The organism is Bovifimicola ammoniilytica (assembly GCF_025567085.1).
GTDB lineage: Bacteria > Bacillota > Clostridia > Lachnospirales > Lachnospiraceae > Bovifimicola > Bovifimicola ammoniilytica.
In genome coordinates this window covers 57,672-115,342 of sequence record NZ_JAOQJN010000007.1, presented here as the reverse complement: position 1 = coordinate 115,342, position 57,671 = coordinate 57,672, and the positions used below count along the sequence as shown (strand labels likewise).

Annotated in this window: 42 protein-coding genes and 1 riboswitch (1 of these 43 only partly in view); of the genes, 5 read left to right on the top strand and 37 right to left on the bottom strand. The window is 33.2% G+C overall.

Annotation, left to right across the window (positions count from 1 at the left end; genetic code table 11):
• Positions 1 to 91: 91 nt before the first annotated feature.
• The 16 genes from OCV48_RS10360 to OCV48_RS10285 form a co-directional block, all read right to left on the bottom strand.
• Positions 92 to 2,878, bottom strand: coding sequence for an FtsK/SpoIIIE family DNA translocase (locus tag OCV48_RS10360; RefSeq protein ID WP_021982985.1), 2,787 nt, complete (start codon positions 2,876 to 2,878; stop codon positions 92 to 94).
• Between the two features lie 76 nt (positions 2,879 to 2,954).
• Positions 2,955 to 3,833, bottom strand: coding sequence for an undecaprenyl-diphosphate phosphatase (locus OCV48_RS10355; protein ID WP_021982984.1), 879 nt, complete (start codon positions 3,831 to 3,833; stop codon positions 2,955 to 2,957).
• Between the two features lie 323 nt (positions 3,834 to 4,156).
• On the bottom strand, positions 4,157 to 4,861 hold the full coding sequence (locus OCV48_RS10350; protein ID WP_021982983.1) for a ClpP family protease: 705 nt from the start codon (positions 4,859 to 4,861) through the stop codon (positions 4,157 to 4,159).
• A gap of 392 nt (positions 4,862 to 5,253) precedes the next feature.
• Positions 5,254 to 7,368, bottom strand: a complete 2,115-nt coding sequence (locus OCV48_RS10345; RefSeq protein ID WP_147591875.1) for a dynamin family protein — start codon at positions 7,366 to 7,368, stop codon at positions 5,254 to 5,256.
• 3 nt (positions 7,369 to 7,371) lie between these two features.
• Positions 7,372 to 9,009 (bottom strand): dynamin family protein, encoded by a 1,638-nt coding sequence (locus tag OCV48_RS10340; protein ID WP_147591874.1) that lies wholly within the window; start codon positions 9,007 to 9,009, stop codon positions 7,372 to 7,374.
• Positions 9,010 to 9,059: 50 nt separating this feature from the next.
• A complete protein-coding gene (locus OCV48_RS10335) occupies positions 9,060 to 10,085 on the bottom strand; it encodes a LacI family DNA-binding transcriptional regulator (protein ID WP_021982980.1) in 1,026 nt (341 codons plus the stop codon).
• Positions 10,086 to 10,182: 97 nt separating this feature from the next.
• On the bottom strand, positions 10,183 to 11,658 hold the full coding sequence (gene malQ, locus OCV48_RS10330; protein WP_147591908.1) for a 4-alpha-glucanotransferase: 1,476 nt from the start codon (positions 11,656 to 11,658) through the stop codon (positions 10,183 to 10,185).
• Positions 11,659 to 11,673: 15 nt separating this feature from the next.
• Positions 11,674 to 12,525: a carbohydrate ABC transporter permease gene (locus OCV48_RS10325; protein WP_021982978.1), complete on the bottom strand. Its 852-nt coding sequence runs from the start codon at positions 12,523 to 12,525 to the stop codon at positions 11,674 to 11,676.
• Positions 12,525 to 13,376: a carbohydrate ABC transporter permease gene (locus tag OCV48_RS10320; protein ID WP_147591873.1), complete on the bottom strand. Its 852-nt coding sequence runs from the start codon at positions 13,374 to 13,376 to the stop codon at positions 12,525 to 12,527. Before OCV48_RS10320 ends, OCV48_RS10325 begins: the two co-directional genes overlap by 1 nt.
• A gap of 153 nt (positions 13,377 to 13,529) precedes the next feature.
• On the bottom strand, positions 13,530 to 14,915 hold the full coding sequence (locus tag OCV48_RS10315; RefSeq protein ID WP_021982976.1) for an ABC transporter substrate-binding protein: 1,386 nt from the start codon (positions 14,913 to 14,915) through the stop codon (positions 13,530 to 13,532).
• Positions 14,916 to 15,181: 266 nt separating this feature from the next.
• On the bottom strand, positions 15,182 to 15,952 hold the full coding sequence (gene hisA, locus OCV48_RS10310) for a phosphoribosylformimino-5-aminoimidazole carboxamide ribotide isomerase (RefSeq protein ID WP_021982975.1): 771 nt from the start codon (positions 15,950 to 15,952) through the stop codon (positions 15,182 to 15,184).
• A gap of 250 nt (positions 15,953 to 16,202) precedes the next feature.
• Positions 16,203 to 17,480 carry an O-acetylhomoserine aminocarboxypropyltransferase/cysteine synthase family protein gene (locus tag OCV48_RS10305; protein WP_021982974.1) on the bottom strand — a complete coding sequence of 426 codons (1,278 nt, stop codon included), beginning with the start codon at positions 17,478 to 17,480 and terminating at the stop codon, positions 16,203 to 16,205.
• A gap of 201 nt (positions 17,481 to 17,681) precedes the next feature.
• Positions 17,682 to 19,763, bottom strand: a complete 2,082-nt coding sequence (locus OCV48_RS10300; RefSeq protein ID WP_021982973.1) for a polyribonucleotide nucleotidyltransferase — start codon at positions 19,761 to 19,763, stop codon at positions 17,682 to 17,684.
• A gap of 280 nt (positions 19,764 to 20,043) precedes the next feature.
• Positions 20,044 to 20,310 carry a 30S ribosomal protein S15 gene (gene rpsO / locus OCV48_RS10295; protein WP_021982972.1) on the bottom strand — a complete coding sequence of 89 codons (267 nt, stop codon included), beginning with the start codon at positions 20,308 to 20,310 and terminating at the stop codon, positions 20,044 to 20,046.
• Positions 20,311 to 20,479: 169 nt separating this feature from the next.
• Complete coding sequence (locus OCV48_RS10290) at positions 20,480 to 21,763, bottom strand: C40 family peptidase (protein WP_147591872.1); 1,284 nt, start codon at positions 21,761 to 21,763, stop codon at positions 20,480 to 20,482.
• Positions 21,764 to 21,971: 208 nt separating this feature from the next.
• Positions 21,972 to 22,694, bottom strand: a complete 723-nt coding sequence (locus OCV48_RS10285) for a hypothetical protein (RefSeq protein WP_021982970.1) — start codon at positions 22,692 to 22,694, stop codon at positions 21,972 to 21,974.
• A gap of 205 nt (positions 22,695 to 22,899) precedes the next feature.
• On the opposite strand from OCV48_RS10285, the gene OCV48_RS10280 reads away from it, so the two are divergent.
• Complete coding sequence (locus OCV48_RS10280) at positions 22,900 to 23,742, top strand: formate/nitrite transporter family protein (protein WP_021982969.1); 843 nt, start codon at positions 22,900 to 22,902, stop codon at positions 23,740 to 23,742.
• 112 nt (positions 23,743 to 23,854) lie between these two features.
• On the opposite strand, the gene OCV48_RS10275 is transcribed toward OCV48_RS10280, so the two are convergent.
• The 8 genes from OCV48_RS10275 to OCV48_RS10240 all read right to left on the bottom strand — a co-directional run bounded on the left by OCV48_RS10275 (position 23,855) and on the right by OCV48_RS10240 (position 30,433).
• Positions 23,855 to 24,478: a hypothetical protein gene (locus OCV48_RS10275; protein WP_021982968.1), complete on the bottom strand. Its 624-nt coding sequence runs from the start codon at positions 24,476 to 24,478 to the stop codon at positions 23,855 to 23,857.
• 3 nt (positions 24,479 to 24,481) lie between these two features.
• Positions 24,482 to 25,357, bottom strand: a complete 876-nt coding sequence (locus OCV48_RS10270) for an ABC transporter ATP-binding protein (protein ID WP_021982967.1) — start codon at positions 25,355 to 25,357, stop codon at positions 24,482 to 24,484.
• A gap of 55 nt (positions 25,358 to 25,412) precedes the next feature.
• Positions 25,413 to 25,775, bottom strand: coding sequence for a GntR family transcriptional regulator (locus tag OCV48_RS10265; protein WP_021982966.1), 363 nt, complete (start codon positions 25,773 to 25,775; stop codon positions 25,413 to 25,415).
• A gap of 269 nt (positions 25,776 to 26,044) precedes the next feature.
• Entirely contained in the window at positions 26,045 to 27,160 is a 1,116-nt protein-coding gene (locus tag OCV48_RS10260) for a 5-methyltetrahydropteroyltriglutamate--homocysteine S-methyltransferase (RefSeq protein ID WP_021982965.1), read from the bottom strand.
• A 270-nt stretch (positions 27,161 to 27,430) separates the two neighbouring features.
• Positions 27,431 to 27,874, bottom strand: coding sequence for a hypothetical protein (locus OCV48_RS10255; protein WP_021982964.1), 444 nt, complete (start codon positions 27,872 to 27,874; stop codon positions 27,431 to 27,433).
• 29 nt (positions 27,875 to 27,903) lie between these two features.
• Complete coding sequence (locus tag OCV48_RS10250) at positions 27,904 to 28,506, bottom strand: DUF3877 family protein (protein ID WP_147591870.1); 603 nt, start codon at positions 28,504 to 28,506, stop codon at positions 27,904 to 27,906.
• Between the two features lie 168 nt (positions 28,507 to 28,674).
• Positions 28,675 to 29,808 carry an ATP-binding protein gene (locus OCV48_RS10245; RefSeq protein WP_021982962.1) on the bottom strand — a complete coding sequence of 378 codons (1,134 nt, stop codon included), beginning with the start codon at positions 29,806 to 29,808 and terminating at the stop codon, positions 28,675 to 28,677.
• Between the two features lie 139 nt (positions 29,809 to 29,947).
• Positions 29,948 to 30,433, bottom strand: a complete 486-nt coding sequence (locus OCV48_RS10240; RefSeq protein WP_262559638.1) for an aminotransferase-like domain-containing protein — start codon at positions 30,431 to 30,433, stop codon at positions 29,948 to 29,950.
• Between the two features lie 37 nt (positions 30,434 to 30,470).
• On the opposite strand from OCV48_RS10240, the gene OCV48_RS10235 reads away from it, so the two are divergent.
• Together OCV48_RS10235 and pdxT are read left to right on the top strand one after the other, a co-directional pair.
• The gene (locus tag OCV48_RS10235) at positions 30,471 to 30,788 is read left to right on the top strand and encodes a beta/alpha barrel domain-containing protein (RefSeq protein WP_021982960.1); all 318 of its coding nucleotides are present in this window, start codon (positions 30,471 to 30,473) and stop codon (positions 30,786 to 30,788) included.
• Positions 30,789 to 31,352 (top strand): pyridoxal 5'-phosphate synthase glutaminase subunit PdxT, encoded by a 564-nt coding sequence (pdxT, locus tag OCV48_RS10230; protein ID WP_147591868.1) that lies wholly within the window; start codon positions 30,789 to 30,791, stop codon positions 31,350 to 31,352. It abuts the gene before it with no gap.
• A 159-nt stretch (positions 31,353 to 31,511) separates the two neighbouring features.
• Here pdxT and OCV48_RS10225 read toward each other — a convergent pair whose 3' ends face one another.
• The 4 genes from OCV48_RS10225 to OCV48_RS10210 all read right to left on the bottom strand — a co-directional run bounded on the left by OCV48_RS10225 (position 31,512) and on the right by OCV48_RS10210 (position 39,491).
• Positions 31,512 to 36,164: a DUF4011 domain-containing protein gene (locus tag OCV48_RS10225; protein ID WP_147591867.1), complete on the bottom strand. Its 4,653-nt coding sequence runs from the start codon at positions 36,162 to 36,164 to the stop codon at positions 31,512 to 31,514.
• Between the two features lie 340 nt (positions 36,165 to 36,504).
• Positions 36,505 to 36,684 carry a hypothetical protein gene (locus OCV48_RS10220; RefSeq protein ID WP_147591866.1) on the bottom strand — a complete coding sequence of 60 codons (180 nt, stop codon included), beginning with the start codon at positions 36,682 to 36,684 and terminating at the stop codon, positions 36,505 to 36,507.
• Between the two features lie 148 nt (positions 36,685 to 36,832).
• Positions 36,833 to 38,566: a S8 family peptidase gene (locus OCV48_RS10215; protein ID WP_021982958.1), complete on the bottom strand. Its 1,734-nt coding sequence runs from the start codon at positions 38,564 to 38,566 to the stop codon at positions 36,833 to 36,835.
• A gap of 34 nt (positions 38,567 to 38,600) precedes the next feature.
• Entirely contained in the window at positions 38,601 to 39,491 is an 891-nt protein-coding gene (locus OCV48_RS10210) for an AraC family transcriptional regulator (protein ID WP_021982957.1), read from the bottom strand.
• A 191-nt stretch (positions 39,492 to 39,682) separates the two neighbouring features.
• On the opposite strand from OCV48_RS10210, the gene OCV48_RS10205 reads away from it, so the two are divergent.
• Both OCV48_RS10205 and OCV48_RS10200 read left to right on the top strand, forming a co-directional pair.
• Positions 39,683 to 41,035, top strand: coding sequence for an MATE family efflux transporter (locus OCV48_RS10205; RefSeq protein WP_262559636.1), 1,353 nt, complete (start codon positions 39,683 to 39,685; stop codon positions 41,033 to 41,035).
• Positions 41,036 to 41,048: 13 nt separating this feature from the next.
• Complete coding sequence (locus OCV48_RS10200) at positions 41,049 to 41,807, top strand: YlmH/Sll1252 family protein (RefSeq protein WP_262559633.1); 759 nt, start codon at positions 41,049 to 41,051, stop codon at positions 41,805 to 41,807.
• A gap of 62 nt (positions 41,808 to 41,869) precedes the next feature.
• On the opposite strand, the gene OCV48_RS10195 is transcribed toward OCV48_RS10200, so the two are convergent.
• The 9 genes from OCV48_RS10195 to OCV48_RS10155 form a co-directional block, all read right to left on the bottom strand.
• Entirely contained in the window at positions 41,870 to 42,667 is a 798-nt protein-coding gene (locus OCV48_RS10195; protein WP_021982954.1) for a polysaccharide deacetylase family protein, read from the bottom strand.
• Between the two features lie 377 nt (positions 42,668 to 43,044).
• Positions 43,045 to 43,896 (bottom strand): S66 family peptidase, encoded by an 852-nt coding sequence (locus OCV48_RS10190; RefSeq protein ID WP_147591864.1) that lies wholly within the window; start codon positions 43,894 to 43,896, stop codon positions 43,045 to 43,047.
• Between the two features lie 75 nt (positions 43,897 to 43,971).
• The gene (locus OCV48_RS10185; protein WP_262559631.1) at positions 43,972 to 46,485 is read right to left on the bottom strand and encodes an energy-coupling factor transporter ATPase; all 2,514 of its coding nucleotides are present in this window, start codon (positions 46,483 to 46,485) and stop codon (positions 43,972 to 43,974) included.
• A gap of 22 nt (positions 46,486 to 46,507) precedes the next feature.
• Positions 46,508 to 47,407, bottom strand: a complete 900-nt coding sequence (locus OCV48_RS10180; protein ID WP_147591863.1) for an energy-coupling factor transporter transmembrane component T — start codon at positions 47,405 to 47,407, stop codon at positions 46,508 to 46,510.
• Positions 47,407 to 48,372: a DUF4430 domain-containing protein gene (locus OCV48_RS10175; RefSeq protein ID WP_021982950.1), complete on the bottom strand. Its 966-nt coding sequence runs from the start codon at positions 48,370 to 48,372 to the stop codon at positions 47,407 to 47,409. Before OCV48_RS10175 ends, OCV48_RS10180 begins: the two co-directional genes overlap by 1 nt.
• A 184-nt stretch (positions 48,373 to 48,556) precedes the next feature.
• Positions 48,557 to 52,723: a DUF4430 domain-containing protein gene (locus tag OCV48_RS10170; protein ID WP_147591862.1), complete on the bottom strand. Its 4,167-nt coding sequence runs from the start codon at positions 52,721 to 52,723 to the stop codon at positions 48,557 to 48,559.
• The gene (locus tag OCV48_RS10165; RefSeq protein ID WP_147591861.1) at positions 52,710 to 52,967 is read right to left on the bottom strand and encodes a homing endonuclease associated repeat-containing protein; all 258 of its coding nucleotides are present in this window, start codon (positions 52,965 to 52,967) and stop codon (positions 52,710 to 52,712) included. The genes OCV48_RS10170 and OCV48_RS10165 overlap by 14 nt, the downstream gene beginning before the upstream one ends.
• Before the next feature lie 364 nt (positions 52,968 to 53,331).
• Positions 53,332 to 53,467, bottom strand: a riboswitch (cobalamin riboswitch).
• 64 nt (positions 53,468 to 53,531) lie between these two features.
• Entirely contained in the window at positions 53,532 to 54,572 is a 1,041-nt protein-coding gene (locus OCV48_RS10160; RefSeq protein ID WP_147591860.1) for a threonine aldolase family protein, read from the bottom strand.
• A 164-nt stretch (positions 54,573 to 54,736) separates the two neighbouring features.
• On the bottom strand, positions 54,737 to 57,671 hold the 3' portion of the coding sequence (locus OCV48_RS10155; RefSeq protein WP_147591859.1) for a DEAD/DEAH box helicase. The gene runs 302 nt beyond the window's last position; the window shows 2,935 of its 3,237 coding nt (coding positions 303-3,237); its start codon lies off the right edge, out of view; the stop codon is at positions 54,737 to 54,739.

The following is a 57,671-nucleotide window of genomic DNA, read 5'->3' as shown; positions in this document are numbered from 1 at the left end:
ATCATAACTAGTTGTTATTTCACAACCACTTATATTCTAACGAATATTTTCTCATATGCTGTGTAAATATATTTTAATATACAATTTCTAATTAATCTGTGTCTTTATGAAGACCTGCCTCGAACTGTTCAAGGGACATAAGAACTTTTCTTGGTTTGGTTCCCTCGTCAGGGCCAACGACTCCGGCTTTCTCTAACTGTTCTATAATTCTTGAAGCCCGGTTAAAACCTACTTTAAACATTCGCTGAATCATACTTGTAGAACCCTTGTCTTTCTCGATAACGAATCTTGCTGCCTCCTCAAATAAAACATCATTTCCATCATCATCTGCAGTCTGATTATCGTTGTCAGGCGTAGATATCTCCGCTTTAGCAACCTCTTCGTTATATTCGACATCTTTGTTATTATTAATAAGATAATTAACAACGGCTTGTACTTCTCCGTCCGATACAAATGCCCCCTGCAATCTTACAGGTTTAACATATCCTGATGGATAAAATAACATATCTCCATTACCAAGTAACTTCTCACCACCGTTGCAATCTATAATTGTTCTTGAATCTGTGCCAGATGAAACTAACAATGCAACTCTTGATGGAATATTAGCTTTAATAAGACCTGTAACAACATCTACAGATGGTCTCTGTGTAGCTATAATAAGATGTATTCCTGCTGCTCTTGCAAGCTGTGCAAGACGGCATATAGAACTCTCAACTTCTTTGGAGGCTACCATCATAAGATCTGCTAACTCGTCAATGATAATTACTATCTGATACATCGGTTCTAACTGTTCATTATCATCTTTATAACCCATTTGTTTAATCTTTTCATTATATCCTTTTATGTCTCTTACGTTATATTTTGAGAATTGTTTATATCGTTTACCCATTTCACCGACTGCCCAGTTAAGTGCACCTGCTGCTTTCTTAGGATCAGTAACTACCGGTGATAATAAGTGTGGTATACCATTATATACACCAAATTCAACCACTTTTGGATCGACAATTATCATCTTGACTTCTGATGGTTTGGCTCTGAATAAAATACTCATAATAATTGAGTTAGTAAATACTGATTTACCTGAACCTGTTGTACCTGCGATAAGCATATGTGGCATCTTTGCAATATCCGCTACCACAACTTTACCGGCTATATCCATTCCTGCAGCAAATGCTAACTTCGATGGATGCTTTGATAATTCTTCTGACTCAATTAAGTCTCTTAAGAATACAGAATCCCTTTCAGCATTAGGAACTTCTATTCCGACTGCTGCCTTGCCTGGAATAGGCGCTTCTATTCTTATATCCGCTGCTGCTAAATTAAGCTTAATATCATCCGATAAAGATGTAATCTTACTTACTTTTGTTCCAGTTTCAGGTTGTAATTCATATCTCGTAACTGAAGGTCCTCTGCTTTCATTAATTACAGTTGCTTTTACACCAAATGCATTAAGAGTTTCCTGAAGCTTAGCTGCTGTCTCGCTTATTTCACCAGGCCGCATACCATTTCTTCTCTTTTGCATCATACCTTTTCTAAGCAGACTAAGTGGTGGCATTGAATATGGACCTGATTTATTACCTTTACTCACTTCTTCAACAGCCTTAGGTTGCTCAATAACTTTCTCGACATCAGGAACAGGTCTGTCTATCGGAATATCCTTAACTGGTGATGCACTCTTAATTGGTACACCCGAAAATGCTTTCCTTTTCATAACTTCTTTAGCTGCTTTACTTACTTCTATCTTCTCTTTAGGCTTAAATTCGCCATTTCTCACAACTTCACTAAGTTCTTCATCAAAATTTTCTTCATAAGAATTATCTGAATGTTCTGAGTATTCTGAATCTTCTCTATTATCTCTACTATCCGTAATAAATTCAGGCTTATAATCAGTTCTGTACTGTTTCTTTTGTCCACCTTCGTTATATCCATTATTACTGACATTGTTATTATTCTTAGCACCAGTCTTCTCTAATTCCTCGGAATCAATATATCCACGATATAACGAACCATTCTGCAACAATTCATGCACATTTGCATCTACAGCATTCTCATCAGTTACTTTAGAATGAAGATTAACGCCCCTGACTGTATTCTTAACCCTCTCCATCTTATTCTGTTCTTTTTTAGCAATCCTCTCTGCACTGCTATCTTTCATTCGTTTAAAATCTTTCCTTGCTGAGTCATACATCTGTCTGCTTCCATGCTTAACAGAATTTATCAATGACTTCTCAGAAATTATAACCATAGATATCAATATTAAGGCGACCACTACTATAAACGCACCATAGATACCTATTGTAGAATATAATATGGCAGCAAATAATCCGCCTAACATTCCACCACCATTTTTATCCATACTGCAGGCATTAAACACACCTGTAAGTCTGAACCCATAATCTTTACCTGCATATACAAGTTGTAGGAATGTACACAATGTAATAAATAAAACTATTGCTGCCCCTAATTTCATCATCGCATTTCTACTGCTTACATTTGCAATAAAGAAACCAATGGCAATGAATACCAGAATCGGTACTATGTATGCAAATAAGCCAAATATTCCAAACATAAAACCACTTATAGCATTACCAAATCTGCCAATAAGCGAGAAATTACTAAGTTCTAACAGGATTACTATTGCAAAACCGGTAATTATCTTCACATCACTTGAAATAATACTTGTGCCGTCATCATACTTCTTAGTTGCCGAACTATTTCTTGCTGATGAACTGCTTCTCACTGATGAACTGCTTTTTCCTGTACGACTCCGGTTATTATTTGCTGTATTCGGCTTTCTGCTTGCAGTACTCTTTCCGGCTGTACTCTTTCTGCCTGTACTCTTTCCGGTTGTACTCTTCTTTTTGCCTTGCGCAGCCATTCTATTCCTCTTTTCTAATCAATCTTAAAACTTCTATATAATAAATAATAATACTCTCTTTTTTTCTCATATAACTTTATATAATAAAACTTGCTGCAATAGCCACTATTCCCATTAAGAAACAATAATATGAGAAATACTTCATTTTCTTATTATTAAATAATACTAATAATGTCTTAATACATACATATCCAACCACACCTGCTACAACTGCACCTATTCCATAATATGTAAGCTGTGTTTTGCCAATTGCATTACCTGGTGCAAATAAATCTTTAAGGTCTAATACACACGCACCTAATATAGCAGGAATTGACATTATAAATGAATATTTAATTGCAAATTTTCTGTCTAAACCACATAATACTCCTACTGTAAGTGTAGTTCCAGAACGCGATATACCTGGTAATGTTGCTATACCTTGTGCAATACCAAGTGTCAGGCTGTTCTTATATGTAGTCTCTTTAGGTGTCTTATGTCCTGCTGGTAATTCATCAACAACTGATAGCATAAGACCTGTTATAAGTAAACTGATTCCGGGTATAATAAGTGATGGATTATCCATATTAAATATTTTACTAAATATCACACCAATTATTCCTGTTGGGATTGTCGATACAATAATCAACATTACAAATTTTCTATATGCCGAGCTTACTATTTTAACATATGGCGAATTCTTCTTTGCAAATTTGTTTCCAAAAAATCTGCCAATATTTCTGCAGACATCTATAACGATTCCAATTCCCTCTTTTATTAACTTCCAGATATCCTTCCAATAGACTATAAATACTGCCACTAATGTTCCAAGATGAAGCAAAATATCATATGTAAGTCCCACATCTTCCAATCCAAATAATGCCTTAAAAATTGCCAGATGTCCTGAACTGCTTATAGGTAAAAACTCAGCTATTCCCTGAATAATACCAAGTATTATTGTCTCTAATAAACTCATATCTAATATCCTTTCTTTTTATAATGCCATTTCAACAGTTTCTGAACACTTGTTGCTAGAAAGCAGTCAGAAATTCGCATATGCAATTTCTGACTTGTCATATATAAAGGCTAATTTCTTCATACAGAATTAATTAGCTTTGTAAAAAGTAATAATATCAACATTATTTTTATACTATACTTATTAAAATGGCATATTTATACATATCCCTTATTCTACTATTTTTTTTGTTTTAATTCAATGTTTATTTTTGTTTACCTTTTTCCTTTTAACATTTCTTTAGTTACTACTCTATATTTTGTATAGAATTCATTTTAAATATATTACTTTTTATGTTCTGACTCTTGTATTTCTATTAACTCGTGTAATTTTCTCATAGCCTTATTAATTCCACCAATCTCATCTATTATACCTTCTTTAACTGCCTCTTCTCCAACTAGAATAGTCCCTAAATCCTTTGTCATAATTCCTTTATTTAACATCATTCTCTCAAAATCATCTTCTTTGACCTTACAATGAGATTTCACAAAACCTACAATTCTATCCTGTATTAATTTGAAATATTCATATGTCTGTGGTGCCCCAATAAATTGTCCATTCATTCTGACAGGATGAATAACCATTGTTCCTGATGGCACAATAAAAGAATAATCTGCTGAAACAGCAAGTGGTATCCCAATTGAATGACTACCTCCCAATACCAATGAAACTGTTGGTTTACTAAGTGAGGCAATCATTTCAGCAATTGCAAGTCCGGATTCAACATCTCCTCCTACGGTATTTATTATAAGCAGAACACCCTTATATTCTTTATCATCTTCTATCTGTGCTAATTTAGGCAATACGTGTTCATACTTAGTAGTCTTACTATTTGATGGCAAAACATCGTGTCCTTCAACTTCTCCGATAATCGATAAAAGATGTATTTTAACATTATCCTCATTATTCTTTAATGCTAATTGTCCCGATTCAATTATCACATCATTTTCCTTTTGTTGAATTTCAAGATTTTTTTCTTTATCACTCATTATATTATAGATTACCTCTCTTTATGATTTTTAAACATAAATTAAACCTCCTGCTATTATTTTTCTTAAAAAATATAATTTTATTCATTTATGATATTATTTAATTTTATCGTACCATCAACTCTATTCACAATTTTAATCTTTTTCTCAACTTTCGCTAAGAATAAAGAATGTCGCTTGCGACATTCTCCGCCTGTGGCGGATTGCTATAGCAACATTTTCTACTCCGCCGCAGTGCGATCCTCGCGGAGCGTTTTTTACTTACCAGGAAATTTCGTTGAAATTTCCTGGTAAGTAAAAAATAATATAGAACCCCAGATTGAGGTTCTATATACAGACATTAACTATATCAGATTTCTACATCTATATCATTATTATATTTATATAAACTATTACATCTCCATATTAAGTTTCTCCACAGTTTCTATTATCTGGCCATATCTCTTAATCTTATTATCTTTATCAGATGACTGTTCAATAATAGTATTTAATTCTTTCTGGATATCTCCTAATAAATCAACTGAGAAATTCTTCTTAAGCTCTTCTATTACATCTTCGAATCTCATAACTTCATGCTCAAGCTTTTTGCAAATACCCTCCCTTACATCATAAATTGTATCTGATAATACTTTTTTGAAATTTGATTTCATTGAATTACTCTTGATTTCACCTGAGAATTCTGATGTAATAATATCTTCAAACTGGGTAGTTGGAAATTCGATTGTAGGTATCTTTATTCCCTGTAATGTCTTTTCGACAAGTATTCTATAATATGATGCATCAAAATTTTCACCAAGAGAGTCTAAGTTCTCTATAATGATTGATAATAACTTATGCTTGAGTTCTGCAACATCTAACGATTTATTAAACGCATGCTCGATACATTCCTTACCGTCCTCAACAAAATTTCTAATATTCTCTATTGCATCGTAAGCATCAATATACTGGTATTTCTCATCATAACTGTAAATTACTCTTGCACTTGTACCCCATGTCCATGGTTTAAACCATACTGCTGCTGATTCTTTTCTGATTTCGTAATGAGTAGTAACACCCTCTTTTTCGGACACTTGAAGATACTCTCTGTTATAAGCCCGAATCTCACTTATTGCATTTAACTTCTGTCGCTCCACTTTCTCAATAAGATCATTAAATACTATCTCTAAGTTTGCATTCATCTTATTAATCTGGGTTGTAATCTGTTTCTTCTGTTCAGTAAGTTTCTCTTTATCGAATTCTAACAACTGTTCTCTACGTTTAGTTGCAAGATTAGAAATTCTTACAAGTTTGTCACTAAGTTCCTCTTTAGCTACAGGAATAAATGTCTTAGCTTTCTCTTCTAACATTTTCTCTTTATCTTCAACTACTTTCTTAAATACAGCCTTAACTTCGTCCATATTTCCTATGGTTCTTAAATCTTTGGCTGTAGGTTTGTTCTTATAGCACAAGTCATCATAAACACGTTTTTCCTTTTTATCATACTCATCAACCGGTTTCTTTGACATATTTTCAACCATTGATGAAACAAATATAGGATGTTTAAATTGCTCGATAATGTCATTATTTACATATATATTAGAATTTCTGTAATTAATAAATGCCTGCTGTGCATAATTAGTAAGCTTCTGCTTTGTGCTGTCAATTGCCCCTTTTATATTTTCACAATTCCACAAAGTGTCTCTTAATCCGTCATCAAATCTGCTACATACTAATACTACTTTTTTAACACCTTTCTTAGGAAGCTGCGATGCCATTAAGTCAATATCATTCTTATCAAGAAATGATGTCGATTTACTTAGAAAAAATACCACATCACATAATTCCATAAACTGTTTTGTCTTGTCTACACGTGATAAAATTGGATCATATAATCCAGGAGTATCCACAATCGATATACCATCTAACTCCTCTTTATCCACATAGACACTTACACTTTTAACAATAGGTGTATACTTTCCATTTTCACCAACATATTCATTAAGCGAATCCATAAGTTCATCATAAGAATCAAAATGAATAGTTTCATGACCTTTAAGTATGTATTTCTCAGGGACAATATCTCTTTCTTCTAACATCCCCATAATCTCTTTAGCAACTACATATTCACCTGTATCAGCTTCTTCTTTAGATTTAATATTAATTAATCTCCACTCATCCTTAGTAAAATATTCTACTTCTATTCTGTTTTCATCATCATATTCTATTCTTGTAAGAGCAGCTGTCTTAGGTGTTACTGCTGTTGGCAGAATCTTCTTGCCGTCAAATAGTAAAGTATTTAAAAATGTTGATTTACCAACCTTAACTCTTCCAATAATACCAATATTTAATTTTCTATCTTCTCGAAAAAAATCATTGGTTTTAGCTATGAAATTCTTCTTAATGGACGAAATATCAAATAAATCTATTTCATCCTCAAATTCACGCAAATTATTGTATACATTATCAACTTTCTCAGTGAATCTGCTAAATTCTATTTCATCTTCCTTTGTTCTTTCATAAAATTCCATTCCTTAATCCTCCTGCACCAGATTATCATTTCTAAATTCTCTGATAACTTTCAAATCTTGTTCAAGACTTTCAATATCTCTTGAACGGTTATTTTCTTCGATACTAATATCAATCTTAATATCAGATAATGATTTTTCAAGAATAGCTTTCTGTTTAAGAACATCTCGCTCTATTTTCTGGTTAATTCCATCTATATACTTGTTAATCTCACTTTCAATGCTTATGATTGTCTGTTCTGTAACTTCATCAATTATAGCCCTTGCTGCCTTGTCAACTTCTTTTTGTTTTTTCTTATTATTAGAAATATTATGAATGACATCAGCAACTACACCGACCATACCACCAATTACAGCCGCAAATGGAGCAAGTACAAGTCCGACACCCGCTAAGATAACAGGTAATGCAGTCTTAGTTATCTCGTCAACAACATTATTCTTTAAAGTCGCATTAACATTGTTAATAATTATATCATTTTCAGGAAACTCAATTGTAATCATCTCTGAAATATGTTCAACATACTTCTTTAACTTAGGCTCAAATTCAGTATTTATTCCGATTCTTACTGAACGTCTTACAACTGAATTTATCTTATCTGTTATATCAGTTCCATTCTCAAGCATTGCACTTATAGTAGGAAGTGTAGCCTCTAAATCTCCTTTAATTCTTTCTCTTATGGTATTAATACATACCTTGGCCTGTCTGCTGAAATTATTCTTCTCTTTATCTATATCTACTGAGATTTCATTCATTTTCTTTTCGACTTTTTCCTGCTCCTGCTCAAGTCTGGAAGTTGAAAGGCAGGCTTTATCTATTCTCTCAACTAAGTATACTTCTGTATACATTGAGGCTGCCCTTAATGCTTTAGAATATTTATTTATGAATATTTTGCCTGTCTGTCCCTGTATTTCCCTTAATATGTCCTTGAGTTCATCCACATTAACTTTTCCATAAGAATCAACACATGCAACCTTGACATCATCTCTTTCAACAATTTTACCAACTAATTTCTTTAGGAGTTTCTTACATTCTTCTAATTCATCATCATCAAGTCTGCTGCTCTTAGTAATAACCACATATACCGGCATATTGTAGACTTTCAGTTCCTTAAGGAAATCAGATATACTTTCTTTAAGAACCGGTTCGTCTGAAGATACAACCAATAAATATGCAAGGCTATTAGGAAGATATTGATCAATAGCTCTGTTATGTAATTCAAAACTTGTATCAAATCCTGGTAAATCAACAATGTTTACCGTCTTAATTTCTTTTAAGAATTCATTATCATATTCTATCTTAACTAAATCTGTTGTCTGAACAGTCAACCCTTTTAGTGGCAGCTCTTCTATTTTACGCTCTATTACAGCATTCTTATCATATTGATAGACCTTGTTATTGCCATAATAAATCTCAGTAGGGACCGCCGTCTCCGGTGTTATATCCACACTTAATAACGCTTTCCCGATAATTGCATTAATCATCGAACTCTTACCAGTACTAAAATTACCAACAACAGGAGTATTTACTCTATATGTATCAATACCAGCTATTATTTTATCTGTCTCTGCTGTATCAATACCATATTTTTCCTGAATTTCTTTCAATTTTCTGAACTTTTTTTTGTATACACTTACACATTCCATTTTGAATAACCTCCTCAATCTCTATAGCTATCAGATTGACACTTTGAAAATCATATTTTCCTTGTTGATTCCCCAACGATTAATTCTCCCGCAAAAACTTTATGTACAGACCCTTCATTATTGTCTATGGCATCAAATAATATTCTAATTGTTTCCTTCGCAATATTCTCTACAGGCTGCCTTATTGTAGTTAGAGATGGTGTAATAAATCTACTAAGTTCCAGGCCATCATATCCTGCTACAGAATAGTCATCTGGTATATTATATCCATTTTCCAAAATAGCCCTGCAGGCTCCGATTGCAATTAGATCTGTGCTTGCAAAAATTGCTGTACAATCCGCCTTCTCTTCTAACAATCTCTTCATTGCATTATATCCACTTTGTATTGAATATCTGTCATTTCCACTCTGTAAATAATAGACTAGTTTCTCGTTAAACTCAATATTATTGTCAGATAATGCCTTTTTATATCCCTCAAATCTTAATTTTCCTATACTCTCATCACATATTGCAGATAACACTGCTATTTTATTATGACCTAATTTACACAAATAATCAACTACTTTATAGCTTTCTTTTACATCATCTACTGCAACAGAAGAGTATTCCATATTCTTCATATTATCAGTCATTCCTACCGTACTTAGCACAAATGGAACTGTCAATTTCTCTAACTTATCCTTAGGATGAGAGAAATATCCACCAAGAAATACTATGCCTTTTAATCGTTTTTCCTTTTCTAACTCTATGGCCACTTCAATTTCATCCTGATTTTCATCAACATGTTGTAGAATAAATGTATATTTTTTTTTCTCGATTTCTCTTTCTAATTCAGTAATTACCGGACTGAAAAATAGATTATTAATTCCTTTAACCAGTACAGCAATATTATTAGTTTCAGAACGTTTTAAATTTCTTGCACTATTATTAGGTATATAGTTGTTTTCTTTAATTACACCTAAGATTTTATTCTTGGTTTCTTCATTAATCCCAGGCTTGTTGTTAATTGCCCTTGATACTGTGCTGACACCTACTCCACATATCTTAGCAACATCCTTAATCGTTATCGTGTCCATTTTAACCTCCATATTGCCAATAACTATGTATTTTAAAGCTATCCTAATCCTATAAAGCAATATAGGTTGGATAAATAAAATCTACCCAACCTCATGATTATCTTTCGTAAACTAATGTTAACTTCTTTATTTTTTCTAATAATTCATCATCAATATCACCCTTGACTAACCTCCATTTCCAGTTAGTTCCAAGTGTAGATGGTACATTTATTCTCGCTTCACTTCCTAATCCCAAATAATCCTGAATAGGTATAATTGCAAGATCAGCAACCGTTGCAAGAGTTGCTTTTATGAAATCCCAATGAATATTTTCTTCATCCGGATTAGGTGTATTAAGATATATTTTAGAGTATTCTTTATCTTTTTCTGATATAGTCTTATACCAGCCCTGAATAGTATCATTATCATGTGTTCCGGTATATACGACACAATTCTTATCATAGGTATGAGGAAGATAATTGCTTTCTTCTCTTGAATCAAATGCAAATTGCATAATCTTCATACCTGGATATCCTGTATCCTTAACTAATTTTACAACTGTATCTGTAAGATATCCTAAATCCTCAGCTATAATATTCAATTTTCCAAGTGATTCTGTAAGTGCATTAAACAAATCAATGCCTGGACCTTTTTCCCAATGCCCATTCTCCGCAGTTTTATCACCATATGGAATTGAATAATATTCATCAAATCCTCTGAAATGATCTATTCTTACCACATCATACAATTTAAAACTATGTGCTACTCTCTTTTTCCACCATTCATATTTTGTCTTCTTATGATATTCCCAGTCATATAATGGATTACCCCATAACTGACCTGTAGCTGCAAATGCATCTGGCGGACAACCTGCAACAGCCTTAGGAATATTATCCTCATTAAACTGAAATAATTTAGTATCAGACCAGCAATCAGCACCATCAAATGCTACATATATAGGAATATCTCCTATAATCTTTATGCCTGAATCATTAGCATATTTCTTGAGTTTATTCCACTGTTTAAAGAATTTATATTGAATAAAATTATAAAATTCTATATCATCGCTCAATTCTTCTTTATATCGTTCTATAGCTTCAGGTTCTCTTAACTTGATGTCCTCGTCCCAATCTGTCCACATTTCACCTTCGTAAGAATCCTTAACCGCCATATATAAAGAATAATCTTCTAACCACTCAGAATTGTCTTTGACAAATTCTTTGTAATCCTCAGTATCTACATTAAAATTTTCAAATGCCGACCATAATAATCCGAATCTTGATTCATAAACTTTACCATAATCAACATTTCTATCATCATCACCAAAATCGCACTCATCACATTCTTCCTTTGATAATAATCCCTCTTCTATTAGTTCTTCTAAATCAATAAAATATGGATTACCTGCAAATGTTGAAAATGACTGATATGGTGAGTCTCCAAAACTGGTAGGTCCTAAAGGTAATATCTGCCAATATGACTGATGGGCTTTCACAAGCCCATCGATAAAATCATATGCTTCTTTTGAGAAACAACCTATACCGTATTTTGATGGGAGACTCGTTATTGGCATTAAAATACCACTTGCTCTCATACTCATAACACGCTCCTAACCCTTTACAGCACCAGCAGCAACACCTTTTATAATGTGCTTCTGACATACTAAGTAAAATAATACAATAGGTATAATTGCAACAACTAACATAGCCATTAACCAACCTAATTGATATGTACCATGTGAACCTGTACATGCATCAATTGCAATTGGAATTGTCTTAACATCTGTAGGCAATACAAGTTTTGGTAAGAGATAATCGTTCCATACCCACATTGTCTCAAGAATTGCTATTGTAACCATTGTTGGTTTTAACATAGGCATTACAACTTTGAAGAATGTCTGTAGTGGATTACAACCATCTATCATGGCTGCTTCTTCAACATCATATGGAATTGCTTTGACAAATCCACTAAACATAAACACACACATTCCGGATCCAAATCCGACATACAGAATAATAAGACCATATTGTGTATTTAAACCTAACATAGATGCAAAACTTGCCATTGTATACATAACCATCTGGAATGGTACTATCATCGAAAATACAAAACCATAATATATTACAGATGTTACTTTTGATTTAACTCTTGTAAGATACCATGCTGTCATTGATGTAAGTAATACAATTACAGCAACTGCTACTACAGTAATAATTACAGATACTTTTATGGCATCAATCATTTTAATTGCTTTAGCACCTTCTACATAGTTCTTAAATCCGTTCCATGACTTCTTAGAAAGTAATTCGAACGCATTTCCTTTACCTTGCATTAAGAATGCTTTCTTCTTAAAAGAGTTCATAATAACAGTTGCAATAGGCATCATAAATACTAAAGCTAATACTGTTAAGAAAATAAATGTAACTGTATCTACGATAATTTTTCTTAATTTAATTCCCATTATGACTCAACCTCCTTAGATCTTGTTAATCTAAGCTGAGCAAATGTTATACATGCTACAATAAGGAAGAATATAACAGCTTTTGCCTGCCCTCGACCTTCAGCATATGAACTTGCTCCGTAGAATGTTTTATAAATGTCCATTGCAAGAAGACTAGTCTTGATTGAATTACCATTTAATGCATAGTTCTGATCATACAACTTAAACGAATTTGACAATGTTAAGAATAAACATATTGTTACCGATGGCATTACCAAAGGTATTGTTATCTTATATAGTATCTGAAATGGCGTTGCGCCATCAATTTTCGCAGCCTCTATTACATCCTCAGGTATATTCTGGATACCCGCGATATAAATTATCATCATATATCCCATTAACTGCCAGCACATAACTATTAACAGCCCCCAGAATCCATAATCCTTTACAGAATATGTAAATGGGTGATGGAAAACTTTTCTTGTTATTGTATCAAGTGTTTCTTTCCAGATATAACCTAAAACAATACCACCAATAAGATTTGGCATAAAGAATATTGTTCTAAAGAAGTTAGTTCCCGGAATCTTTTTTGTAAGTAATAATGCTAATGCAAAAGCACCTACGTTAATTAAAATTACTGAAAGTATTGTGAATTTTGTAGTTCTAAGTAATGCTTCTATAAATGACTTATCTTCCGTAAATATAGTCATGTAGTTCTTAATACCTACCCATTCAGCATCTCTAATTGTATTAAACTTGCAGAAGGACAGATATATACCCATTACAAATGGAATTACAAATGCTATTACAAAAGCAATTAACGTCGGAAGGACAAATATTGGAAAATACTTTTTCAATGATTTATTATTCATGATATCTCTCCTAGCTCTTTTTTTCTGAAAAAATAGTGAGAAAAGGCTAATAGAACCTCTCTCACCTCTTGAATTGTTCTTATTAATTATCCCCACACCACATACATGACGTGGGGATATATATTAGTTAATTTCTAATTTAATTTAACTGGATTAGTCGTTAGCTGCTGCCTTCTCTGAAGCCCATTTATCTTTAGCCTGTGAAACAACATCTTTCCAATCCATTCCGCCTTCAGCGTATGATAATAAGTTCTCGCCTAAAGCATCTTTCCAATCCTGTGAAGGAGTTGTAACTGTTACCCATGTAACTGTTGTTGTGTCTGAGTTGTTAACATCATCTAATGCAAGTTTAACAAGTGGGTTAGCATCTGCTGCTTTAGAGTTATCAAATCCTTTGAAAGGAGCAACACCATAGCTCTCTGATACAAACTTCATACCTGTTTCTGAAGAGTATAACCACTTTAAGAAGAATTCTGAAGCTGCTTTATCATCTGCTGATGCTTGACTGTTTACACATACAAAGTTCTCTGTACCTGTGCAAAGGCCCTGTTTTTCTTCACCTTCAGCACCTGTGTAGATTGGCATATAGTAAAGATCATCTCCTTTAACTACTGCGCCATCAACATTAATCTGGTTCCAAGCCCATACACCATTCTGTGCAATAGCTGCTTTACCTGTTGCAAACTCTAACATAGAGTCATCAACTGTACCTGTTGAAGCTTCTTTCTGTGATACAGTAGAATCTGTCATGTATAAATCAAGAATTGCTTTGTACTGATCTGCAAATGAAAAATCAATTTCTTTCTTATCACTTGCATTATCTTTCTGATATTCATAGTAAAGTGGCAAGTCGAATAAGTGGTTTGTGATTCTCCAGTTATTGCTTGAGTTTAATGCAATTTCTGAGAATACACCATCAATTCCAAGTTCAGCTTTGTGAGCCTGCATATCATCTGCAACTTTCTTTAACTTATCAAATGAGTTGATATCTTCAATCTTTGTGCATCCTGTATCAGCTATTCCACTTAATGCAAAATATTTTTCAAAGATTGTTTTGTTACAGATAAGTCCATAAGTTTCCATTACAAGTGGAATACCATATACACCATCTGATGTTGAAATTGTGCTGTCTTTATCAGTTAACATATTATAGAATTCTGTTCCTGATAAATCTTCACAATAATCTTTCCATGTATTGTATCCTGATGGACCATTGATTGTGAATAATGTTGGAGCATCTTCTTTCTCCATTTCAACTTTAAGAGTTGATTCATACTGGTTCTCAGCTGCTGTTACAACCTTAGCTTTTATTCCAGTTTCTTTTGTGAAGGCTGCCATAACTGCATCATATGCATCTGCGATTTCAGGTTTGAAGTTTAAGAAATAAACCGAACCATTATCTTTGTTTCCTTCTGTTGATGTGTTGTTTTTGTTATCGTCCTTCTTAGCATCTTTTGTGTCATCTTTAGAGCCACAACCTACTAATGCTGTTGCTGCCATTGCAACACAGAGGGCAACGCTTAATAATTTCTTTCTCATTTAGTTCTACCTCTCCTTCTTTAATGAGTAATTTTAGTAACCAGATCGTTACCTTGTAATCTCTTACATTATCGTACGGTAACGTTTCCAATAACTATGTATGAATAATATCATACTTATTCAATTTTTGCAAGAAAAATTAATAAAGTCATTATATAATTGTGCAATTTTAACAACTATATAATGACTTTATTGTGCATTTTTAACCTATTTCTAATATGATTTTCAACATAATATTTCCTAAATATTGTTTATTTTGTATAATTTTAATATTTGCCGGCAATTTCTTCAAAACTTATCCTGCCACCAAACAAGTCTAATGAACTTCCAATAGTAAAGTCTAATCTTCCGTCTGAATATTTTTTTAATATTTCTATATCTTCTAATGACTTTACACCACCTGCGTAGGTAATTGGGATTTCATCAAAACTTCCTAATATTTTAACAAGTTCTCTTTCTATACCATTATTCTTACCCTCAACATCTACTGCATGAATCAGAAATTCATCGCAATATCCTGCTAATTTATGCATAAATTCTTCATTTACTATTTCATCAGTAAATCTCTGCCATCTGTCTGTAACAATATAATACTTATCATTTTTCTTTCTGCAGCTCAGATCAAGAACCAATCGTTCTTTACCAACTGCCTTATATATTCTCTCAAGATTATCATAATTAAGTCTGCTATCTGAAAACACATACGAAGTAACTATTACATGGCTTGCTCCTGCATCAAGAAATTCCCTTGCATTATCTGCATTAATTCCTCCACCTATCTGCATACCACCTTTATATGCATTGAGTGCTAATAGAGCCTGTTCTTTGGTAGCTTCATAATATTCCGAATCTTTATGGTTAAGTAAGATAATGTGTCCTCCCGAAAGATTCCGGACTTTATACAGATTCGCATAATAATCAGCACCTTTTTCAGATACAAAATTTTCCTTTGCAATGTTGCCCTCATCTTTAATCGATGAACCAACTACTTGTTTAACTTTGCCATTATGTATATCAATGCATGGTCTGAACTTCATATTATTCCTCATTTCTGAGCGACTTGCTGCGATTAGGTGAGGAGAAATTCGCGTAGGTGATTTCTCATCTGCCATAAAAGCTATTTGCTTTCGCTCCGAAACAAATAGCTATGTGAAAAATAATCGCATCAGCGTTATTTTTCACACTATTCTTCTCCTTTTCATCAGCATTTTTTAACATCTGATGTTCTGTTCTAAATGATTAAGGTGCCAAAATGGACTTTTGACACCCTGTGTTCTCTATATAATATCAGTTATTTAACGCCTGTTCAATATCTGCAATGATATCATTTACATTTTCTATACCGACAGATAATCTGATTAAATCAGGCTGGACTCCTGCTTCTATCAGCTGCTCTTCAGTAAGCTGTCTATGTGTATGACTTGCCGGATGAAGCACCGAAGTTCTCGCATCTGCAACATGTGTAACTATTGCAATCATTTTTAACTTATCCATAAATTCTATCGATGCATCGCGTCCACCCTTTAAACCGAATGAGATAACACCACAGCTTCCGTTTGGCATATATTTTTGGGCAAGTCCATAATATTTATTATCCTTAAGTCCGCTGTAATTTACCCATGCTATTTTATCATTATTTACAAGATATTCAGCTACTTTCTGAGCATTTTCACAATGTCTCTGCATTCTTAAATGAAGTGTTTCAAGTCCTACATTAAGTAAAAACGCATTCATAGGTGATGGTATTGAACCTAAATCCCTCATAAGCTGAACAGTTGCTTTAGTTATGTATGCACCTTTTCCAAATTTCTGTGTGTAGATAATTCCATGATATGATGCATCAGGAGTTGTAAGTCCAGGAAACTTGTCAGCGTGTGCATCCCAGTCAAAATTGCCACTGTCTACAATACATCCGCCTACTGCCATAGCATGTCCGTCCATATATTTCGTTGTAGAATGAGTAACGATGTCTGCACCCCATTCAAAAGGCCGGCAGTTAATAGGTGTAGCAAATGTATTGTCTATAATAAGAGGAACACCATGTGAATGTGCAATTCTGGCAAATTTTTCAATATCAAGAACCACAAGCGATGGATTAGAGAGTGTTTCAGCAAACAGTCCTTTTGTATTAGGCTTAAAAGCTTTTGAAATCTCTTCTTCAGAAGCATCCGGATCAATAAATGTAAAATCTATACCCATTTTCTTCATTGTTACAGCAAAAAGGTTGAATGTTCCACCATAGATAGGTGCTGAACTTACTATATGGTCACCTTCTTCGCAAATATTTAAAATCGCATAAAAGTTAGCTGCCTGCCCTGATGATGTAAGCATCGCACCTACTCCACCCTCTAATTCTGCAATCTTAGAAGCAACTGCATCATTTGTAGGATTCTGAAGTCTTGTATAGAAATATCCAGAATCCTCTAAGTCAAATAATCTTCCCATCTGGTCGCTTGTATCATACTTAAATGTTGTACTCTGATATATAGGTAATACCCTTGGTTCGCCTTTCTTTGGTTTCCAGCCTCCCTGTATACATATTGTTTCTAAATTTCTTTTTTCCATAGTTTCTGCCTTCTTTCTTATAATTCATATTTTAATAACACACAGGATTCCTAAAAATCCATTTCACTAAATATTAATTTCTAAAAGTTTGATTTCCTAGAACTTTTATAGGAATTTGCATATAATCAAATAGGAGGGCTAATTCCCTCCTATCCTGATACATTTGCTTACATATATAGTATTCTGTTCTATATTATATTTTTATTCAACATCTTTAATACTGAAGCTGATTCTTCCCATCTTATCTTTGCCAAGGCATACAACCTTAACTACATCACCGAGTGTAAGAACATCTTCAACTCTGTTAATTCTTTCTTTAGATACTTTAGAAATATGAACCATTCCCTCTTTACCAGGTGCAAATTCAAGGAATGCGCCAAATTCTTTGATGCTGATTACTTTTCCTTCATATATCTTACCTTCTTCAAATTCGCTGGCAATTAACTGAATCATTTTAACAGCTTCGTCCATTCCATCTTTATTAACGCCACATACTGATACATCTCCATCATCAGTAATATCAATTTTAACACCTGTACGTTCAATAATAGTATTAATAACTTTTCCACGCTGACCTACTACATCACCAATCTTAGCAGGATCAATCTTAATCTGTACAATCTTAGGTGCGAATTCACCAACTTCTTTTCTTGGTTCAGATATAGCTTTCTTCATACAATTATCCATAATGAACAATCTTGCTTCTCTACATCTTGCAATAGCACCTTCCACAATCTGTCTTGTCAATCCATGTATCTTGATATCCATCTGAATTGCCGTAATACCATCTGTCGTACCTGTTACCTTAAAGTCCATATCTCCAAAGAAATCTTCAAGTCCCTGAATATCTGTTAATAATACAAAATCATCATCGGTTTCACCTGTGACAAGACCACATGAGATACCTGCAACCATTTTCTTAATTGGAACACCTGCTGCCATAAGCGACATACATGATGCACATGTTGAAGCCATTGATGTAGAACCATTTGACTCAAATGTCTCTGAAACTGTTCTTATAGCATAAGGGAACTCCTGAACTGATGGAAGAACTGGTACCAATGCTCTTTCAGCTAAAGCACCATGTCCGATTTCACGACGTCCCGGACCCCTTGAAACCTTTGTCTCACCTACTGAATAAGCTGGGAAATTATAATGATGCATATATCTCTTAGATACTTCATTTTCATCAAGACCATCTATCTTCTGTGCTTCTGATAATGGTGCAAGTGTACAAACATTACATATCTGAGTCTGACCTCTTGTAAACATTGCACTGCCATGAACTCTTGGTATTAAATCAACTTCTGCTGCAAGAGGACGAATCTGTGTGATTTCACGGCCATCAGGACGTTTATGATCTTTTAAAATCATCTTTCTTACAGTCTTCTTCTGATATTGATATAATGCTTCTCCGATTAATCCAAGCCATTCTTCATTGTCAGCAAATGCTTCTTCTAATTTTTCTTTTATTACTCTTATATTTTCTTCTCTTACCTGTTTCTCATCTGTGAATACAGCAACTTCCATTTCTTCCGGAGTTACTATCTCTTTAATTGCTGCGAATAATTCATCAGGTATTGCACAACTTGTATATTCGTGTTTCTTCTTACCTACTTCTGCAACGATTTCATTTATAAATGCAATGATTTTCTGGTTTTCTTCATGTGCTAAATAGATAGCTTCAATCATCTTTGCTTCAGGTATCTCATTCGCACCTGCTTCAATCATAATAACTTTTTCACTTGTAGATGCAACAGTAAGGTTTAAATCACTGTTCTTCCACTGTTCCTGTGATGGATTAAGAATAAATTCTCCGTCTATCATACCAACCTGTGTTGTAGAACATGGGCCATCAAATGGAATATCTGAAATAGATGTTGCTATTGCCGAACCGAGCATAGCTACTAATTCAGGACGGCACTCAGGGTCAACTGACATTACCATATTATTAAGAGTTACATCATTTCTATAATCTTTAGGAAATAACGGTCTCATTGGTCGGTCAATAACTCTTGATGTAAGTATTGCATTTTCTGATGCCTTACCCTCTCTCTTATTAAAACCTCCAGGTATCTTACCTACTGAATATAACTTTTCTTCATATTCCACACTAAGTGGGAAGAAATCTATTCCATCTCTTGGTTTCTCTGATGCTGTTGCTGTTGATAATACTGTTGTATCTCCATATTGCATAAATGCAGCTCCATTTGCCTGTGCTGCTACTTTACCGATTGTAACTTTTAAAGTCTTACCGGCAATATCCATAGTAAATATCTTCATTTTTTTACCTTGCAGTTTGTTTCTGCCTTCCTTTCATTATTTTAATTTCTCCATTTTTGAATTTCACGTTACCCTTTATTATATAAAAGGCTTTCGCCGAAAACACTGAAAAGCTTATAATTCTATCTTCCATAAAAAAACAATAATAATTATAATCTTTTCAGTGGTCTCGGATTTGCAATGCCTCTTTATTGGATAACCATAAATATTTAATTTCAAAAAATGGGGCGGTTTTGGCCGCCCCGAATATGCATAATATCTTTCAGATACTAGATATTGATTATTTTCTGATACCTAATTTCTCAATTAATGCACGATATCCTTCAAGATCAGTTTCCTTTAAGTATGCAAGAAGTCCTCTTCTCTGACCTACTAATTTAAGAAGTCCTCTTCTTGAATGATGATCTTTCTGATGAACTTTTAAATGCTCTGTTAACTCTCTGATTCTTTCTGTTAAAATAGCAATCTGTACCTCTGGAGATCCTGTGTCACCAGGCTGTCTTCCATAAGCTGCAATAAGTTCTGCTTTCTTTTCCTTTGAAATCATAATAATTCCTCCTAATTTTTAATCGCTATACGCTTAGTAACAGGTCGGAGTGTCCTATAACCAAGAGTACGCTAAACTTTTGGCATAAACCTTATATATTATAACATAGCCATCCGGCTTTGTCTATAATTAAATTAACTATTACAACTTTACATTGATATTAATAAATTTAGTTAATGATTCTTGTAGCACACACTGGTGTTGTATAGAAAGCATTTCCAATTATTATACCTGTTCTCTCTGTGCTGGCATGAATAATCTGACCATTTCCAATGTATATCGCAACATGTCCAATTGAACCTCCATGGCTATAGAATAATAAATCACCCGGCTGAATCTCTGAAAGTGATACTCTTGTACCATTATTAGCCTGTTCTCTTGAAGTTCTGCTAAGACCATATCCAAAGTGTTCAAATATTCTCATTGTGAATCCAGAACAGTCAGTACCATTAGTAAGACTTGTTCCTCCATAAACATATGGATTGCCTAAGAATTGTTTTGCATATTCTATCAAGTCAACTGTTGTATTAGATATTCCGTTACCGTATGATAACTCTTCTATTGTTACACCCTTAGGTAATGTCTGATAGACATCGACATATTCTGCACTTACATATCCGAATTTATTATCTATATTAACTTTTACCCAGCCGTCTAATAACTCTACAGCTTCTAATTCTTCATCATATGCAACTCTTGTCAGAATTGTACAATCTGTATTAGGCTCTTCTCTTACCATAAGCATATCTGCTTTAACTTTAGCAACTGTTGCTAAACAACCTGATGCTCTTTCATTTGCCTCTGCACCGGTAAGAAGATATTCAGCACTTACATAACCCTCAACGCTTCCTGAGGATATCTTATACCAGCCATCAAGTGTCTCAAGTATCTCACAACCTGCATTCATAGGAAGCTTACCAAGAACTTTTCCATCTAAATCAGGTGTCTCTCTTACATTTAAGTAGTTTGTAACGTTTGCTACACCTAGTACATTATATCCTGCTACAATTGAACTTACCTGCTGTGGCTGCTGTGGCTGTTCTTCCTGTGCAGCCTCTTCTGCTGCTTTATCTGTTGTTTCTGTTTCTTTAGTATCCTCTGTATCTTCGGCGGGTAACATACTAAGAACTGTATCTACAGCTTTAATACTTACCTTACTTTCATTGGCAAGTGTATCTATATAATAATTATTAAGAATTGAAGCTATACCACCTGATAATTTATTATCAACACTTTTATCTTCATTTTTATTACTTTTAGCACTATTCTCATTCTCATTATTTACTAATAATTTAGCAATTCCTGCTGATGGAATGGTTACTTCTGCTGAAATATTGCCTTCAAATTTTGCCTTATTACTCTTAGCATCTGTCTGCATATGTATTCCAGTTATCATAAAACTAGCTAATGCCACTCCTGTAACTCCATATGCTATATTTTTTCTGTATTTCATGATATCGTCCTTTTTCACTTGTATACCTCTCTGAATATTTGTCTTTGTATACTTAGTTATTATTACATTTGCTTAATTTGACCAATTGTTATTTGTTCAATTGTTACAAAAATGTTACATTTGTTACGAACTTATTATATCACAAAACCATTATATGTCAACTTTTGTTTGTTTTTGTATTCTGTATTATATAAATGCTTATTCTGAATTAATAATCTTTCCTTGCTATTATAAGATAGGAAATTACAAGGCACAAAACTGTAAGACTTCCTGCTGCCAGATATACCTGTGTCATATCAGGATTAAGAATCATATCTTTTAAGTTACTAAACCACGCTTTATTCTTAATCCATAATGCAAATCGTGCAGGCATTGAGTCATTATCATTTTCTTCTAAATTATGCAGCTGTACAGGTATCATACATACTACAAGATAAACTATCCATATTATAATATATACTTTTTCTTTATACATTACAGCTAATGCCGATAGCAACATCATCAGTGCTATTACAAAGCCAATCAATAATAAAACAGAGCCGATATTTATATACTTATCCATATGCTCATTTATAAGGCAGCTTTCTTTACCTGCTTTATTATATATCTGCTTTTGAAACTTATATGAAATTGCTAAGAATACTGTTAATATCAGATACTTTACGATTTCAAAAATCAATTCTGCAATGTAGAAAGATTTTCTGGTTCCACCCATCTGTATATATATTTTAAAATCATTTGCCATTCCCATCGGTATGAAAAAAAATTCAAAAAAGCATGTAATTAATATAGTCATTATTATCGAAATCTGCTGGCTATCACTGTCTCCATTGATTAGCTGTATGGTTAAACCCACAAAAAAACTTGCTGCCATACATAATAAAAATATTAGTAGTTTTCTGTAACTCATCTTAAATAATTTAACAGTCATAATTCTCTCCATTCTGCAGGTATTTCATTTTCATTGCCTGCCATTCAAAGTTATCGTATACGATAAATGCGGTAACATTCTTTCTTTTATTCTATTCTCTATTTCTGTACGAAAATTAATACATTATTATTTTCGTATTTTTATTGACTTTTGTTTTGCTTATCATTAGGATAATAATTATTATATTATTAAGGAGATTTCACTAATGCAAAACAATTTCTATACACCTACAGAGGTTGTACAAAATAATATTGACGGGCAGATTACTAAAGCAAATCTTTCACTTTTCAAAATGATTATGTTAGGTATTTTCGCAGGCGCTTTCATCGCACTCGGCGGTGCTGCGAGTAACGTAGCAGTTCATAACATAAGCAATGTCGGACTTGCAAGAACCTTAGCCGGAGCTGTATTCCCTGTCGGTTTAATGCTTGTTATATTAGTCGGTGGCGAATTATTTACCGGAAACTGTATGTTAATAATGGCATATATGAATAAGAAAATCAGTGGTTTATCAGTAGTAAGAAACCTTGTAGTTGTCTACCTAAGCAACCTTTTAGGTGCATTGATAATCGATATATTACTTTTCTTTTCAGGTCAGTTTGATTACTCAAACGGTGGTCTTGGTGCATATACCATAAAAGTCGCAATTGGTAAAACTAATATTAAGCCTTTGGCAGGTTTCACAAGCGGTATTCTCTGTAACATCTTAGTATGCCTTGCAATACTTATGGCTTCAGCCGCTAAAGATGTAACAGGCAAAATACTTTCCGTATTCTTTCCTATTATGGCTTTCGTTATCTGCGGTTTCGAGCATTGCGTTGCAAATATGTTCTATATTCCAGCCGGAATGTTAGCAGCTACTAATTCTGATTACGTAAATAAAGCGCAGGAATTATATGGTTTGACTTCTTCACAATGTGATGCTTTATTATCACCAAAAAGCCTTGTATGCTTTAGCTATGTAACAATCGGAAACATAATCGGTGGTATGATTTTTATCGGTGTTGCGATATATGTAATCCATAAAAATGATTTAAAAGCAGACTAATATATCTTTATCTAAGAGTCAGGTAAGTATTTACTTTAAACCATCTTTAGAAAGTCAGGTCATAATATGATTTTAAAGATTTAGCACTTATTTGGCTCTTATTTTATATTTATCAGGTTCTTATCTCATATTTATAAATCATTTTCCATTCTAAATATTCAATCACAGCATAGATGATAATGCTTACGGCAAAAACACTTAAGCATACAACTGGCATTTGCAGATATTTTCTGATTAATGATGCCGGAAAAACTCCTCCTCCACATAATCCCCCGACAAATCCACCAAGCATACAGCTTATAACATAACCTTTCATTCCATATTTATAAATTATTAATGATAGTATTTCGCCTGCCGCCAAAACCAAAATACATATTATAATTGAACCAATAATTCTTGTAAGTTCCATTTTATCAAATATCACATATACAATCATATCTACTATATTTACTATACATATAAGACCTAATGCCACAATATTTTTACTTATGAAGAGTCTTCTTCTTGTACTTCCAAATGCAATATATACTCTTAAATAACAAGTCGTAAATGAAATTACATATGTAAGCATAACAAATAAATTAAAATATAATGTATATACCATTCCTATTCTCGACATTTTAGAATAAGTTGGAGCACTTAAAAAGGCAAAAAATATTATCACTAATGCAAATGTCAAAAAACTAACAAGCAGATTTTTTAATGCCTGTCTTGTAATTCCTTTAATCTCTGTCATAATCTATTCCCCCTTGCCACATAATGCCACGAATAGATTTTGCAAATTAACAGGCTGTACACTTACATCAGCATTTGCATTTATTCGTTCGCCCGGTTTTGCTAAAACTGTTACGCCCTTGCTTCTTCCAATATTTTCTCTGTGATGTACTTCCATACCCTCCACTAACTTATCTACTTCTTCAGCTTTTCCACTTATATGAAATGCTCTGTCTAGAAGTTCTACCGTATTCTCTTTAAGAATGACCTGACCATTTTTCATAATAATTACTTCCTCGAAAATGTCTGCTGCCTCTTCTATGATATGTGTAGATATTACAAATGTTCTGCCTGTCTTATCATATTCATCTAATAAAGCGCGGTAAAACTGGTCTCTTGCTACAACATCAAGTCCGGCAACCGGTTCGTCAAGAAATGTAAATTCAGACTTGCTTGCCAATGCAACAATTATTGTAACCATTGACATCATACCTTTAGATAACTTGCAAATCTGCTTCTTTACATTTAATTCGAATTCTTTAATAAGTTCATCTGCCATTTCAGAATCCCAATTTGGATAAAATATTGAAGCAATCCTCAGATACTCCTTAACCTTAATATTATTGTTACCCATTACTGCCATAGGATTTAATTCTCTTGAGAAACAGATTTTATTAATAACATCTTTATTTTCCCATACCTTTTCGCCATCTAAGGTGACAACTCCTTCTGATGCCATACTCTGTCCTGTCATTATTGATAAAAGCGTTGTCTTTCCCACTCCGTTTCTGCCAATCAGACCATAAATCTTTCCTTTTTCTATATCAAGATTTATACCTTTAAGCACTTCTTTATTTCCATACTTTTTATATATTCCTTTACATGATAACATTTCACTCATACTTTTCTCCATTCCGCAGAATTTAATATCTGCTCTATTCCTTAGGCAATTTTCTTTAATCTTCTTTCTTAATCATATCTATAAGTTCTTCTTTGCTGATACCAATACTTGATGCCTCTAACAAAAGCTTTTTTATATAATTATCATAAAATTCTTCTTTTCTTTTTGCCATTATCATCTCTTTGGCTCCTTTCACAACAAACATTCCAATACCACGCTTCTTATATAGGATTCCTCTATCTACAAGAATATTAATCCCTTTGGCTGCAGTTGCCGGGTTAATTGCATAGAGTTTCGCAAGTTCATTAGTACTTGGTGCTTTCTCTTCCTCTAGTAAGATATCCCGCAATATATCCCGTTCAATCATTTCTGCAATCTGTATGTAGATTGATTTCTCCTGAGTTAATATCTCGTTCATTTTCTCCTCCTTTCCTGCTTTGATAGCTCAAAAGTAATAATTTATATGTATTTTTGCAATTACTTGTATGGTTCATTACTTATGTAACTAACCATATCACTAAGTAACTTATCTGTCAAGCATTTTTGAAATTGAAATACAAAAACCTCCCTTGCAGACATTAAGTAAATTTAATTTCACTTATTTGCCTGCAAGAGAGGTCATTTTTTACGCATAATATTTAATTTTTATTTAACCGCTAAAGCAAATTTGATATATAAATAATTATTTTATTTCCATACTTCTTCAGCTATTTCTTTAACTAATTTAAGTTTTGCCCACTGCTGTTCTTCTGTTAATTTATTGCCTATTTCGCATGATGCAAAACCACACTGAGGACTAAGGTATAATCTGTCAAGAGGTATGTATTTTGCAGCTTCATTAATTCTTTTAATAACTGTTTCCTTATCTTCTAATACAGGAGATTTTGTTGTAATTAAACCTAAAACTACCTTTTTATCACCTGTAACCTTTGAAAGTGATTCAAAACCACCTGAACGTTCATCATCGAACTCTAAATAATATGCATTTACATTTTCCTTTGCAAATAATGTTTCTGCAACGCTGTCATACGCTCCACTGCTTGCATATGTAGAATGGAAATTTCCTCTGCATACGTGTGTATTAATTATCATATCTTCTGGTTTATCTACAATTGCAAGGTTGTTGATATCTACAAGCTGTTTCTTTATTTTCTCTAATCCCTTGCTGTCTGTTCCAAAGAACTGACATGCATTTTCATCAACTAACATACCCCATGAGCAGTCATCTAACTGAAGATTTCTGCATCCTGCTGCATATACATCTTTGATGAATTTCTTGTATCCATTAGCAATATCTATAGCAATTTCATCTGCTGTATTATAATATTTCTTAGAATTATCCCATGCAAAAGGCATAATCATCTGTTCTAAGAACTGTGCTGGTGCAGGTATTGTAAGTTTTGCAACTGTATTCTCATCTTCAAACTGTTTGATGAATTTAAAATGCTCAATAAAAGGATGTTCGCCAAGTGAAACTTTTCCTGTAAGATAAGTATCATCAATCATTGCTGCTTCGCCATGGAATGGTAAGCCTGTCTCTGTTTTCTGATGACCGACACCATTAAAGCCCCACATAAAATCTAAATGCCATGTTGCTCTTCTGAATTCACCATCAGTAATTACTTTATATCCTAATTCTTTCTGTTTGCTGACAAGTTTAGTTATACATTCATCTTCTACTTTTGTTAAATCTTCTCTTGTAATTTTACCGTTTTCATAATCTTCTCTTGCTTTCTTTAAAACCTCTGGCCTTAAAAAGCTTCCTACATAATCGTATCTGAATGGTGTGTTTAATTTACTCATATCTTATCTCCAATCTGTTAATATTTTATAGTTTTCGTGATTATAATTCCTAAAATATATATTATAAAAATCACATATTTCTATACAGCTCCATATAACTGACTATATAACACTTTATACATCTATCTATATCATTTTTATAATATCCAGAATTACTAATCAATTTATGGTTCACATATTAACATATTTACAGAAATCGGAAAAATATGAAAAATCTATAGTTTGTTATAGTTTTAGACTATATCAATCTTATGTAATAAAACTATCTGCCTAGTTAAATTTTTTGAATTTTCTTAAAACCAACACTATTATGGTTTGAATATATGGAATAATAGCAAAAATACATACAGCAATTGCCACTATAGCAAGTAGGTAAGACTGGCCAAATGAAGTTCCTATATCATCTGTATTTGCAAGTTTTCCATTAACCACAGCCATTACCGCCCAGACTAACCCTGTTAAGCATATTAATGCAATCGGCAAACCGATATAATAAAGTACCTTAACTAATTTATTCTTAATCCTGTCACCCGTCTTTATTATTCTTATGCTCACTCTCGTCCCAAGAATGCTTGTAATTAATGTAGCTACAGTAAATAAAGCTGTTGCAAATAATCTTACAGAAATATCCTCATTATGAAAAATAATAAATGTAGCTGCCATCACAAGAATTGTAATAAACATTCCTGATATTTTATATTCTTTACTTAACATTTTCTTTCTCTCCTCTTCATAGCAATCTTTTATATAATTTCTTTTGTTTCTGTTATTGGTGCAGTACGACCACTCTTTACATCATCTTCCGCTTCAGATAGTGTTGCTAACTGTAAATAATCATCCTTAGCAAATCTATGATAAGTAATACCAAAATCATCCTGCTCCACACAGTATACATATGGTTCTACATTCTCATCTTTCAGATACAATACGGTACCTAATCCATCTGTTTCCTTTTCAAATACTAATTCCGTATTATTCTCTCTGGCATATCTTTTGAATACTTCTAATATTTCTTCAAACTTCTGTGTCTTAAGTGCTGCTAAAAAGACAGGTAAAAATTCCGGTGTGTCAATATTATCCTCAACATATTTACAGCCTTTATCTAAGACTTCAATGCAATATCTGTCCTTATTATAGGTAATATTAACATTTCCTAATTCTTCTGCTTTATTCTTCATATAATCAGATAGCATTTCTAACAAATCATCATTGGAAACTGATTCAGGCACTTCCATATAATCACACAGGGACGATTTAGGATAATATAATCTTATATCTGTATCTATATTTCCTATTTTCAACTGCCATTCTTTAATTGTATCAATTATATGCTTTTTAAGTGTCACTTCTACTCCACCTTTCCGATTTTATTTGTCACATTATCTGCTATATTATTGTCATATTGTTTGTCACATTATTTACTGTATACTATTTGTCGCAGTATTCATTATATTATCGTCATATTATTTACTATAATATTGTTTATCGTATTATTTGTGGCATTATTCGTTATATTATTTATCATATTCATCTAAGAAATGATGTTTAATGCCATCTTTTTTATAAGCAACTAAAGTGTCTAAGTTAACATTTTCAACACTTCTGAAAATATTGCTCTCAACGAATGGATTAACTTTCTTCAAATCGCTTATAAGCTTCTTTATCTCCATTCTCTTAGACTGATTTTCTTCATTATTACACGTTGTACAGGTGTCTGTAAATTTGCAGGCACACTGTATAAAATGCAGATTATTATAATCTCTCCACGCCTTTATATCATCTTCACGAATTAAATATAGCGGACGGATTAATTCCATTCCCTCAAAATTCGTACTATGAAGTTTAGGCATCATAGTCTGCATTTGTGCACCATATAACATACCCATAAGTATTGTTTCAATTACATCATCATAATGATGTCCGAGTGCTATTTTATTACAACCCATTTCCCTGGCATAGCTGTATAAATGTCCTCTTCTCATTCTCGCGCAAAGATAACATGGGGACTTTTCTATATTATATACTGAATCAAATATATCCGATTCAAATATCTTAATCGGTATATTGAGCTTCTTCGCATTTTCTTCGATAACCTGACGGTTTGCAGGACTATATCCCGGGTCCATAACTAAGAATTTAACTTCAAATGGGAATTTATTATGAAGCTTTAATTCCTGAAACAATTTTGCCATAAGCATAGAATCTTTACCACCTGAAATGCATACTGCAATTCTGTCGCCCTCTTTTACAAGCTCGTATTCATTAATTGCCTTTGTGAATTTGCACCAGATTTTCTTTCGGAATTTCTTTCTTATGCTAAGTTCAACATCTTTGGCAAAATCCGTATCACTTTCATTATCTTCTGACATGACATCTAACAGCCACGCAATATATCCTCCTTCAAGACTCTTTGCTTTTATGCCATTCTCATCAAGCTTCTCTACTACTTCTTCACTATATATTCCTCTTGTACAGCATATGATAAGCTCCTTACTAAAATCAATCTTATCATTATTAATGATATCATCTGCCGGAACATTTATAGCACCTGGTATCTCTCCATGTGCTACCTCCACCTCATCACGAATGTCTATAATCTGATATGTCTCTTTATCTTTCTTTTTTAATTCCTGTACTGTTATACTCATTGCTTTATTTCCTTTTTTATACTATTCATTTTATATTTATATGCTCATTGTCTTCTAACAATTTTTAAGTATACTTAATTTTATTCTATTTTTCAACTGTCTGATATTACATATTATAAGTGCCTGTATATTAAATACCTTATGGCTTTATCAGTTCATACAATGTTTCAACCACTTCATCTATCACATTGATATCAACCGATGAGTAATTCATTACATAAGTATTTCTGTAATTCTCTGCATTTTTACCATTTCCATTTTCATCATTTTCAATGTAATAACCCGATAATGGCATCATATTAATACCTTTTGCCCTTGCAAGCCTTACGAATTCCTCTTCACTATATTTACTGTCTATATGCATCAGAAAATGTACACCTGCTTCGTCACCCTCAATTTCAATGTATTTACCTAGTCTGCTGTTACAAAATGCATCGACGATAACTTCTCTCTTATTCTGATAATAAGTTCTCAGACGGTTAATATGCTTCTCAAAGCTTCCGTTTTTCATAAAATTTGCAAGTGTATACTGCTCGAAATTCGAAACCGTACACGAATAAAAACCAAGTTTTTCATAGAATTTTTCCATTAACTGTGATGGCAGAATCATATAACTTATTCTCACCGTTAATGCCAATGTCTTAGTAAATGTATTAATATATATGACTTTATCTGATACACCATTTTCATCTGAACAGGCAAAGATTGCTGAAGCTGCCGGTGCATGCGCAGTTATGGCACTTGAAAGAATTCCTGCTGATGCAGCATTAATGATGCAGCTTGGTGCAGAGGGCGTATTCGTTGGTTCAGGAATCTTCAAATCAGGTAATCCCGAAAAACGTGCAAATGCTATCGTAAAAGCTGTTACAAACTACACAGATGCTAAACTTATCGCTAAATTATCTGAAAACTTAGGCGAAGCAATGGTTGGTATCAATGAACAGGAAATCGCATTATTAATGGCTGAAAGAGGTAAATAAATGACAATTGGTATATTAGCAGTTCAGGGAGCATTTATTGAACACGAAAAAATGCTTGAAAAACTTGGTGTAGACTCTATAGAACTCCGTAAATCAGAAGATTTAAACAAAGAGTTTGACGGTATCATTCTTCCCGGTGGTGAAAGCACTGTTCAGGGTAAATTACTAAGAGAGCTTAATATGTATGATAATCTTAAAGCCCAGATTCTATCAGGCAAACCAGTTCTATCAACCTGTGCTGGAATGATTCTCCTTGCCGAAAAGCTTGATGATGATAATACAACTCATCTTGCAACGATGCCAATAACTGTCAAAAGAAATGCTTACGGCAGACAGCTTGGAAGCTTCTTTACAACTGATACTGTTAAAGGTATCGGTGAAATTCCAATGACTTTTATCCGCGCCCCTTATGTATCGGAAGTATCAGATGGTGTGGAGGTTTTAGCCGAAGTCGATGGTAAAATCGTTGGTGTAAAATATGGGAATCAGCTTGCATTTGCCTTTCACCCTGAATTAAATGACGACCTGAGTATTCATAAGGCATTTATTGATTTAATAAAGTAGTAAAACATTAGACAGGACATTAAAAGAGAAGTCCGTCTATAACATACATTTGATTATAACGTATTGTGTGTGAGTTATAAATGGACTTCTCTTTTTTTTAATTGCTTTACATACTAATATATAATTAAACAACCTAATTCTTCTTGCATTAATTCACTCTTATTCTTCAATATTTCTCATTGAAATATTGTTATCATTAATTTCAATTGAATTTCCAAGCATCTTTAATGCATCATCCATCTTACATTCAATCTTATCTGTCACTCTGTTAAAACCTAACAATTTTGCCAAATACTTATATAAACTTACTTTTTCTATTGACACATTCTGTTTAATTATTTCAATCATACCACTTCCAAGTTCCTCACTACTAATATAATTGATATCTCTTTTTTCATTCCCATCACTAGGTACACGAAGCTGGTAATCGTTCACACCTGCCAGATATAAAAAACCATTGCGTCGAATAATACCATTATTCTTACAGTTATTCATATATATTTCATAGTCATTCTTTACCACATTAGTAACTTTCTCCCTACCAAATTTCCATACTATTCTTTTCAATAACCATTCCTCAGATATAGGAGCTTCTACCTCCATTACCTTTTTTATAAAATCCTGAAAATTGGATGTTTGCTGAATACTATACACATCAACCTGCGTATATTTTGGAAATGATTTATGTATTTCCTGTACTGGATATTCAAAAAACATTTCTGTTTCTTTTTTATCTTCTCTATCACTATTACTGATTTTTATCTGGTTTTTCTCAATCATTGCCTTCTTTACTGCTTCTAAAAGACGCTCTTTTTCAACTGCTGTGTTCTTAAACCAATCTGTTGACCAGATACGATAAAATTTCCAACCCATATTTTCTAATATTTCCTGTCTCAATCTATCACGATCTCTGGCATTTTTAGACGAATGATATGTTGCACCATCACACTCAACCGCTAATACATAATCAGATGTTGAAGGACGCTTAATTCCTAAATCAATTTTAAAATTTGAACATCCGACCTGAGTATCTACTTCATAACCATTATCTCTCAGAAAATCATAAACCTCCATTTCAAATGCAGAATCAAATTGCTCAAATGGATTTACACTAATAGTTCTTTCCATAGCGATTTCACCATTTTCAGCATAATCAAGATAGCTTCGTAACAACTTTGTCCCTTCTGCCTTGGTTCGAGTCAGGTCTATATCAGTATAATGAATAGAAGCCACCAATTGCACATTAATCTTGGCACGAGTAACCGCCACATTAAGACGACGTTCTCCTCCTACCCGATTAAGAGGTCCAAAATTTTGCATCAATCTTCCTGTTGAATCCTTTGCGTATGCTACACTAAAAATAATAGTATCTCGTTCATCACCTTGTACTGTTTCAAGATTCTTTATAAAGAACGGCTCGATTACATCACGTTTAAAAAAGAATTCCTTAGATGGATCATCTTGTCGTCTCTTTGATAACAACTTTTCTATCAATTCCTGTTGTGAAACACTAAAAGCAACAACACCCAGACTACGCTTAGGATAAAGTTCTATATTTTTATAGATCAAATTAACAATAAACTCCGCTTCCCTCCTGTTATTCCTACTTTTATGATCAAACATACCGTCTTTCGCACAATAATAATCGACACCTATCCACTTCTTATTCGTTGTAGATGACGGAAATGTCACTAAATCATTGTCATAAAAATATCTATTTGAAAACGTTATCAACTGCTCATAACGACTGCGATAATGCCATTTCAAACGAAGCTGTGCAAAGGTTGTTGAACAAATGTCCAAAATAGATTCAAAATCTGTTATGTCTCCTGCCTCATAATCATTATCATCTAAATTCTTATTAGTATTAAAGAAGTCACTTGGGGGCATCTGTTTTGAATCACCCACAACAATAAGTTGCTTACCTCTGTAAATAGCCCCTATCGCATCTTGAGGAAAAATCTGTGAAGCCTCATCAAATACCACCGTATCAAACTTCACTGATTCTGTATTAAGGAATGTACTTACACTAAGTGGTGACATAAGAAAACACGGTTTTATCGTCTGTATAAGCTCACCTGTTTCTCCTATAAGAGTTCGTATACTTTTCTGTCTTCTTTTCTTCTCACCTTCACGTAACAATATTGAAACAGCACTTCCCGGAGACACAAAATCAAGAGAGGGTCTATTTCGTGATAATTTTGACCTTATCTGCACTTTGCTGATTTCAAACTGCGTATTATCTTTCTTAATAAAAGCTTCTATTTGTTGATCATGTTCCACTCGATTAAATCCTGAAAGTACAGGTGTTATATGCTGTACATAATCTATCCATTGTCTATAAAAATTACGCTTATATGTCTTGACAATATCCTCAATTGCTATATTTTCATCAATTGTAGCATCTATAAATTCTGTTATCTGTTCCTTTCTTAACTCATATAGAAGATCATTAAATCTGCACCAATTGTCCAATTTATCATATTCTTGCAGACAATCTTTAAGTTTTGCTAATAATTTTTCGAATACGCAGTTTTCTATATCAAACATATTACTATTAAAACTCTTCACAAGAAGTTCTACATCTTTATAGCTTTTTTCTCTTAGTTCTTCAATTTGTTTTGCAATTATAGCAAACTCAGATTTATTTTTCTCATAATCAACGTCAGTATACCCCTCAAGCTTGCTAAAACTTACTCCCGAATCAAATAATTCCCTTAATCTTGATATCTGTGTTAAAATCATATTCCAATCTGAGTCAACACCATTATACGCTGAACCAAGATAGGATTTTAATGGTTCCTCTATTTTATTAAACATATCTTGTCTTTTATTATAAATACAAAGATTATTTGTTAATTCAATTGCTTCTTGATAAGAAGGTTTTTTACCATTCTTTTCATTAATTTTAATTTCAGTAATAAGTTTTCTATACTCACTATTAAATAATCTTCTAAAACCATTAGTATACACTTTTGTCAAACGTTTATATGTATCTGCTGCATCCAATTTATAAATATCAGCATCATATTTTTGATTAATAACTTCTCTTATCTCTACAATTTCTGTACTTAATCCCTTCATATCTGTTAGTTTCTCCTGTAAATATGTACAAGCTGACTTCTCTAAAAACGAAGGTGTAAGTATACGACTCTCTGAGGCCAATGTAAAAAAATTATTCCACAATTCAGTTTGTTTAAGAGTATTACAGACAATTCCATACTCTTCCTCTATTACTTTTTGCAATTCTATGTATTTATTTATAACTTCAATCATTACAATAAGACTATTCTTTATATTCTCTCTCGTTTGATATGAAGTATCCTTATTCACATAACCATACCATGGATTGTTTCTATATTGATAGCCTATTGATGGAACAAATTTAACGTATCGCTCTAGTAAATCTATTGCATTTTTTAAATAATCCTCACCCTTTTTGTCAATATCTTTAATATATACTTTTACATCTGGAGTATCACGATTACTAGAATAAGCTTCATATAATTGATATAGTGATTTGTTAATCACATCCCTATTTATATGAAGTTCCCTCTCATAAGAATCTAGTTTTTGCTGACTTTTTATTTTTGATTCAATTTCACTATCAGCTTTCGAAGAAACATTTGTTTTTGCTGTTCTCAATGTCTTGCATAGATTGTCTATAACTTCTTTCTTATTTGACTTATAACTATGAAGTTCAAGACAAAATTCTTCTAATCCTGCCTGCTTTAGTTTTTCATATACAACGTTCAAAGCAGCCTGTTTTTCTGATACAAAGAGTACCTTTTTACCATCATAAAGACACTCTGCAATAATATTGGTAATAGTCTGAGACTTTCCTGTCCCTGGAGGTCCCTGAAGTACAAAACTCACGCCCGCCTTTGCCAGCTCAATAGCCTCAATCTGGCTTGAATCTGCATCTACAACATTATGAAGCTCTACCAACGCATTTTTTAAATGATGTTCTCCATTTTCAACAGATACTTCTTCTTCTAAATCAAAGGTCTCACCAAGAATCATACGTACATTTTTATTCTGTAATATTGTTTTCTTATTCTCCATTAAATCTTTATACATATTCATTTTAAGAAATGAAAAAATTCCAATCTTGCACTCTTTTGTCACTGTCCAACCAATTTTTGCAACTCTCTGTTCGACTTTACCTAAGTACATCTCTAATCCCTCATTTTCGTACTCTGGCAATTTCATACCATATTCTCTCTCCATTTTAAAGGAAAACGTAGGATTAACAACTACATCATCTTCCGTCATTTTTATAAACCATGGTTCTATTGCTGAATCATTGCTAAATGTTACTGGTGCAAGAAGAATAGGTGCTCTATACGCATAGTTTGAGTCATTGCTTTCCTTCCAATGAATAAAACCAAATGCGATATATGCAACATTAACACCTGTTTCTTCTAAATGTTCCCTTGCCTTTTTATCAATATTCTTCAATGCATTAACAGGATTTACATTAGCATTGAACAAAAGCATTTGATTATTCTTTTTTATATGAGAACCATAAGTATTAATATATCCTTGACGATTTAGTTTTATCTGCTTTGCATATTTACCATCATCTTCCTGATTATCATCACCAGTACGTTCATCTTCGTCATCATCTGCAATTTGTGGATTGAATACTTCAAAAGAAGCTGATGATTCCACTTTGTCAAAAATTTCTTCTGCCTCTGGTAAAATAATCTCGACCGTAGATGCCTTTGTATCTTTAAAATTCACCAGATTATTTCTCTTTCCCGTATCCAGTAATAAGCTGGCCCATATATCTAATTTTTCCGTATCCATACCTTTTCCTTCTCTCTATAAACATTTCAATCAAGCCTAATTACTTATTGTTGTACATTTTATTTCTTTATATTACTCTTTTGCACCTTATGTAACATTAAATTCTTTCTTACATTTTATCAGATTTTCTTAATTTTAATCTTATAATAAAAAAGAACACTCGATAACTGTTATATATCATATATACCATTTAACAGTCTTCTAATGTTCATTACTATGAATTTCAAAAATATTGGCACTTTCTCTCAATACACCAAGTATAAAAATAAATTTCTATAACATTTTTAGGAAATATTGCAAAGAAAATCTTTCTGTTTTTCTACCATTACAAGCATCTCAATCATCCTTTATTTGCATTATTAAAGATTTCTGATTTGATTAGATTAGTATATAACTCAACCTGTTTACCAACAAATTCATTTGTAAGTTCAGGACCTTTATTCGGCTGATTTTCTTTATTAATATCAATTGAATCTAATTTTTTCATAAATGCATTCATAAAAGTTTCTGCCGTTGTCATCCTTCCTTACCTCTTGCATCTGAATCCCTGCTAATAGTCTAATTAATAATATATTTACACATCTATCAGTAACAATATATAATATGTGAATGATAACACAGATTAACATCTAATTCAATTCATTTTAAAATTAATTTAATACCAGCTTCTATACCGGAATACTATCCCTCAAACACAATGCCCCAAAACCAATTCTTTCATCAGGTATCTGTGTATATCCCGGTAATGGTCTTGCTCCCTTTATAAGATAAGCTTTCACTTTTTCACCATACAGATATAAATCATTTTCACGTACAATTCCCCATTCCATAAGAAGTGCCGCACTTCCTGCCACGAATGGGCACGCCATGGAAGTACCACTTTTCTCTGTAACTCCTCCACCTGTTGCCGCTGAAGTAATATTTACAGCAGGTGCTACTATGTCAGGTTTTATTCTGCCTACCACTCTCGTAAATCCCCGCCCTGAGAAATCTGCATATGACATAAGCAACGAATTATAGCCGCCTACTGATATTGCTGAATTACTTGTTGACGGAATCGTAAGTGTTGTTTCAGGTGATGGAGTCAGGAATCTTGTATCCTCATTTAATGATGCTGAATCGGGAAGCCACATATCAATCCTGCCATTCACTACTCTCTGTGCTGCCACATCTATACTCCATATTCCTGGCGTTATATAATCATTTACTGAAATATCAGGGATAATATCTATAAAAATCTCCTGAAAAGGACTATATGGCGATGGTTCTCCATAATATATCAGAATTTTATTAGAACCCAATCTTCTCTTTATACTTCCAACAACATTGTCAATCTTAATTGAATTAACTCTTCCCGGTGCAGTAATAGTGAATTCAAATACATCTTCATAGTTCTTCCAAATCTGGATATTTATATTACTTTCATATTCACCTATGGTGAATCTCATACTTTTTTCATCATTTATTTTAAATATCTCCTTAGTGTGACCTGCCGCTGCACCCTCATTTCCTGTTCCAATACATATACACATTTTCCATAAATTAGATATATCATCAATAAATGTCTCTATAAGCGAAGTTCCATCATGAGAACCATAGGAATTACCAAAGCTTATGTTAATCGAAACAGGCATATTATACCTTACTGCTGCCTGATAGATATAATTAATTGCCTGCATTAACTCTGTGGTCCTTGGAAAGCCATTATTAATCGAAGTATTTAACTTAACCATAATTATCGGACTTCTTGTTGCTATCCCTATACTGTTATTCTTATTCGATGCGAAATTTCCCGCCATTATTCCTGCCACATGAGTTCCATGCCCCGATACATCCCTTGACCTAAACCTACCACTTCTAAGTGCATCATTAATATCGTCCTTTGTAAATACTGTTCCAAGCGTATACCCCTCTGGTGGATTACCACTTATGTTCTGATCCCAGATTTCTAAGATTCGCGTGCTTCCATCATTGTTTCTGAAAGCATCATTAAATATGTCAATGCCACTGTCAATTAAGGCACATATGACACCCTCACCAAACAACCCTCCACGATTTGAGAATTCTCTGACCTGCACATTATTAATACAGGAAGTTCGTATGCCATTAGCTACTGTAAGATACAGACTCTTCGGCATTTCCACGTATATAATCTCCTTATAGGAATTAAGATTCCTTATAAAATTATCGGGTACTGTAAGGATTGCATAATTACCTGACAAATATATGATACTTACTCCGTTACTTTTAAGGAATTCTATATCACCATTATATCTTACGATTACTTCCCATGTATTTATTATACTGTCGAAACCTACATTCAGAGTCTTACTCTGCTCTCTGTCTCCCTCAGGAGTATCAAGTGCTAAATTAAGCATATCTTCATATTTCTGACTACTCATTTTCTATCCCCAAATTCATAATCCTATAATATATCTATATATTATGTCCAAATCTTCTATACTGTGTCGGTGTCATCTGGAATTTATTCTTAAATGCTCTGTTGAAATACGAGACATTATTAAATCCTGTATCTGTCGCTATATTAATTACTGGTTCATCAGTTGATTCTAACTTCTTCGCAGCCACAGAAAGCCTATATTGATTAATATATTCCATTGGGCTTTGTCCTGTGCAATACTTAAATGAATGCGAGAGATTGTATACACTCTGGTTTGTCAGCTTTGCTAAATCATCTAATGTGATTTTATCTATAAAATGCTCTTCTATATAGGTTATTATTACCTTGGTTTTATCACTCATTTTAATAAGGGACGATTTTTTACCTGAATTTTCATATAATTTGTTTTCAAATAAATATTTAAAGAATTCCAAAAGATAAATCTTTAACTGTATTTCGTAGCAATCTGCCTTATCGTAATAGCATTCCTGAAATTTCCCTACAATTTTCCTGATATTTTCTGTATGCTCTTCACCATTTTTCATATGTATCTGCAAGACAATTTCATTATTAAACAGCGGCATAAAATACTTTGAGGAACATACGTCAACTGTACTGTTATTCACCATATTAAGACTGAATACACTTGAGTTTCCAATAAAACGTTCCGTTCCACTCTGCTCAAATGAATGTATAACTCCCGGCGGAATAATAAGCACTTCTCCCTCATATAAATCATATGGTTTAAAATTCACATAGTAAATACAATGACCTTCCCTTGCATATATAACTTCTATTTCATCATGCCAGTGTGCAGGAAAAAACGTGCCGTTATTCGGAATTAATGTTCCATACACTGCAAATGGCAGCATATAAGTACCATGTCCTTTTTTCTCCTCATATTTCATAAAATCTTCGTGATTCATATTTATGTCACCTCATTTTTATATAGTCTTATCTTAATACCTGTAATTATATGCTAATTTTATATTTTTAGCAAGATTGTGTTATTTTTTAGCATTATTGTTGTAGATATATTACTATTTTTGACTGTATAATGACAACAGCGATATGAAAAAAATAAATGCAGTCTATGTCTGCGGAATGGAGAATTGTTATGGAAACGTCAAATAAAGATATTAAAAATACATCATTATTTAAATTAGGCTGGCCGATTTTTGTACAGTCACTATTATCAATGTGTCTCGGATATATTGACACTTTAATGATAAGTAATTATTCTGATACAGCAGTCGGTGGAATCGGTAATGCCAACCAGATTATCGGCTTTCTTACTCTTGCATTTTCCATTATTGCAAGTGCTACAGGCGTTATAGTTGCCCAATATCTTGGTGCAAAAATCAAAGAAAAGTTAAATCAGATTTACACCGTTTCGATTACATTTAACCTTTTGTTAAGTGGAATAATAAGTGCATTAATATTAATTTTTAACCAGTTTATCTTAGGTTTAATGAAAGTTCCAACTTCAATGCTTCCTGATGCTACAAGTTATATGAAAATAGTCGGTGGTTTTATATTTCTTCAGGCTATCTTTGATACATTTTCACAGATATTCAGAAGTAACGGTCAGACAAAAATCGGCATGATTATTGCAATCGTGATGAACCTTGTAAACATTGCTGGTAACTATATGTTCTTGTACGGACCACTCAAATACTTACACAAAGGTGTAGAAGGAGTTGCTATTTCAACCACTTGCAGCCGATTTGTTGCAGTTATTATTTCAATAATATTCTTCATCATCAAAATTGATGGACAGATTTCCATTAAATACCTAATTCCATTTCCATATGATGTATTGAAGAAACTGCTTAAAATAGGACTTCCTACTGCCGGAGAAAATATTTCATATAATATAGCACAACTTATAATTTTAAGTTTCGTCAATTCATTATCCGTTGTTGCTGTTAATACTAAGATTTATGCTACAATGTTAAGTAACTTTGCATATCTGTATTCAATATCTGCTGCTATGGCTACTGCTATTGTAGTAGGTCATTCAATCGGAGCAAATGAATATGATTTTGCATATAAAAAAGTTATGTCTACATTAAAAAAATCCATGATTATTTCAATAACCATTGCACTTATAAACTTCCTTATAAGTCCTGTTACTATTGGAATATTTACAGATAATACAAGTGTCGTAAACTTAGGGCACAAGATTATGTTCATATGTATTTTCTTAGAAATCGGAAGAACTGCTAACCTTGTAATTATCAACAGTATGCGTGCTGCCGGTGATGTTAAGTTCCCGACTTATTTAGGAATGGCTTCAATGTGGGGCGTTTCAGTATTACTTGGTTATCTGTTTGGAATCGTATTTGATTTCGGATTAATTGGTATATGGATTGCAATGGCACTTGATGAAATAGTACGTGGTGTGGTAGTATATATCAGATGGAAACGTGGTACGTGGAGAGGCAAACGTATTGTAGATAAAGTATAAGAAATCGCTCAGAATGAGAGTAGTATGTAATATGAATGAAGAAGAACAGTTAAAGAAACGTTTTGCTGATTTAGCAGACAAAGCATATTCAAGAGATATTTGTACCTTTACAAATTTCCTTGGCTTATTAGAATTAAATACTTACTATAACATAGAAAAAGAGCTGTCATATGTTGACCGCTCTCTTTTTGGTGGAAATAATTTCTGCGAACGCCAGATAGTAAGATTCGGCAATATAGAAACCGCATTTCCAATTGATTGTATACACATAACACCCGTACTTAAGAAATTCTCTGATGAACTAAGCCATCGCGATTTTCTTGGGGCATTAATTAATCTCGGAATCAAGCGTGAAACTCTTGGCGATATAATAATTATGGATAATGAGGCATTTGTATTCTGCCTTAATAAAATATCTGAATTTATCGTAGAAAATCTAACAAGAGTAAAACATACAGTTGTTAAATGCAACATTACTGACACCATACCTGAAAATGCATTTAACAGAATTAAGGTCAAAGAATTCAATGTGGCATCGCTTAGATTAGATGCAATAATCGGCGAAGTTTATAATCTGTCAAGAAGCCAGAGCCAGAATCTCATTCGAGAGAAAAGAGTATTTGTAAATGGACGTATTACTGAGAATAACAGCTATAATGTAAAACCTGAAGATAAGATAACGGTTCGTGGAATGGGGAAATTTATCTTTGGAGATACGATTCATACAACGAAAAAGGGACGATTCTTTGTAGATGCCCATATCTTCGTATAATTCACTCTAGCTTCTAACTTTATCTTATCTATTATTTATACAACTTTATCCTCCTGTGTCACCTACTCTAAATCCGAAAGATTTCCAAAGGAATAGCCCATTTCTTCCCATTTAGTAAGTAATTCATCCAGAATGTCTCCATTTGTCCTAGATGTACTATGTAATAAAACTATTGCACCCGGATGAATTCTTCCCAAAAGCTTTTTAAATGCCTCTTCTTTCGTAGGCTGTTTGTCATCATACCAGTCTACATATGCAAGGCTCCAGAAAATTGTCTTATATCCTGAATCATTTGCCATACTAAGACTTTCCCTGCTATATTTACCCTGAGGAGGACGATATAGCTTTACTAAATCTTTACCTGTTATTTCTTTATATTTATATTCTACATCTGTGAGTTCTTTAGTGAATTTTTCATTTGAGAGAGTAGACATATCATAATGATGATATGAATGATTTCCAACATTATGTCCTTCATCAGCCATTCTTTTAATCAAGTCAGGATTAGTTTCAAGAAAATTTCCAACTACGAAGAATGTAGCAGGAGCATTATGTTTCTTTAATGCATCTAATATTTTTTCAGTATTTCCATTCTCATATCCCACATCAAACGTGAGATATATTTTTTTATCATCTTCATTTCCAACATAAAAGGCATTATATTGCCTCAATTCTTCAGCCGATGAATTTCCGACCGGTGTACTTCCTTCATTCTGAAAGCTAAGTCCCCAGTTCATGGTATTTAACTTATTTCCATTAAAGCTGACATTTACACATTCATCAATAATTCCCGCTATACCATTACCAAACAAAAATGCAAGGACAAATATTGTGATTATCAGTAGAATTTTCTTCTTCACTAACACTTCTCCATCTGATTTCAAAATATGCGTATCATATATTCAATTATTGACGTTTACAGGTCATATATTTTGCTCTCACTCCATTAGTCGGACATTTTATATAATTTGTTCGCTTTCATCGTACAAATTATATAAAATATTCGCCTAAAGTCGCAATTCGCATAATATATGACCTGTAAACAAGAAGTTCTGAACCAGATGTTGTCACATAGTTTTGAAATCATATATTTATTAGTAATAATATATTCTTTCCTAATAAATTATATGCCTAATAACAAACTATGCTAATGACAGCATTTACTCCTACTAAGCTAAGGCATATGAGAGTCTGTGTCATAGATGAATACCTTGATACAAGTCTTTGTGATTTATTCTTATCTGAATTCCATATGCTTTCCAATCAATATACACTTCGCATCTGTTCCATGCCCTATATCCATAGTTCTTGCAACCGGAATATCTCTTCCTGCGTATTTCTGTACAAGTTCTTCTACCGATGGTACAAATATATCTGCATCTAATCTTGTAAATGTTCCTAGTAAAATACCATTTATCTTATCAAATGCGCCCATCTGTCTTAGCTGGCACAAATATGTTGCAACCTGCTGTGAGGTTGAATTAAGTCCTTCGAGTAATAATATCTTACCGCTAAAACCGGGCATATATTCTGTTCCTGCTAACTTTAGGAAACATCTTATATTTCCACCTATTACAGTTCCCTCCATATATCCCTCTTGGATAAAATAATACTCTATGTCAGTTAAAGCATTTCCTTCGTCTATAATTGTATTTTTAAAATTATTAATCTGTTGTTCACTATCTTTATAAATTAGATTTCTTATCTGGTATAATCCTGATACGTTCCCTGTCTTAGCATAAATTGCATTTATTACTGTGGTAAGGTCGCTATAACCATAGAAAATCTTAGGATTGTCCCTTATAATATCGTAATCTAAATATTCTAAGACTTCATTTGCAATATCACCACCTGATATATCAAATATAGCCTTAATTTCCTTATCTTTATAGAAATTCATCAATGCATCTGCCTTATCTTTGGCATCTCCACTGAAATATGAATCGGTCTCATAAATATAATCACTTATAACTGGCTCTAATCCAATTTCATTAGTAATTGTACCTATTAAATATTCAATTTTCTCTTCATATTCTTTGGTCTGTCCGTTAGAACAACCGACTATTCCTATTCTGCTTCCTTTTTGCATATGCCAGTCCTCGGTATTCATATCATTTATCTTAATATTGTATCCTTTATATTAGCACATTCATATAATAACTGTCTATATAAGGTCATATTTTTTCTTAACGCGCTCAATCTTATCCATCATTGGATTCGTTAACAAGATAGTAAATATTAATGTTGCAACGCCATTTACTAAATCCATCGGAAATCCTGTCACATAATAGCTTATTAAAGTAGCCTTATTAATTCTTGCATGTGACATAACAGCTGCCGCAGGATTCATAATTCCACCGTATATTACAACTGCTGCAAGAAAACCATATACTGCTAACACGATAACATTTGGTCTGTTCTTTCTCTTTCTGAAAATTATTCCAGACAAAAAGCCGATAATTCCAAGGGCAAACATCTGCCATGGTGTCCAGGGGCCTTGTCCAAATATAATATTTGACACTAACATTGTTACCGCTCCGACTAAAAAGCCACTTTCTGCCCCAAGACTTACTCCTGTAATTATTACAATTGCCGTTATCGGCTTAAATTCCGGCAGCATATAGAACGCAAGCCTGCCTGCCACTCCTATCGCACATAATACGGAAATCATTACTATCTCTCTCGCTTCCCTCTTTCTTCCTTCAAATATAATGAAGAACGGGGCTATAGCTTCTAGCAGAACTAATAATGAAATAAACAGATATTTTCTGTCATCGAAATAATAAATTCCACTAAAAATTGTTATGGGAATAGTTATCAGAAACATAATTGCCATAAATATATTCTGTTTCTTGATAGCATTAACTTTGCTTATATTATCCTTAGCTTTTCCTGCTTCATTATCCGAATCATTTTCTTTCTTTTTTATTTCAATTTCTAAATTATTTTTTTTCTTTTCTATTTCATTATCCGAATCATCTTCATTGCATTTTTCACAACAATTCTTATCACTATCTTCATCTTTATCTTTATTTGTTTCTCTGATATTACCTAAATCATTTCCACTATCATCTGTATTATTCTCATTTTTACATGCCTCTATTATATCACTCGCAGTAATTGCTCCCTCAATAATTCCTCTAGACATTCTGTTTGCTGCCGTTGTATAGAAACTATTTCCTTTAAAGAACCTGTATGGAATATTCTCTGCAACGATATTTCCATCAAAGAACAATGCACATCTATGGGTAAATTCAGCACAAAACTCCACATCATGGCTTACCATTATTATGGTTTTTCCACTATCTGACAACTTATGAATTATTTTAGCAAACTCTGTTTTATATTCATTATCTAAACCTTTAGTCGGTTCATCTAGCAGAAGAATATCAGGCATAGTAAGAAGCACCATCGCAAGTGCTACCCTTTGCTGCTCACCACCTGATAAATCATATGGATGTCTGTCTGTAAAATCACTAAGTCTGCACATCTTAATAACTTCATTGATTTGCTCTTTATCCTTACTAATATCTGACAGATTTTCGGCTACCGTTTTCTTAACAAATAACGTCTGTGGGTTCTGTGGCAGCATTATAATCTTTTTCTCATCATTTAACTTAATCTTTCCCCTGTATGGTTTTCTGATGCCACATATAACAGATAGAAGCGTACTTTTGCCTGTACCATTTCCACCAAGAATGCTATATATTTCACCTTTATGCACATTCAGACTTACATCTTTTAACACATCTTCGCCATTCTTCTCATATTTGAAACATATGTCCTTAAGTTCGATAACTTTTTCATCAAATTTATAATTTTTCTCTTCAATGAATTTTTTTATATTATTTTTACTACTGTAAGCCTCTAACCATTTTCTTCCCTGATTAACATTTAACGGACATTTTCCATATAAAACACTGCTATATACACGAATAGGAACAGGCATAGATAATAACATACTATGCTTCATATCCCTTAATTTCTGACACGTAACCTCAGGCACATCATCGATTATAATTTTGCCGCTTTCCATAACTATAACCCTGTCGCTCTGTGGTATAATCTCTTCTAATCTGTGTTCTGTAATGATAATCGTTATTCCCAATTCATGATTTATCTTGAACAGCATATTTATAAATTCTGATGCTGCAATCGGGTCTAACTGGCTTGTAGGCTCGTCTAGTATTATTACTTCTGGAAGCATTGTCATAATCGAAGCAAGGCATAATAACTGCTTCTGCCCACCTGACAGTTCAGAAACACTTCTATAAAACCAGTCCTCAATTCCGAAAAATGCAGCCATTTCAGCCACACGCTGCCTTATCACTTCATTATCATATCCAAGACTTTCAAGCCCAAAAGCTAACTCATGCCATACCTTATCAGTTACTATCTGATTATCCGGGTTCTGCGATACAAAACCTATATTTTCAGCCTGACTTCTCTCATCACACTCTATAAGGGCTTTTCCCATAAATAAGATTTCGCCATTTCTCTGTCCTGCCGGTTCAAGTACTGATTTCAAATGTCTTAATAATGTACTCTTTCCACAGCCTGAGGCTCCACATAACGTTACGAATTCGCCCTCTTCTATATTAAGATTAATATTATTAAGGACTTTTATTTTGCTTTCAGGATATTCAAATTCTAATTGATTTATTGAAAATATTTTCATTTCGTCTCTTTATCTCCACAATCTAATGCACATTTAATTCTGTTCTTTTAAATCTATAGCTATCACATATGTCTATCAGCATTGGAATACTACATATTACGACAAATAACGTATAAGCCATCACCGACCATATATTTGCAAGATTTCTTTCAAATACAGGATAGTATCTGTAATACATTTTATCATTTGCCACCAGCCATATAAATGCCATCGTGCATACACTCATAGTTGTTAATACTATACTATCTCTTTTATGAAATTTATAAATTGAAAATGCTGTCCTTCCAGGAAGTCCATATCCTCTTGACTTCATAGAATCTGCTGTCTCAATTGAATTCTCCAGCGACCACGTAATCATAATTGATAAAATCGCGGCCATATTTCTAATTATTATAAATATATTTCCCTGATTAATATCTCTTCCCATACATCTTCTTGCTTCCCTGACTCTTATAAATTGCTCCTTGAATCTTGGAACATATCTAAGAGACATTGAGATTATCAGACTTAAATGTGGAATTATTCTTCCGAAAATGTATATGAATTTATCAGATGTCATAATAACATTATAGATAGCAAACCATAATATTACACTCATCATAAGTAATGCCATAAATATTCCATATATTATTGATTCAAGTGTAAGCGGATTACCTGTCTTAAAATAGCCTAAAATCGTCATTCCCTCATGGTTAAATAATGGATTAATAACTATTATCATAATTGTCATAGTAACTAAAAGTTTTAATCTGCCAATAACCTGCCTGATTCCTGTCAGATACGTCAGATATACAAGCGACATTATAAGTGAAATACATATAATTACCGGATGCATTGAAAACATAGCTATTGCAATCACAATTACGAAATATGCCAGATTAACGATAGGATGATATCCTGCAAAGTTGTCTATATTTTCCATTAATTCATTCCCCCTCCTATGTCTTTTCCCAAATCACATGTATACTGCCACCTTATTACATCGCCCTTTTTTACTATATATTTAGAACATCCATAATTAGGAAATTCGCCATTTACGCTATACATCCAGCCCGATGATGCGCCACAATCAAACTCATACAAATTATAAATTCCTTCAATGTATGAACTGTTATATAATGGAGTGAAACTTGCCTCCATATGAATCTTATTATCCTTACATACCCTCTTTAAAATATCAAATACACTTTCTCCCTCTTTAAATGTAACTGTTCTCTCCTTTAATATCCATCCATCTTTAGGAACAATATCTTTTTTATCCTTATCTAATATACTCATATTATTAAGTATAGTGGCACAGGATATCGATATGGTGCAGGTGTTTTCATTCTTACCAGAGTTGCTGCCCGTATCACTATTCGTATTACCATTCTGATTATTGCCTGAATTATTAGATGTTGATGTATTAGAATTTCCGTTAGTATTCTGCTCATTACTACCATCTGATATATTTGTACCCGGACTACTTATATCCGTTTTATTACTGTCTGGCTTAGCTTCTGCTGAATTATCTGTATCTTGTGAAGTATTACCATTTAAGTCTGGATTTTGTTCTCCATTCTGATTGTCTGATTTACTATTATCATTATATGCTGAGGTATCCTGAGCTTCACTATTACTATCTGATACATCTGTATTGGTATTATTATCTGTCTGATTAATATTGTCACTACTATTACTATTCTTTATAGTATATCTATTTTCTACTTTATCACTTGTCGCATTACTTTGTAATTCATTTTCAGTTGATTTATCATCTTTAGGATTAACTGATGCCGGCTTTTCTCCTGATAAGAAAGCTACAGTAAGTACAATAAGTATAAAAGCCACACCTATTACTTTATTTCTATTTAATTTTAACCATTCTTTTATCTTTGAAATATTCATAGTTTTTAGCCTTTTCCATAATATTTTTAATTACCATTTTCATATCATAACCCAGAGATTAATACTTAACATTAATTGAATTATAAAGATTTTATCATATATTGAAAATATAAAGACGCTATATCAAAGAATATAGCGCCTTTATGAATTACTTCTTTATAAAATAGATTATCGCTTTACGATATTATGCTGTCACATCTTTCTTACGCTTAATTCTATATATTACATATACGCCTGCTCCTGAAGCTGTCATTAACAATACATATAATAATATATTAGTATAATCACCTGTTTTTGGCAATGAATCTTTATCATTTCCTGGTGTTTTATCATTATTCTCTGCTGAACTGTTTCCGTTATTATCAGATTTGTTATCTGACTTATCATCGTCTTTCATATTATCATCAGACTTGTTGTCGTCAGATTTGTTATCATCTTCCTTATCATCATCTTTAATAACCGGATTACTAATCTTAGTTACATCACTCATATCATAGATTGATGTGCTGTTCTCAACTAATCTCTTATATGCAACTAATGCTAAATAAGCCTGTTCTGTTGCCATTTCATTAACGCCTTCATCTTTAACGTGACAGAAGTTACCATCTGAAAGATAGAAGCTGTTAAGTGCTGACATAACTGAAACACCATTTTTAATAAATCTTGTATCTGTTCTAGGATTAATTCCCATAACTGATAATGCGATTACTACCTGTGCTGTACTTTCACAGTTAGATGCTGAATAACTACCGAAACTTCCATTATCATTCTGTACTGTTTCAAAATATTCTACTGCTCCGTCTACTGCTGCTTTCACAGTTTCATTTTCATTATAATATTTAGCTAATGACTGAACTGCCATTGCTGTAATATCCACATCATCTTCAGTACCATTAAGTGTAAAGCCACCATTTGACATCTGGTTATCAAGAATAAAGTTAATTAATTTATCTTTTAATGCTGCCATCTCCTCATCTGATAATGATGGAACTTTGTAATCGTTACTGTCTAATGCGATTAATGCCCAGATAGCACCGTTTACGCCCTGTTTAACAACATAATCGAAATCACCAAGAGGCTCTAATAAGTTATATCCTGCAATATCTGTAACATCATATCCTAATGATGTTAATGCAAGAATCATTCTCGAATTATCTGTTGATTTAGCTTTATGAAGTTTAGAACTTCCTATTGCTTTAACATATTCATATGCATTTTTGAAATATCCCTCTTTGAATGTATCACTAATCTGTGATGCTCTTGATAAACCAATAACTCTCCATTCACCACCGATTGAATCTACGATTGGTACTTCGCCATTATTAAATTTATCTGTTACTTCATTAAAGATATTCGCTATCTTAATTGCTGTATCTGATTTAATATTTAAGATATAGATTACAGGTTCTTTGTCACCATTCTGTACAATTACTCTTACCTTTCTGTTATCTTCATTTACGGAAATATTAGCAACACCATCTGTAATTCTCTGGTTATTAACATATACATTGTCACTTTCTGATATACCTTTTACAGAAATATTAACTGATGATATATCATTTACAGTAACATCGTATTCATTAACACCATCTTTTAATTCAACTTCTTTTGAAACACCATTTTCGTCTGTTATAATGATTGATTCCGGTTTATCTGTTCTACCAACATTTTCCTCTGCTGCAGTTGTTCTTACAACATAACTTACTTCTGTTGATTTTTCTCCAAATATACCTGCCCAGATATTAGATGCTGTAACAACCTTTACATAATGAATACCATTAGGGAGTTCTACGGAATTACCATCCTCGTCAACAGCCCACTCAAGGTCGAAACCGTTAGATTCAGCATTTTCTGTATAAGGATTAACATCTGCACCAATTGTGCTATTTCTGAAATAATCTACATAACCGAATTTAGTTGCTCTTGAAAATGAAGCTGTAGAACTGTCACCATAAATTGTACCATCTACACAAGGTAATAAGATTCCCTTTAATGTAATTGCATCATTTTTAGCAAAGTCATTCATATAATATGTTGAAGCTGATACCCAGGCACCTGTATAACGACTTCCGTCATTTGAACCACCCTGGTTATCTGTCCATGAAGTCCTGCCATTCTTTGTCTTTGTATAAGTTATCTCATAATCTGTAATTGTTGAATCTTCATAATGTTCTGAACCTGCAAGTGCATACCATTTCTCACCATCTTCTGATACCCATACCTGACCTGGTTCTCCGGCACTTCCGCCTGATACAAATGAGTTACCATATACATAGAAGTCAATACCATATTTATTATTAGGATTATTCTCAATTGGCTTGTCATAATAATATGTTATATATCCACCAAAGTTACCTAATGAACGAAGTGTACCACCAAGTGTATTCTCCGGTGCTGAACCATATGAACCTGCATTAGTATACTGGCTGTTGATACATAAGTAATCAACTACCTTGTCAGGTACATCATATTTACTCTTCTTAATAGCTTTAAATGAATAGTTGTTAGAAATTCCATTCTCTGCTTCTACATTAATTGTCTGTGTGCTTGTCTTAAGCTCGATATGATATAATCCGTCTTCTGCTTTTTCAAGCACGTTATTACCTGATTTAACTATTGAATTCTCATTAACATTGAATTTAAGTTCAGGCATCTCTGCCTCGTTGCCTACAACAATGCTATAACTGTTGTGGTTCTTATCAAATGCTGGATACCAGTCTCCACTTTCAGTTGTAGCTGAAATTATCTTAGATCCCTCAGTATCTGAATCTGCTTTAACAATTTTTACTGTATATGTCTTACCTGATTCTTCAACATTTGTAAACCCATTCTGTATATATTCATCATCTGAAATTGTCTGAATAGTTAATGTCTTCTCTGTTGTATCACCAAATTTGTAAACAGGTGATTTTCCACCATTGTCTACTTCTGTATAATCTTTTCCGTCTTCACTTATTCTGATATGAACATAATTAGTCTTACCTGTTAATTTAAGGGCAAATGCCTCAGGATTCTCTAATAAATAAGCAACATAGCTTGTATAATCACTATCAACACCTGAAGTTGTGATGTTACCGTCTGCATCGACTTTAAACATTGTTCCCTCAGGTTTACCCTGATAATTTATAGAAAGTAAACTTCTTCCCTCAGGAACTACTTCAATCCCTGTTGAAGATTTAATTGCTGCTGTTGTATCATATGGTCTTGTGACATTGAATTTATATTCAGTAAAGTTAGTATCATCTGTTAAATCTGTTACCCTGATTACTAATTCTGTCTTACCAAATCCAAAATTATATAATGATGTGAATTTTCCACTATTTATCACAACACTTTTATCATTTCCATCAGCATCTGTATATAATGCTTCAGCCCTGAATTTTGTATCATCAAATGTCGTTGTACTTGTCAATGAAAGTGATGATGTACTATATGTCTTGATATCCAAATCATAATCATATACATCTGATTTAAATGTCTCATTTGTATTCCAGTTAGAAAGTGCATATGCTGAGAAATTCAACTGTTCAATTACAGGTTTTACAGTTTCTTTTTCTTCCTTCTTAATATCAATTTCGTATATTGTTTCTGTCTGTCCACTGTTCATACTTGGCCAATTCTTATTACCTACACCAATATAAAGCTTATCGCCATCAGATACTTTTATACTACTGTTTCTGCCTAATTCACTTCCTGCTACATCTGGTGTATAAGTATTTTTATATGTTCTTACCTGGAAATTTCTGTTATATGCTACAGCATTAACATTAACATTTGCACTATCACCATCAATGTAAAGTGTATATGTCTTATCTGAACCTGTGAATGTCTTATTAAGCTTTCCTGTATCAAATTCAAGTTTAGCAAGTGATGTATCGTTATTACTCCAATAACTTCCTAAGTCACCGCCCCAGTTACATGTATATTCAAATGTAACTGTATCGCCTGCTTTTAATGTATTATTTGAAACTTTATAATCACCTAATCCCTGTTTAGTGAACCAGTCATTTAAAGTTCCCATCCAGCCACTCTGCGAACCACCATCATATGCATTTAATCCGTTTATTTCTGAAATATAATTAGACTCTGCACCTGTCTGTGTGTATCCCTTTTGTTTAAGTGCTTTACTTACAACGGTAATAGCTGTATCGTTATTATCTATATCTACCATTGTATCTATGAGTTTACCTTCCCATTTTGCACCATTTGCTACAGAATAAGTGTCGTTCTTAACAATTACATGCACCTGATTAATGGCAGTTTCTGCTTTAGCTATTATATTAGATGGCATATTGGATAATAACAATGCAAATACTAACAACCACGCAAAAAACTTGTTAATCTTCTTCATTTTTCTCTTCTCTCCTTTTCTTCTTTAATTTCTTCCTCTTTAATCTATTTATCTCCTTTGAGTCAGGCTTTAACTTTTCTTTAATACCTGCTTCTTCCAAAGCTCTTGGCCACGGTCCTAACTTTTGTTTAATGAAGCATATGTCATCATCACTAAAATCAGTTTTCTTAGGAGTTCTTTCTTTACCTGATTCTTCATATTTACGGACAAGCATTTCAATTGCCTGTTCTCTTTTCTTATCCATATTTTTTTCCTTTCATAGTGAATACATCATTTTAAATTTTCTTATAAATTGGAAAACCACAATAATAAAGAATGTCGCTTGCGACATTCTCCGCCTGCGGCGGGTTGCTATAGCAACATTTTCTGCTTCGCCACAGTGCGATCCTCGCAGAGCGTTTTTACTTACCAGGACAATTTCACCGAAATTTCCTGGTAAGTAAAAAATGCCTTCAATACATACTACTGTAAAGAAAGCACATCGGTCTGCATAAAATGTTATTCACTTCTATAATAAAAGTAATAAAAGTATTAAAAGTATTTTGAAAAATAAGCATAACAAAAAAAACTTCTACGCACCGGTTGTACTTCTTCTTGTCCAAGAATACTTTACCGAATAAAATGTGGGAGTAATCTGACTTATGGTTATCCCAAATACAGTAATGACAGTTGTTCCGGATTCACACCGGATTCCCAATTACCTGTAGGTCTAATGCCTGTAGAACCACATTCTAATCATATTAAGTTTTACTTCGCAAGTATATACTATCGTTTTAGTGAAGTCAATACAAAAGATAGAATTTGAAAATTATAATATACTTATCAGTTCTTCAACGTCCTCTTCTTTAGTTGCCCAGCTTGTGGCAAACCTTACAACTATCCTGTCATCAGATAATTTCTCCCAGAAGCTGAATTTCACTTTATTCCTCAGATAATCGTATTTATCTTTATCAAGTATGATAAACTGCTGGTTCGTAGGTGAATCGATATATAATTCATAGTTTTTCTCTGCGAATGCTTTTTTTATTTTCTCTGCCATTTCTATTGCGTGACGGCTTATTTCGAAATAAAGATTATCTGTAAATAATGTATCAAACTGTATTCCAAGTATTCTTCCTTTTGCCAACAGTCCACTATGCTGTTTTATATAAGTTGTAAAATGAAGCGGTGTATTATTCTTAGTAAATACTACTGCTTCACCCATTAATGCCCCGACCTTCGTACCGCCGATATAGAATACATCGCATAGTGTGGCAAGTTCAGGCAACGTAATGTCTGACTGTTTACTCATAAGTCCATATCCTAATCTTGCACCATCAATATACAAAGGCATATTATATTTTTTACAGACCCCTGAAATGTTCTTTAACTCCTCTTTTGAATAAAGTGTACCATATTCTGTGGGATATGATATATATACCATTCCCGGAAATACCATATGCTCATGGTTCTCATCATTATAAAAATTACGCATATAAGAATCTAAATCATTAGCATTAATTTTGCCTTCTGTTTCATCTATTTCCATTACCTTATGTCCTGTATATTCTATAGCTCCCGCTTCGTGTACATTAATATGTCCCGATTTAGCTGTCACTACACCCTCATACTTACTAAGCATCGAAGATATCACAATAGCATTAGTCTGCGTTCCACCAACTAAAAGAAATACCTCTGCATCAGGACATTCACAAGCTGCCTTTATCTTCTTCTTTGCCTGTTCACAATATGTATCAGTTCCATAACCCGATAATTGTTCCATATTAGTTTCTAACATCTTTCTTAATATTGGTTCACAAGCTCCCTCTGTATAGTCACTTTCAAATGATATAATTCTTTTATTACGCATAACAAACTCCATTTCTGAGCGACTTTTTGCGAAGAGGCGATGAGAAATTCGCACAGGCGATTTCTCATCTGCCATAAGAGCTATTTGCTTTCGCTCAGAAGCAAATAGCTGTGCGAAAAATAATCGCATCAGCATTATTTTTCGCACTAAACTCCATTTCTGATTTATAAAATTTCTTTCAGGTCATCAAGATTAACATTTATATTCGACATATTCTCACCTGATACCACATTATCCGCTAATTTAAGCTTTCTTTCCTGTAGGTCCATAATCTTCTGTTCGATTGTTCCCTTAGCCACAAGCTTCATGACTGTTAGTGTCCTTATCTGTCCAATTCTGTGAGCCCTGTCGGTTGCCTGATTCTGGACTGCCCCATTCCACCAAGGGTCAAAATGAATGACAATATCTGCTGCTGTTAAGTTAAGTCCTGTTCCACCTGCCTTAAGTGAAATAAGAAATACAGGTACTTTTTCCTCCTGAAATTCCTCTACCATTTTTCTTCTTTCTTCCTTGGTATTCTTTCCACTAAGCATCAGAACATTTATACCACATTTTTCTAATTCACCATAGATTCTTAACAACATTTGTACAAATTGCGAGAATACAAGTATTCTATGTCCACCCTCTATGGCATTTTTGATAAGTTCAATGCAGGTATCCATTTTTCCGGAGCCACCATGGTAATTCTCATAACAGATATCAGGATTACAGCAAATCTGTCTGAGTCTTGTAAGTTCAGCAAGTATTTTTAACTTATCTTCTCTGAATTCCTTGTCATTCTTATTAGCAAGTTCGGTCTTTAATGCATTTACTCTTGCATTGTATAATTTCTGCTGCTCTTCAGTCATATTTACATAGACAACATTTTCAATCTTGGCAGGTAAATCTTTAAGCACATCACTCTTCTCTCTTCTTAATATAAATGGAGACACAACCTTTTTAAATCTGTTAAGTACCTCTTCATCATTATTAAGTACTATAGGCTCTTCGTATTTATCCCTGAATGTCTTATAATCTGATAAATATCCCGGCATTATGAAATCAAAAATACTATACAAATCACTAAGCCTATTCTCAATAGGTGTACCGGTAAGTGCAAATTTATGTTGTCCTTTCAGGCGTTTAACTGCAATTGATACCTGCGTTGCCGGGTTTTTAATATATTGTGCTTCATCTATAATAATATAGTCGAATTCCTTATTTTCAAATTCTCCAATATCTCTCTTAAGTAAATCATATGACGTTAATAGTATATGATATTCCTCACTATCATCTAACAGATTTTTTCTTCTTTCCTTATCACCGATTATCGTAAGCACTGATAAATCAGGTGCAAATCTGTTAATTTCACTTTCCCAGTTATATACAAGCGAAGAGGGGCACACAATTAATGCTTGTTTCTTGCGTGCTTCTAGCAATGTTATAACCTGAAGTGTTTTACCAAGCCCCATATCATCAGCCAATATTCCACCAAAATTAAAATCTGATAATACTGACAGGAATCTGTATCCGGTTTTCTGATATTTTCTTAATTTGGCATTTAATTCAACAGGAACACTATAATCTGTCTCCCCAACATCCTTTAGGTCTCTGATAATTTTCTTGAAATCACTGTCACGCCTTATTGTGTCATCTGTAGAAAATTCTTTAAATGTCGAATTAATATATCCCGCATAATAATTCTTAACCTTAAAGTCTCCGTTAAGAATATCCTGTTTCTGAACCATCAGACCTGTGGTTATCTCTGATAAAAATGCCACATTTCCATCATCAATACGCAGAAAATCTCCGTTCTTCATACGGTAATATTTCTTTCGTAATCTATATGCCTGAAGAACCTCATACATCTCTTCCATATTTAATTTATCAGATTCGATATTAATATCGATTAAATTGCCCACAAGACTTATTCCTACAGATGGTTTTGGAACCTGTATTACCCTGAATGAATTAAGGACATCTGCCATAAATACATCTGCAATGTCGTTTAATTTGGCAACACCATCATCAAGAAAATCGAATAATTTATCTTCATCGTTAATCTGCCATTTTCTACTACCTTCTTCGTCCTCAACCACATCAAAATATTGTTGTACGACTTCTAATGCATTACTTTCTCTTGTAATATCCCTGTATTCTCTGCTCTCGTTATGTACTTCAAATACATCATACACATCTTTACCATAGATGGCCTGTAATTTAAGACTTACCTTACCCTCATCATTATCAATATAGACATTTATTTTTGCTTTCGTAGGCATATATTCTTCTATATCTATGTCTTCACATACAATACCTATATGCTTCTTAAGTCGTAAAAGTACATTGCCGCAAAATGCCCTGTAGTCCTCTTTATTAATAAAGTCAAAATTCCTGTCATAATACAAATATTTTGATTTCTTCTCTTCCATACTGTTCATTGCCCTGATAAACGGAATTACATCTTTTGAAAATTCTTCTGAACACTTGTATATTTCATTTTCCACCATAAGAAAATCGTGTCTGTCACCATTAATTATCTTTACTGGTTTCATAGCAACACTTATGCCGCAATCATTTTCATTCTTGATCATAAGACACAGATTAGGATTATCCTCAAGAATTCTATATTTTACATTATCTATCGTTATTTCATTTCCCATATATACATTGAATATTCGCTCTAAGAAAAATGGATTGACAGCTAATGACCTGTATTTATTCGAAATCGTAATCTCATTTTCAAAGTTAGAAAATGTAGCCTTGACTAATTCCATAATGAAGTCAAGCCTTGGTAATGATTCCTCAGTAAATACCATTCTATCATGAATTACTGACAATTTCTTTGAATATTGAATTTTCTTCTTCGCTGCCATATTCTGTGCAAGTCCAACGATATCCTGAACAATAATCATCTTACCGGTTCCGATTTTAGCATTTACATAATAATTAGTAATACCATTTTCATCACCACTTGTGGTAAGACTTAAATCTAAATTAACTCTGCCCTTATCTGTAATACTTTCTTTCGTTATGGCATATTTACGGATTACTTCCTGCAAGTCCTTTGATGTCTCCCTATCCTTGCTGACAGGAACTACCTGTTTCTTCATTATCTCT

What these genes read in the sequence shown, in the direction of transcription:
- OCV48_RS10360 (WP_021982985.1), bottom strand. Translation starts at nt 2,878, where the DNA reads ATGGCTGCGCAAGGCAAAAAGAAGAGTACAACCGGAAAGAGTACAGGC.
- OCV48_RS10320 (WP_147591873.1), bottom strand. Translation starts at nt 13,376, where the DNA reads ATGAATAATAAATCATTGAAAAAGTATTTTCCAATATTTGTCCTTCCG.
- OCV48_RS10305 (WP_021982974.1), bottom strand. Translation starts at nt 17,480, where the DNA reads ATGGAAAAAAGAAATTTAGAAACAATATGTATACAGGGAGGCTGGAAA.
- malQ (WP_147591908.1), bottom strand. Translation starts at nt 11,658, where the DNA reads ATGAGAGCAAGTGGTATTTTAATGCCAATAACGAGTCTCCCATCAAAA.
- OCV48_RS10200 (WP_262559633.1), top strand. Translation starts at nt 41,049, where the DNA reads ATGAGAGTAGTATGTAATATGAATGAAGAAGAACAGTTAAAGAAACGT.
- OCV48_RS10245 (WP_021982962.1), bottom strand. Translation starts at nt 29,808, where the DNA reads ATGAGTATAACAGTACAGGAATTAAAAAAGAAAGATAAAGAGACATAT.
- OCV48_RS10180 (WP_147591863.1), bottom strand. Translation starts at nt 47,407, where the DNA reads ATGGAAAATATAGACAACTTTGCAGGATATCATCCTATCGTTAATCTG.
- OCV48_RS10260 (WP_021982965.1), bottom strand. Translation starts at nt 27,160, where the DNA reads ATGAGTAAATTAAACACACCATTCAGATACGATTATGTAGGAAGCTTT.
- OCV48_RS10220 (WP_147591866.1), bottom strand. Translation starts at nt 36,684, where the DNA reads ATGACAACGGCAGAAACTTTTATGAATGCATTTATGAAAAAATTAGAT.
- hisA (WP_021982975.1), bottom strand. Translation starts at nt 15,952, where the DNA reads ATGAAGTTCAGACCATGCATTGATATACATAATGGCAAAGTTAAACAA.
- OCV48_RS10255 (WP_021982964.1), bottom strand. Translation starts at nt 27,874, where the DNA reads ATGTTAAGTAAAGAATATAAAATATCAGGAATGTTTATTACAATTCTT.
- pdxT (WP_147591868.1), top strand. Translation starts at nt 30,789, where the DNA reads ATGACAATTGGTATATTAGCAGTTCAGGGAGCATTTATTGAACACGAA.
- OCV48_RS10275 (WP_021982968.1), bottom strand. Translation starts at nt 24,478, where the DNA reads ATGACAGAGATTAAAGGAATTACAAGACAGGCATTAAAAAATCTGCTT.
- OCV48_RS10205 (WP_262559636.1), top strand. Translation starts at nt 39,683, where the DNA reads ATGGAAACGTCAAATAAAGATATTAAAAATACATCATTATTTAAATTA.
- OCV48_RS10350 (WP_021982983.1), bottom strand. Translation starts at nt 4,861, where the DNA reads ATGAGTGATAAAGAAAAAAATCTTGAAATTCAACAAAAGGAAAATGAT.
- OCV48_RS10160 (WP_147591860.1), bottom strand. Translation starts at nt 54,572, where the DNA reads ATGCGTAATAAAAGAATTATATCATTTGAAAGTGACTATACAGAGGGA.
- OCV48_RS10165 (WP_147591861.1), bottom strand. Translation starts at nt 52,967, where the DNA reads ATGGATAAGAAAAGAGAACAGGCAATTGAAATGCTTGTCCGTAAATAT.
- OCV48_RS10355 (WP_021982984.1), bottom strand. Translation starts at nt 3,833, where the DNA reads ATGAGTTTATTAGAGACAATAATACTTGGTATTATTCAGGGAATAGCT.
- OCV48_RS10340 (WP_147591874.1), bottom strand. Translation starts at nt 9,009, where the DNA reads ATGGAATGTGTAAGTGTATACAAAAAAAAGTTCAGAAAATTGAAAGAA.
- OCV48_RS10280 (WP_021982969.1), top strand. Translation starts at nt 22,900, where the DNA reads ATGCAAAACAATTTCTATACACCTACAGAGGTTGTACAAAATAATATT.
- OCV48_RS10210 (WP_021982957.1), bottom strand. Translation starts at nt 39,491, where the DNA reads ATGAATCACGAAGATTTTATGAAATATGAGGAGAAAAAAGGACATGGT.
- OCV48_RS10175 (WP_021982950.1), bottom strand. Translation starts at nt 48,372, where the DNA reads ATGAATATTTCAAAGATAAAAGAATGGTTAAAATTAAATAGAAATAAA.
- OCV48_RS10170 (WP_147591862.1), bottom strand. Translation starts at nt 52,723, where the DNA reads ATGAAGAAGATTAACAAGTTTTTTGCGTGGTTGTTAGTATTTGCATTG.
- OCV48_RS10265 (WP_021982966.1), bottom strand. Translation starts at nt 25,775, where the DNA reads ATGAACGAGATATTAACTCAGGAGAAATCAATCTACATACAGATTGCA.
- OCV48_RS10270 (WP_021982967.1), bottom strand. Translation starts at nt 25,357, where the DNA reads ATGAGTGAAATGTTATCATGTAAAGGAATATATAAAAAGTATGGAAAT.
- OCV48_RS10225 (WP_147591867.1), bottom strand. Translation starts at nt 36,164, where the DNA reads ATGGATACGGAAAAATTAGATATATGGGCCAGCTTATTACTGGATACG.
- OCV48_RS10190 (WP_147591864.1), bottom strand. Translation starts at nt 43,896, where the DNA reads ATGCAAAAAGGAAGCAGAATAGGAATAGTCGGTTGTTCTAACGGACAG.
- OCV48_RS10335 (WP_021982980.1), bottom strand. Translation starts at nt 10,085, where the DNA reads ATGGACACGATAACGATTAAGGATGTTGCTAAGATATGTGGAGTAGGT.
- OCV48_RS10300 (WP_021982973.1), bottom strand. Translation starts at nt 19,763, where the DNA reads ATGAAGATATTTACTATGGATATTGCCGGTAAGACTTTAAAAGTTACA.
- OCV48_RS10345 (WP_147591875.1), bottom strand. Translation starts at nt 7,368, where the DNA reads ATGGAATTTTATGAAAGAACAAAGGAAGATGAAATAGAATTTAGCAGA.
- OCV48_RS10285 (WP_021982970.1), bottom strand. Translation starts at nt 22,694, where the DNA reads ATGACTGTTAAATTATTTAAGATGAGTTACAGAAAACTACTAATATTT.
- OCV48_RS10315 (WP_021982976.1), bottom strand. Translation starts at nt 14,915, where the DNA reads ATGAGAAAGAAATTATTAAGCGTTGCCCTCTGTGTTGCAATGGCAGCA.
- OCV48_RS10185 (WP_262559631.1), bottom strand. Translation starts at nt 46,485, where the DNA reads ATGAAAATATTTTCAATAAATCAATTAGAATTTGAATATCCTGAAAGC.
- rpsO (WP_021982972.1), bottom strand. Translation starts at nt 20,310, where the DNA reads ATGATTTCAAAGGAAAAGAAAGCAGAACTTATTGCAGCTTATGGAAGA.
- OCV48_RS10215 (WP_021982958.1), bottom strand. Translation starts at nt 38,566, where the DNA reads ATGAGTAGTCAGAAATATGAAGATATGCTTAATTTAGCACTTGATACT.
- OCV48_RS10235 (WP_021982960.1), top strand. Translation starts at nt 30,471, where the DNA reads ATGACTTTATCTGATACACCATTTTCATCTGAACAGGCAAAGATTGCT.
- OCV48_RS10325 (WP_021982978.1), bottom strand. Translation starts at nt 12,525, where the DNA reads ATGGGAATTAAATTAAGAAAAATTATCGTAGATACAGTTACATTTATT.
- OCV48_RS10290 (WP_147591872.1), bottom strand. Translation starts at nt 21,763, where the DNA reads ATGAAATACAGAAAAAATATAGCATATGGAGTTACAGGAGTGGCATTA.